Origin of the sequence: Lacticaseibacillus yichunensis (assembly GCF_003946405.1) — a bacterium.
In the GTDB taxonomy this organism is placed as follows: domain Bacteria; phylum Bacillota; class Bacilli; order Lactobacillales; family Lactobacillaceae; genus Lacticaseibacillus; species Lacticaseibacillus yichunensis.
In genome coordinates this window covers 1-57,671 of the sequence record NZ_RHOG01000001.1, presented here as the reverse complement: position 1 = coordinate 57,671, position 57,671 = coordinate 1, and the positions used below count along the sequence as shown (strand labels likewise).

Sequence of the window (57,671 nt, the reverse complement as noted above, 5' to 3'; positions counted from 1 at the left end):
CCACACCGTTAACGGCGTGGCCAAGTTGCACACGCAATTGCTGAAGACGCAAACGCTCAAGGAACTGGCCACCATTTTTCCCGCCCGCTTTGTGAACAAAACAAATGGCATCACGCCGCGGCGGTGGCTCCAACTCGCCGACGCGCCGCTGGCCAGTCTGCTTGACCGGCAGATCGGCCCGCGCTGGCGGACAGAAGCACGGGAGATTGCTGGATTGGCTGACAAGCTGGACGACCCGGCTGTCCTGGATGCGCTGATCGCAGCGAAACAGGCCAACAAGGTCGCGCTGGCCGGCTACATTCAAGAGACGCTGGGGCTGACGGTGTCGCCGGCCATGATTTTTGACGTGCAGATCAAGCGGATGCACGCCTATAAAAGGCAGCTTTTGCATGTGCTCGGCATTTTGGAGGCGTATCAGGCGCTGCGGGCAGGGGAAACCCGGCCGGCCCGGCTGCACATTTTTGCCGCAAAGGCCGCGCCGAGTTATACCTACGCCAAAGATATCATCAAATTGATCAACACCGTTGCCGACCTCGTGAATCACGACCCGACCGTGAATGGGGCACTACAGGTCGCGTTTTTGCCGAATTACAATGTCTCGCTTGCGGAAAAGATCGTGCCGGCTGCGGATATTTCCGAGCAGATCTCGCTGGCCGGCATGGAGGCAAGCGGGACGTCGAACATGAAATTGATGACCGATGGCGCGATCACCTTGGCCACCCTAGATGGGGCCAACATTGAGATCACCGAAGCAGTGGGCACGTCGAACATCGCGCTGTTTGGCATGACCGCCGAGGAAGTGGCGGCGCGCCGGGCAGCAGGGTATGACCCGGCTGCGATTGCCGAAGCCGACCCGCGTTTGAAAAAAAGTCTGGGGATGCTGATCGACGGGTCGTTGCCGCTGGGATCGGCGGGGCACACGATTTATGACTCGCTGCTGGTCGATCATGATGAATATTTTGTGCTGGCCGATTATGCCAGTTATGTTCATGCCTCGCGGGCGCTTGACCAACTGTGGACGGATCCACACGGCTGGGCGGCGGTGGCGCTGCAAAACATTGCCGCCAGTGGCCGTTTTTCCGCAGACGACACGGTGCGGCGGTACGCCAAGGAGATCTGGCACGCGCTGCCGGCACGCGGTGGACAGGAGAAGTAGGGGGACTGATCGAGGCGTCGCAAAAACGGAGATGAAAGCTGGCAATTGATCTGGATATACAAAAATGGCGCCGGGGCATGTAGCCTCGACGCCGTTTTTGTGCGTTCATGATCAGGACTGCGCCATTTTTTTCGCTCAGTTGCCCATGGTCGGCAGGAGGGTCTCGCGCAGGCCACTGGTTTGGGTCATGCGGATATCCTTTGTGATGAAGATCGCCTCTGCGCCTTCGTTTTCGATGAAGTCCAGGCCACCCGGCAGGCCTTGGTAAAAGCCGACTGAGGAGAGCACATCGGCGGTTTCCGCGGAGTCGGCGACAACGGTGATGCTGGCCATGTCGGAGTCGACGGGCCGGCCGGTCTTTGGATCCAGCAAGTGGTGATACATCTGGCCATTTTTATCGAAGTGGCGGAAAAAGATGCCGGTGGTGACCACTGCGTTTGGCGCCGTGGTCAAGGTCGCGATCGGCAAAGCGTCTGGGTCGCGCGGATCAGCGATGGGCTCTTGCCACAGCGGAATGTTCGAGGCGCTATTGCGGAACAACACCTCGTTGCCGGCCAAATTGATCCGCCCACCGGTGACGCCTTCCTTGGCCCATAGCCGCTTGAGCTCATCGAGGATGAATCCCTTGGCGATGCCGCCCAGATCCAGTTCCATGCCGGCGCGGGTGAGAAAAACGGTCTGGTTCTCGCCGTCAAGCGCCACCAGATCTGGGTCACACAGCCGCAATTTTTCCTGAATGGCCGCTTCGTCAGGCACTTCGGCGTCATCGAAGCCGATATGCCACAAGGCGACCAGCGGCCCGATCAGCGCATTGTACCCCGCGCCGCGCTTGCTCCAGGCCACGGCCCGTGCGATCAGGTTGAAAACTGGGCGCACCTCGATTGTCACCGGCGCCACGCCAGCATTTTGATTGATCTGGCTAATGATGGAGTCTTTATCATAAAAGGATAAGAGGCGGGAATAGGCTGAGACCAGCGCGATGCTGTGGTCAAATGTTTCCGGGGTGCCGCCGCCATAGATCGTCAAGTCGTTGGTCGCGCCAAGTGCTTTGAACGAGACATATTCACTCATGAGAATACCTTCCTTTGATCAGTGTTATACTGAACCTGTACATCTAGTGTAAGCGTTTTTTCGCGTTGCGGCAACAATGGACCTGCATCTGGGTGCGGAGGCGCGCGGTCATGGTCAAGCAGGTAGGCTAGCCCGCGCATCTTGCCAGCGAGTGATGGGCGTACCTAACTGTTTCGACGATGCGCACCAGAGCCCGACATCTGGGTGCGAAGGTGCGCGACCATGGCCGAGCAGGTAGGCTAGCCCAGCGCTTGGTGGCGCATCTTGCCACCGAGTGATGGGCGTACCTAGCTGTCTCGGCGATGCGCACCAGAGCCCGACAACGCACAGGCTGTTTCAGCACCGAAACTTTGGGGAGGCGTCATCATGACGGAGTATTCTGCAGCGCAGCAAGAGGCATTGAATGAATTCAAGCTCGACATCGGTCATCTGAACGCGTTGTCGAACGCCAATCGGCAGAAGCTGATCATGTTACTTGGGGAAGTCTCCGGAGATCGCGGCATCAAGGTCAACGACCTCGCGGAGAAAATTGGCCTGTCTCAGCCGGCCACGTCGCATCATCTCAAGACCTTGCGCGACATCGGCATGGTGGATTCTCGGCAGGTGGGCAATGTTGTCTACTATTATTTGACACTCGACGATACGATCGCCCGTCTCGAGCGCCTGACCCGGGCACTGCGCCGACAGAGTCAGGGACTGTGAATAATTGATATAGTCGTAAAGACCCCAGGAACGTTCAGGTGGCGCAATGTCGCAGCGCCTGAACGTTCCTGGGGTCTTTTCTTATTGAGGGCACAGCAAACAGGCCGAAGCGTGCTCCGGCCTGCCAAATTTTAGGTTGGATCCCTTTCCCTCTTCATTTTCGAGATTCCTCCCGTCGGTGTTAGGGAACTTATTCAGTTTGAAATGCAGGTGGTACATTTTTCCGGTACTTCCCAGTACCGGGTCCGTTTAAGCCCTTTGGGTTACCCCCTTACTGCAGGTAACCGTCATTGCGTCGCTCGGGGTGGGTCGCGGGTTGGTTCCCGCCGGACTGACCGACGCTGGGAGAGAACTCGTGGCCAGCTCCTCCACGCCTCTCAGTGTCACGATTATAATAACCCTGGTAAGCGAATACGTCAACATTTTAGGTTGTAAAAAATGTGTACAATATACGTAAATGATTCTTCGAGACGTTTCTAGAAAACCCGCATTATGACGGCGGTAATATAGGCTATCTGCTTCCACAAACTCATCTTTGCGGCGGCGGAATTACCTCCTGAATCTGGTTAAATCGATTGTTCAATAAAGAACACATTTCGCCTGGCAAATACGATTTGAAATGTAAAGAGGGACCGAGGCGAGTATAGCCGGCGTCTTTCCGTGTCGATTGGAAGGAAAGACGCCGGGGAAAAAGACTGGTGCTTGCCTGTTGCCGATTCTAGGCCCGCTCTTTTCTTTGCCGCAGTGCTATGCTAAACTGACATTAATAATTCGACCGAAAGAGTTCAGTAGCTTTGTTGCGCGGTCCCAGAGAGTCGGCAGTCGCTGTGAGCCGATCCCGCAACAATACGCGAAATTACGCTCAGTCATTTTGATCGCGGGTGATGCCGCTATGCATCGACAAGTGATGGCCTCGGCCATAACAAGGGTGGTACCGCGATGACTCGTCCCTGTTTGCAAATTGCAAGCAGGGACTTTTTTTCGGCCAATGACACGAAAAATGGAGGAAAGCATGAATATCTTAGATGAACTCGCCTGGCGCGGTGCGCTGAATCAGATGACAGATGAGGAAGGGCTTCGCAAATTAACGACGGAAAAACATGTCGGCATCTATGTCGGAACCGATCCGACCGGCGACTCGCTTCATGTCGGGCATCTGATTCCGTTTATGATGCTCAAACGTTTTCAGCTGATGGGGCACAAGCCGGTGATCCTGATTGGAAGTGGGACCGGCTCGATTGGGGATCCCAGCGGTCGCAATTCCGAGCGTGTGCTGCAGTCGATGGAAACGATTCAAAATAATGCCAAGAAGCTGACGGCACAAATGGAGCGAATGTTTGGCCGCGACAACTTTGAGATCGTCGACAATTACAGTTGGCTGTCCAAGATCTCATTGCTGGATTTTCTGCGCGATTACGGCAAATTATTCCCGGTCAACCAAATGCTGGCCAAGGAAGTTGTCGCCAGTCGGCTTGAAAGTGGAATCTCCTTCACCGAATTCACGTACCAGATCCTTCAGTCGGTGGATTTCCTCAAGCTCTATCAAAACGAGGACGTGCAGGTGCAGCTGGGCGGCGCCGACCAGTGGGGCAATATCACCGCTGGCATCGATCTGATTCATAAGATCGAAGGCGCGGATGCCAAAGTTTACGGGTTGACCAACCCGCTGATGCTCAAGTCCGATGGCACCAAGTTTGGCAAATCCGCTGGTGGCGCTGTTTGGCTGGATCCAGAGAAGACCTCGCCGTATGAGTTCTACCAGTTCTGGTTCAACCAAGACGATGCCGATGTGGAAAAATTCCTCAAGTTTTTCACCTTCCTGTCGCAAGACGAGATCGCAGAACTGGTCGAAGCCATGCAGGCGCATCCGGAAAAGCGGGAAGCACAGCGGCGCCTGGCCGAGGAAGTCACCACCTTCGTTCATGGCGAAGAGGCGGTCAAGCAGGCCGAGGCGATCTCCGCCGCGCTGTTTTCCGGCGATGTTCAGGACCTGACTGCAGAGGAGATCAAGCAGGGCTTTTCCCAGGTGCCACAAAAGTCGTCGCCGGCTGTCGCTGAAAACATCATCACCTGGCTGGTCGATACGACGGGCATCGAGCCATCGCGGCGTCAGGCCCGCGAAGACGTGCAAAATGGCGCCATCACGGTCAATGGCCAGCGCGAACAGGACCTTGACGCGGTGATCGATCCGGCGAGTCATTTTGACGGCAAATATGTGATTGTCCGGCGCGGGAAGAAGAAATACTTCCTGGTCAATGTGACTGACTAACATTTGTTGAAAATAGGGACGCATCTCGCTGCCAAAACGGGATGCGTTTTTTTCGTTGCGGACGACTTGTGTAGACAGCAGAGGCCTGGTTGTTAAGTAACAAACAATGACCAAATACAAAGTTTTGGTTAAGGCGGTCAAACAGCCACTGCTTATTCTCACAGTGACTATTTCATGAGGACCATCGCATCCCCGGACTACACAGGGAAACCTTTTGATAATTACAAATTAAAACTTATCGCAAGATGACTCACTAAGTTAGCTAAAAGGCGTCATATTGCGGACTGTGACAAAAGTTTGTGACAGCGGAAACGAATTGTTGCCGCATGGTAATTGCCTTGTAATGCTCTCGTAACACACCAACTGTACACTAGCTCTCGTTGAGTAAATCGAAAGTGTAGGTGGACGTGTGATGAAAGCACATCAATTACTAACTGGTATTCTGGCCGCGGGGTTCATTCTTGCCTCTGCAGGAGCTGTTGGGGCAACCCCTGTTTCCGCCAGTGCCTCATCCGACGCGCAAAACGCCATTACGGCTAATAAAACGAAGACCGAATTGCTGCTTGACCAGATTTCGACGGCCAACAGTAAGGTCATTAAACTGAATAACGATATCACCGCAAAAAATAAGTCGATCACCGCGACACAAGACAAGATCGATGACACGACCAAGACCATCACCAAGCTTGGCGGCCAGATCAATGAGGCCAAAGCCGAAGTCAAGGCGCGCGACAATGTCATGAAAAAACAGCTCAAGTCCTTGCAGAAGCAAGCGGGCGACAGTGTGACCGGCAATGTTTATGTCGATTTCGTGCTGAACTCCCAGAGCCTTTCCGACCTTGTTTCCCGCTCCTTCACCGTGAATAAGCTGAACCAAGCGAACAAAGACGCCATGGATTCAGTTGTCAGCGCGAAAAACAAGCTGGCCGGTTTGCAGAAGAACCAGGAAGACAAGAAGACAAGCTTGGTCGACAGCAAAGACAAGCTCGTTTCCGACAAAGCCAACTTGGTTTCCCTTCAAAAAGAGGCCAAGGCTGAGCAATCTGCTTTGAACAAAAAGATCAAAGCAAACCGCTCGACGTTGGTGAAACTGCAGGCCACTTTTGCCAAGGCCCAAGCAGCTGAAGCAGCAGCTTACACCAAGGCTCTTGAACAGGCTCAGGCGGCTGCGCGTCAGGCACGCCTTGCCAAGCTTGCAAGCACCACCGTTGTCACGAAGAAGGCGGCTACAGTTGCAACGCCGACCACGACGACAACAACAAATCAAAACAACTCGAGCAATGGCGCCACGCACGACGCTGGTGACAGCGGCAACAGCTATGCATGGGGTCAGTGCACCTGGTATGTGAAGAGTGTTGCACCGTGGGCTGGCAACATGTGGGGCAATGGTGGCCAGTGGGGTGCCTCTGCTCAGGCGGCGGGCTTTGATGTCGACCACACCCCTGAAGTTGGCTCGATCATCGTCTTTCTTCCAGGCCAAAGCGTTGGCAATTGGACGGCAGACCCAAGCTATGGACATGTGGCTTATGTGACTGGCGTTTCCGGTAACAGTGTGACCTTTAACCAAGGCGGCATGGGCTTCTCCAATCCAGCTGGCCCGAATACTCAGACGATCAGCAATGCGACAAGCTACACCTACATTCACCACTAAGCAACTCTTTCAAGAAGACGCGAGATGACATCGCGTCTTCTTTTTCATATTCCAACAGGGAAGATGGTATACTTTGTTTATCAAGGCGAATGGGGCGATAAGATGCGCTATGCGGTAGTCGGTGCGATGTTTCAAGATGTCTCGTTGACAGTTTTTCACAGTGGACTCGATGATGAACCGCTGGATTTTGAAAAAGCGATTCGCCAGGCCCTCAGTCAGGTGATCGCAGGTCTCGCCGCGTCACCGCTGGCAGATCTGCATGCGCTGACGGATGAGGTGATGCAGGTCCTGATGGCCAAACAGGCGGACCTACATGCGCTGGATGATGAGACAGGGGACAATCTGACCGTCAACTGGCTGGCGGATGACCATTTCATCATCTCGGTGATGGACGAAACGGAGCAGTTTCAGCTGTCTGTCGCGGTGACGCCGATCATCGAATCAACGGATTGATCACCGAAGTCGCCGCAATCGGGCGGCTTTTTTTAATGGCGCCATGAAAACGCATCTAAATATGACGTCTGTTATGAGAAACCGCAGACCGTCGCGCGATGTTAACACGTTTGTAACGCAAATGTAACGGGCATCTGCTATCCTCGTAGTTAATGAATCACTGGGGAGTGAGTGGATAAATGAAGTTCTCGAAAGTACTGACTGTTTTCGCCGCTGCGACAATGATCGCCGCCGGTGTTGGGGAAGGCCAAGTCGTATCCGCCGATGACGTCTCGGATGCGCGCGCCGCTGTTTCTGCCAATCAAAGTGAAAGTGCACAACTGCTGGCCAAGATCCAGGTCGCGACCGGCAAAGTCGACAAGCTGAACAACGATGTCTCCGATAAGATCGTTGCGATCGCCAGCACCCGCACGCAGATCACGGCGACCAGCAAGACGATCAAGGCCTATGATGGCAAGATCGCCCAGGCGAGTTCTGAATTGACCTCACGCAAAAAGGTGCTCAAAAAGCAGCTGATCTCCTTGCAGAAAAAGGCAGGGGACAGCGTGACGGGCAACGTTTATTTCGATTTCCTGCTCAACTCGACGAACCTTTCCGACCTTGTTGACCGCACCTTGACCGTCAACAAGCTCGATCAGGCAAACAAAGACGCCATGAACTCTGTGGAAGCCGCAAAGACCAAGCTTAGCGACATTCGCAAGGACCAGCAGACGAAAAAGACGCAGCTGGTCGCCAAGCAAGACAAGCTGGTTCAAGATCAAAAGCAGCTCGTGACCTTGAAGAAAGCCGCAGTGAAGTCGCAGGCGGCCCTGACCAAGGAATACAACGCGCACAAGACCGAACTTGTCGCGTTGCAAAACAAGCTGAACAGTGCGACCGCCGCAGCGGCAACGCTGAAGGCAGCCAAGGAGACAGAAGCAGCCAAGGCCAAGATGGTCCAGACCGCGACGAACACCCCGGTCAAGGCTGCGACTCAGACCGTCACCGTCTCTAAGAAGAGCACCGCGACGACCACGCCAAAGGCTAGCAGCAACGCGACCGGCATCGTTGGCATTGCGGAAAATTATCTTGGTGTCCCTTATGTCTATGGCGGATCTACTCCTGCTGGGTTCGATTGCTCCGGTTTTGTTCAGTATGTTGAGCGTGCTGCAGGTGTCTCACTTCCACGGACATCCATGGCGCAAAGCACAGTTGGCACCTACGTTTCCCTGAGCAACTTACAGGTTGGCGATCTTGTCTTCTGGGGCGGGGTTGGCAGCGCCTATCACGTCGGTATCTACATTGGCGGCGGTCGCTACATTCATGCACCAGCACCAGGCCAGAGCGTTTCCATCCAAAGCATCTCTTACTTCAGCCCGAGCTTCGGCCGGCGTCTGTAAGCAATAAACGAGAACAAGAATTTGCATCACTCCCTGTCGACCCCGCTGATTCGAGGTCGACTTTTTTTCTTCTATATAAATAGTGGCGCGCGGACGTATTCTCCTTGGCGCACGAAAAATGCAACCGTTTTTCGCCGCGACGCAGCGCATTTGGTACAATGTAGAAAAGTGCTTGGAGGGATCCGCGTTGAAACATAATAAATTGATCGTGATCACCGGCGCGACTGGGACGGGCAAGACCACGGTCAGCAGCTATTTGACAGAACAGTATCGCATTCGCCGGGTGATGACGCACACCACGCGGCCGCCGCGCCCCGGCGAGCAAAACGGCGTGGATTATTATTTTGAGACGCCGGAGACTTTTGCCACCAAGCATTTTATCGAGCATGTGACGTATGCGGGGTATGAATACGGCTCGTCGTATGAATCGCTGAATAAGGCCTGGGCGAAGGCGAATTTTTGCAGCATCGTGCTGGACACCAAAGGCGCGATCACGTATGCCAAGGAGTTGGGTGACAAGATCTCGATTCTCTACTTGACGATCAAGGACCCATCGATTTTAAAGGCGCGCCTGCTCAATCGCGGCGACGACCCTGAGATGGTGGCAAAACGGCTCGCGAGTCCGGAGTACACGCGCGACCTGACGCTGCCGGCTGAGCTGGGCGACCTGTCGACAGTGATCATCAATGACGATTGGGAGACGGCCAAGCGTCACATCGATGCCTATATCAAGGATTGTGCCTTGCGTGCGGTGGGGTTGCGGGACTGACTCGCGGCGTCTAGACCGGCGCTGCCTAAATCGTAATGGCTGAAAGAAACGCCTTGAACACGCTGATTTTGTGTGCTAATCTGTAGCTGTTAATCGTAATGATGATTTTTCGGCAAGGAGGCACATGATGGATCAGGCAACGATCGCAATCGCGCGGATGAAGGACAATGGGCTGCGGGTGACCAAGCAGCGGCGTGACATGGTGGATTATTTGGCCAAGCACGAAGAAAGCTACGTCAAGGTGACCAGCGTGGATCAGTACATGCGTAGCCGGTATCCAGGCCTCTCGCATGACACGATCTATCGCAATGTGAAAGAGTTCCAGAAGCTTGGAATCCTCGAATCCGATGTGGAAAATGAGCAGGCGATCATCAAGCTGCAGTGTGACTTCAATCACCCGCATCATCACCACTTCATCTGTACGAATTGCCATCGCGTGCAGGAGCTTCAGATGTGCCCGCTGGACTACTTTGAGGATCAGGTGCCTGGCGCCAAGATCTCCAGTCACAATTTCGAGCTTTATGGCATCTGCGCGGATTGTGCGGCGAAAATGGCGGCCACAAAATAAATAGATGTATTCTGCGCGCAGAGTTGCGCGCCTTTTTTATATTCTTAACCAGCATCTGATGCGAATTAAGGTACACTAGAAATAAAGTTTGCCAAAGGAGGCCTGGAGATGGCTTATCGGACACCGCCGTTGATATCACCGGCTGCGATCGTTTCTATCATTATTCTGATATCTGGGTATAACATCATCAACGTCTCGGTCAACCCATCGAGTCAGCCCAAGTCGGCCGAGTCGCAAAGTTTGTCGATCTCGCGGCAAAAAGCGAGTGAGAGCCTTTCGAGCACGAGTAGTAAGCCAAAACCGCCAACGGATGACAGCTCATCGTCAAGCAGCAGCGAGTCGAGCAGTGCGTCCAGCGACAGCACAAACGCGACGTCCAGCAGTCGCGATACTACTAGCGCCAGCAGTTCCAGCGCGGAGAAGGCCAGCAGCAGCTCGTCGACAAAGGACAAGGACGCCAGCACCAGTAGTCGTGACGAGGACACCAGCAGCGAGAGCAGTAGCGCCGCCACGAGCAGTAGCAGTGACTCGAGCGCTGCCAGCAGCACGGATGAGGCGACCACAGATGGCGAGTAACGAAGGGAGACGTGGCCAGTGCTAACATTATTGGATCTGCTTAATCGCTTGTTGGGCTATTTTAATATTCAAGATAAAGCGAAAGGCCGCGCCTTCACCATCGTGGCGTTTGCGGCCAACTTTTATTTGCTGGTCGTCGCGATCATGAATCTGCGTTATGCGAATTACCGCATTTATGGCATCGTCTTTTTGATCAGTTTTCTGGTCCTGTTTTATTTCATCATCATCAATTTCATTTATTATTTCACCGATAAACAAGTGCCGTGGGACATTTCGCGCAAGGTCGAGAAGTTGCTTGGCGGCGACAAGGCCCATCTCAAGGAAACGGAGAATCAGCTCAAGCATCAGGCTCCGCTTGGCGCGTCAAATGGCCTGTTTGCCAGTGACAAGCTCTTGCCAGCCACTGTCAGCATCAGTCCCGCGCAACGCGAAAATCTGACCGCGCTGGTCGACACCTTGGTGCAACAAGGCTCCCTCAGCCTCAATTATCAGGGGCTCGACGACGCGATGATCCTGCGCGTGGCCCAAGAGACAAAACAGCCGGTTCAGGCACTGGGCAGCGGCTTTGAACTCCCATTTTTCGACCTGCAGGCGCGTGACTCGACGCTCGTGGTGCTTGGCGGACTCAATGCGCTTCAGGTCAGCGAATTGGCCACGATCGAGCGGGTCGGCCTGATGCCGGTCGCGGCGGCGCAAAAAGATTTTTCACTGGCGCTGGCGCATGTTTTCTTGACCGGCGGCGAGGAAAAACAGCTTGGCAGGCGCGGTCTTATCACAAAGCGTTCACCCTATAAACTAGTCGTCCAGCTCGCGTATACGGCGAAGAATGAGTGACTTTGCGACGCGATCGTTTGCATTTGTGGGTGGTTTTCTGGTTAAATAGAACTAATCACTGTGTTTTCTAGTGGAGATGCGAAAAGCTGCCACCACGTTCAGCTGGTGGCGGCTTTTTGTATTCATCAGGAATGACACTGACCAAACAAGGAGGGATCAGGATGTCGATGATCGAGTTTCATGACGTCGAGAAGTATTACGGGAAGTTTCATGCGCTGAAGGATATCAATTTGACCATTGAGCGCGGTGAAGTGGTGACGATCATTGGCCCGTCAGGCTCAGGGAAAAGTACCCTGCTGCGGACCATCAACGGCCTCGAGCGGATCTCGTCCGGCCAGTTGATCGTAAACAATTTTGACTTGGCCGACAAAAAGACCAACATGAATAAGATTCGGAAAAATGTGGGGATGGTCTTCCAGCATTTTAATCTCTATGCCAACAAGACGATCTTGGACAACATCACGCTCGGCCCATTAATGGTCCTGAAGCGCGACAAGGCCGAGGTCGAAAAAGAGGCCTACGACTTGCTCGACATGGTCGGGCTCAAGGATCAGGCGAAAAAGTATCCGGCGATGCTGTCCGGTGGCCAAAAACAGCGTGTGGCCATTGCGCGTAGTCTGGCGATGAAGCCGGCCGCCATTTTGTTCGACGAACCAACTTCCGCGCTGGATCCCGAAATGATCGGGGATGTGCTGGATGTCATGCAGACGATCGCCAAGGAAGGCATGACGATGGTCGTCGTCACTCACGAAATGGGCTTTGCTCGACGCGTGGGCGACCGCATCGTCTTTATGGCAGACGGCCAGATTCTGGAGGACGCCAGCGATGTCAACGGGTTCTTCGATCACCCGAAGGAACCGCGGGCCCAGGAGTTCATCAGCAAGATTCTCAATCATTAAGGGGGCAGTGCCATGCAGAAATGGAAAAAGTGGCTTGCCTTAGCTGCCACCATGCTCGTGGCGCTTGCGCTCAGCGGCTGCGGCCAAAACGCGGCGAGCCGGGATGCGTTGGCGCACGCGAAGCAAACAGACACGCTCGTCTGGGGCGTGAAAGCCGACACCCGCTTGTTTGGGCTGATGAATGTCAAAACCGGCAAGATCGAAGGGTTTGACATTGACATGGCCAAGGCCCTGACCAAGCAAGTCTTAGGGAAAAAGGGAAAGGCGCAGCTCGTTCAAGTCACCTCTGATACCCGGGTGCCGATGCTTAAAGGCGGCAACGTAGACGCCGTGATCGCCACCATGACGATCACCCCAGACCGGGAAAAAGTGCTCGATTTTACCGATTCGTATTTCAACGCCGGCCAGTCGCTACTGGTCGCCAAGGGTAGCAAGATCAAAAGTGTCAAGGACCTGACCGCCGATACCAAGGTGATCGGGGTCCAAGGCTCAAACTCAGTTGATAACATCAAAAAGGCCGCGCCGCAGACGACTGTTTTACAGCTCTCGGATTACGCGCAGGCCTTCACCGCGCTCAAGTCGCACCAAGGGGATGCCCTGACGACTGATAACGGGATTCTTTACGGGATGAGCCAGCAGGACAGTAATTACGTCGTTGTCGGCGGCACATTCACCAAGGAACCTTATGGGATTGCGCTCAACAAGGGCCAGACTGCGCTACAGCAGGCGCTGAACAAGGCGCTGAAGACGCTGCGTGCCAACGGGACCTATGAAAAACTCGTCAACAAGTGGTTTGGTGATATCCCAGGCTTTGATATCAAGGAGGTGGAATGATGTTCACGATTCTTTTTGATCACGCCTCAGAACTGTTTTCTGGCCTCGGGTACACGCTCGGCGCGAGTTTCATCGCGCTGATCGGCAGCCTCGTGCTCGGCACCTTGTTTGCCCTGATGGAGATCGGGCAGCACAAATGGGTGCGCGTGATTGGCCGCGCCTATGTCGAGGTCGTCCGCAACATTCCGCTTCTGGTCATCACGATGGGCTTTTACGTGATCGTACCGATGTTCATCGTCCAAGTCGACGGGTTCACCGCGGGCACGATCGGCCTGACGATCTACACCAGTGCATTTATCGCCGAGACCATTCGCTCGGGGATTCAATCCGTTTCCTCTGGCCAGATGGAAGGCGCCCGCTCAGTTGGGTTGACCTATTATCAAGCGATGTTCCACATTATTTTTCCGCAAGCGATCAAGATCGTGATTCCCCCGCTGGGCAACCAGTTCATCAACCTGGTGAAAAATAGCTCGATCTTGGCGTTCGTGGCCGGCTTTGACTTGATGTACCAGGGCAAGATCATTGCCAATTCGACCTTCAACACCTTCGATACTTATCTGGCGGTCGGCCTCTTGTACCTGATCGTCACCATGCCGCTGTCGTATCTGATGCGGTTTCTCGAGAAAAAATGGAAGACAGCCTAATAGGAGGGGTGCATGATGCAAAACTTTATTGATGCGTATTCTGCGATCAACCTCCGCTATTTGTTCGAGGGGTTGTGGATCACAACAGAGGTCTCTGTTGTCTCGATCTTCTTTAGTTTTATCATTGGCACGCTGATGGGCGTGGCGCGGTACGTGAATATTAAATACTTCAGTGCGATCATCGGCTTTATTATCGACTTGATTCGCAATCTGCCGCTTCTGCTGATTCTGTTTTTCACCTACTTCGCGCTCCCGAACATCGGCGTGCGGCTGGCGGTGATTCCGGCGTCGATCGTGGCGATGACGGTGTTTGAATCGGCGATGCTCGCGGAGATCATCCGAAGCGGGATCAACGCGGTGCCAGTCGGTCAAATGGAGGCCGCCCGCAGCAATGGCTTGACCTATGTGCAGGCCATGACCGTCGTGATCTTGCCGCAAGCTTTCAAGGCGATGATTCCAGCCCTGGTCAGCCAGTTCATTTCGCTGGTCAAGGATACAAGTTTGGCGACGATCATTTTGTTGCCGGAATTGACCTATCACGCGCAGATCATTTACGGGCAAAACGTCAACTACACGATTCCGATGTTCGTGGCGCTGGCGGTGCTGTATTTTGTGTTCAACTATGCGCTGTCTTTGATCTCGCGGGTCATCGACCGCCGCATGAGTCGGACGCGGGCGTAACGGACATTTGGCTCACGAGCGCGCAAGTACAATGATGCGCGGAGTTAACGGCCCGACCAAGCTAATGCAGAATTGAAAAATAGTTCGGAGACGCAACGACAATTGTTGTGCGACCGAACTATTTTTTTGCCTACACGTGTTTATTTTGCCGGTTCCGGTTCTGCTGGCCACTCAATAGCCGTGAAGCGGTGGGCCTTGCGAACATAATGGATCAGGCCGAGCAGGGAGAAGAAGGCGAAGATGCAGAATAGCACGAGAAGGTCTGAGCCTGGGAACGTGCCAATCATGAGGGTGTGCCGCAGCGCATCGACGACATAGGTGAGCGGAAGGAATGGGTGAATTGCTTCAAAGAAGCCACCCGAAAGCTGAATCGGGTAGGTGCCAGCCGAGCCGCCCAGCTGGAGGACGAGGATGATCATGGCAAGGAAGGACCCGGACTTGCCCAGTGCCAGGTTCAGCCAGGTGACCAGGCTCATAAACGTGACCGCGGTGAGCGCCAGGACCAGCCAAGTCTGGAAAAGGTGAACCGGGGCCAACTCGACGAAGCCGACCATGCTGGCCAGCAAAATTGTGGCTGCGAGGACTGCCACGCCGTCGAGGAAGATGACCTTGCTGCCCCACCAGGCGACCCCATGTTTTGGCTTGGCATATGGCGTGTCCGTATCGAACATCAGGTTCATCGCCAAGGCGCAGACAAACAGAGAAACGCCGAGCATGTAAGGGGCCATCCCGGTGCCGTTATTGGCGACCGTATCTTCTTCGGTCTGCTTGAGAGTGACTGGCGAGGCAAACGCGGCGGACTGTTTGTGAGAATAGTGAAGGGTTGGCAGCGAGCGGGTCGCCGTGGCGAGCTTGGTCGAAAGCGTGGTGGCGCCGGTCGCCAATTTCTGTGAGCCAGTCGCAAGCGTGGCGGTGCTGTTGGCGGCTGTTTTACTGCCCGAGGCGAGCGTGGTCACCCCGGTCGTGAGCGTCGTCGCCCCGCTATTGAGGCGTTGGCCTTGAGTGGTGAGTGTCGCGAGGCCGCTGGTCAGTTGGGTCGCGCCACTGGCTAGTTGCGCAACCCCGCTGGTCATTGACTCGATCTTTGGCGTGGCTGCCTGCAATCCTTGACTCAGCTGTGCGGCGCCAGTTTCAAGCTGGGCATTTGCCGCAACTGTTTTTCCCAGCCCAGCGCTTACCTGCTGGCTGCCCGTCGCGAGCTTGGTCGTGCCTTGCGCAACGGCCTGATCAGCCTGGGCAAGGCGGGTGGCGCCGGCCGTCAGCTGCGCCAGCGCGGCCTTGGTGGAAGTGGTATCCGTTGGCGATGCGGCACTGAGCTGGGTGAGTGCCGTCTGAAGCTGAGTCAAAAGTGGGCTCAGCGATTTGAGCTGTTGTGCTTGCGCTGCGCGGACCGTCTGACTTGCGGCTTCTTGCATGGCCTGGGTCTGGGCAGCGGTCAGATGCAAACTGCTGGCTTCTTTGGCCAGGGCATCGCTGACAGCTGTACTTGCCGTGTCACTACCAAGGCCTTTGAGTGCGGTCTGGACGGCCGTGGTGAGCTTGCTGAGGCCCGCGAGCTGCGTCTGGACTGCCTCACTTTTCGCCGTTGCCGATTGAAGGGCGGTGCTGAAGGTCGCAAGATTAGTGGCCAGCGCCTGACTATTTTGGGCAATGGTGGCTGTGCTGGTCTTCAGTGTCTGAATAGTTGAATTGAGGTCCGCCGCACTGGCTTGCAGCTTAACGAGCGCCGGCTGGGTCTGGGCCAAGCCATTGCTGACGTTGGTCGCGCCTGTCGCAAGCTTTGTCATACCACTGGTCAATGCGGGCAGCTGAGCGGAGGCGGTGGTCAGGCCGGCGCTGATTTTCTCGCTTCCGCTTTCCGCCGTGGCGACCGCCTGCACATAGGCACCGATACCTGTTTTCAGCGTTTGGCTACCTTGATCGAGGGTCAGCGTGCCATTTGCGAGTTTCTTCAAGGCACTCGCCAGTTGCTTGGTGCCGGCCGCCGCAATCGCGCTTCCGGAAGCCAGGGTCTTGCTCCCTGTGCTGGCCTGGTTGAGCCCGCCTTCAAGCTGCGTGACGGCCGCGACAAGGGTCTTGGCATATTGCGCGGCAATCTGGCCGTTCAGCGTCTTTTGCATCGTAGTCGCAGCGCTGCTTGCCATTTTTCCCGCAATGAAGCTGTGGCCAGAGCTTGTCGCAAGCTTCAGGGTCATCGTCTTGGGCGTCTTGCTCAGAAGCGTCGTGGCGTTCTTAGAAAAATCGGTCGGAATCGTATAAACGGCGTAATATTCCCCAGACTTCAGGCCGGCTGCGGCTTCCTTGGCCGTCGCTTGTCTGAAATCGAGCGGCTTGCTCTTGCGCAGGTTGGCGCTCAGGTCTTTGCCGACAGAAAGCGTGGCGCCATTCATCGCGGCCGGCCGATCTTCGTTGACGATCGCAACCGGCAGCTCATCGAGTTTGCCATACGGGTCCCACATCGAACTGAGGAACGTGACGCCATAGATCGCGGGAATCAAGGCGATCGCGAAAAAGACGATGAGCATGAATTTATTTTTGAGTAGGTGTTGCCATTCTGCTTTGAGCATCTGCAAGTTCCTTTCTGTATCGCACTGCAAAATCGTTATTGAATATAATGATTTTTCAGCTGCGTGCAACCCAGTTTGACGCATCGTGGGGCTTATGCCACACTATGGGGTAAACTGGGGTCAAAGAAAGGGGTTGCAGGTCATGGCAGAGGATCGACGGAGTGTGCGTACGGAACAGGCGATTAGAGATGCCTATGAGGCGTTGGTGATCGAAAAAGGGGTCGCACCGATCAAAGTCTCGGAGCTGACCGAACGCGCCGGCATCAATCGCAAGACCTTTTACCTACATTACGACACCATCGATGACCTGATGTGGTCCTATGCCGATTCGATCTCTGATGAGCTCACCGCGCGGCTCAGCGAGCATTCATACGATGAGTACGCCTCGCATCGCGGCCTCCTGTTGTCTGTTTTCGTCGACTTCCTTGAAACGAATCACGATTTTTACAATTATGTGATGACGCACGAGACGTATGGGCACACGGATCAGAAGGTGCAGGAACGCCTGATCGAGGAGATCGCCGGCGGTATTCGCGACAATCGGCAGATCGATCACGACTATTCGGTCCTGTTTGCGACGTTTATTGTGACCAATATGATGGCGATGCTGCGGATGCAGGTGAACGGGTATACGCATTTTCCCAAAAAGGAGATCCGCGCCGCGATCACCAAATTGAATGTCAGTGGGTTGAGCGGCTTCGACGTGCTGAAGCCTGCGGAAAACTAGACTGGCGACACCAAAAAGCGGGTGGCCCTGCATCGAAGAGGATGCGCGGCCACCCGCTATTTTCACCTTAATCTGCGACTTGGTATTTCTTCAGCTTGCCGGCTTGAATTGGATCGACGGTCGCGACGAGCTTGGTGCCGGCCTCGACGTAATCGGTGCTGGCAACGGCTGTTTCGCGCTGCATGTAATCCACGATCTGGCCCTGGTCAAACGGCACCAGGTACGTGTGCGTTTCGTGATCCGCGTAAATATGCTTGGTGATCAGCTCGATCAACGCGGCCAGCGACTTGTCATCGCGCGCAGAGTAGACGATATTGTCGCCGTCAACTTGCGGGAACAGGGTGCCTTCGCGCAGGTCAGCCTTGTTGTAGGCCATGATCATCGGAATGTTTTCGATGCCGATGTCCTTGAGCGTCTTTTCCGTGATCGCCATCATTTCCGGATAATGCGGATCGGCGTAATCGACGACTTGAATCAAGAGGTCGGCATTCGCCGCTTCTGCCAGCGTGGCCTTGAAGGAATCCACCAACTGATGCGGCAACTTGGAGACGAAGCCGACCGTGTCAGACAACAAGAACTTCCGATTGTCCGGCAGGGTGAGTTGGCGAACACTGGTGTCCAAGGTCGCGAACAGCATGTCCTTTTCGAAAACAGTCTTGGTCTCCGGATGATCGGCGTAGCGTTCAAGTAGGCCGTTCATCGTGGTGGACTTGCCGGCATTGGTGTAGCCGACCAGCGCAACGACGGGGATGCGGTTCTCCTCGCGTTTGGCGCGGCGCACCTCAGCCCCCACGTCTGCCTCCTTGAGGTCGCGGCGTAGTTTGGCGATGCGCTTATTCAGTACGCGCCGGTCCATTTCCAGCTTCGTCTCACCGGCACCACGGTTGGCCAGACCGCCACCGCCGCCTTGCTGATCCAGCTTGTTGGCGCTGGGATGCAGGCGCGGCAAGGCGTATTGCAGCTGGGCGATCTCGACTTGGGTGATCGCGGTCTTGCTGCGGGCCCGGGTGGCAAAAATATCCAGAATCAGCTGCGTGCGATCGGAGACCTTCACGCCAACACCCTTTTCGATATTTCGCAGCTGCGACGGCGACAACTCATCATTGACGATCAGTCGGGTCGCATCATTGGCCAAGGCGAGTTCTTTGATCTCGTCCAACTTGCCGGCGCCAAAATAAGTGCCAGCAAGTGAGCGGTCCAGGTTCTGGCGAATCTCGCCAACCACATCGTAATTGTTTGCGGCGGCGAGATTTTTCAATTCGGTCATACTATAGTCAAAATTCTCTTGCATGCGGGAGATCCCGCTGACAATCACTTTTTCGTTAGGTTGTAAAACGTCCATATTTTCCTCCATGAGGCGGCAGCGAGGGGCGCGCGGGCGAAAACGGCGCTCAGTAGCGTCTTTGCTCGTGATTCTACGGCGACTAGATCACTTATCCAATTGCACAAAAAAAGAAGCCGAGCCCGGCTTCGATGGCGACCTAAACAGGCCACTGGCGAGACGCGCAGCGCTGCCGCAAAAAGCGGTGATTTTTCACTTCAACTGATCACGGCGAATGCGCATGACGACTGCCTCCCTTCGTTTCACTACGGCAAGTGTACCAGATTTGGAAAAAATTAACCAGAAACAGGGTGCGAAGCCGGGCGTACAGGGCCGTGCAGCTAGGTCCATTAGCCGCGTGAGGCGCACTTGGCCTCGGGTGGCTAATGGCCTAGATGTCGCGGCCCTGCCCGGCGGAGCCCGACTGGAAAAGGGTGCGCAGGCCCGCGGGATGGCGGGGCAGCTAACTTGGCTCATGCGATTGATGGCGCGTGCGCCATCGAGCGCAAGAGACAGTTGGATGTCCCCGCCATGCGAGCCGAAGCCCAACTGGAAACAGGGTGCGGAGCCGAGCGCTTAGGGGCGGGCAGGTAGTTTGGGCTGGGCGTTCGATGGCGTGCTTGGCCATCGGGCGACCGGGTCAACTACATGACCCGCCCCTGCTCGGCGGAGCCCAACTCGAAAAAAAGGGGCGCAGCCGAGTGCTTCCATTCCTGTGTTTCGCGACCTCATACCGCAACTTTCATCCTAGTTTAATGTGCACCTGCTATCCTAAACAGAGAAAGGGATGACACTATTGAAGATCACGGTCTTAGGCGCTGGCGGTATGGGCAGCCGGTTTGCGCTGATGTTGCATCGGGCAGGAAATGAGGTCACGTTGGTCGATGGCTGGCAGGCCAATATTGACGCGATCAGAAAAGATGGGCTGCAGGCGGACTTCAACGGTGAACCGGTGACAGTGAAACTGCCGATCTATTCGCCGATAGAGATCGATCGCATCGGCGACCAGGCAGATCTGATCATTGTTTTCACCAAGTCCAATCAGCTGACGACGATGTTCGACGCGGTACGTCCGATCATCAATCCTGATACCTATGTGTTGTGCCTGCTGAACGGCATCGGGCACGAGGATGTGTTGGAAAAATATGTCGCAAAGGATCATCTGTTGCTCGGCATCACCATGTGGACCGCCGGGATGACCGGTCCTGGACACGCGACGCTTGTTGGCAACGGAAATGTCGAGTTGCAAAACTTTGCGCCAGCTGGGAAGGATTTTGCCCAGCAGGTCGTGCAAGTCTTCGATGAGGCCGGGCTCAACGCGACCTATAGCGACAACGTCAAATACGCGATCTGGCGCAAGGCGTGCGTGAACGGAACGCTGAATAGTCTGTGCGCACTGCTGGCCTGCAACATCGGCGAGCTGGGCAAAACGCATGGAATCGAAGGCCTCCTCAAGGCAATCATTGCGGAGTTCGCCGCAGTTGGGGCGCATGAGGGCCTGCAGCTGGATCAAGCCGAGATCTATCAACACGTCGCAGCGACCTTCACTTCGGACATCGCGGATCATTATCCCTCGATGTATCAAGACCTTGTGATCAATCATCGTAAAACCGAGATCGATTTCATCAACGGGACGGTTTGGCGTAAGGGCGAGCAATATGGCGTGCCAACACCGGATTGCCAGCTGTTGACCCAACTGATCCAGATGAAAGAAGTCTTGGTCAAAGCCAAATAGGATGTGCGAAGCGCTGCCTTTGTGGGTGGCGCTTTTTTTCGGTCAAAATTGATTCTGAAAACTGGCCAGTGGCTGGTCGTGCAAGGCGGCGTTGAGGCCTGGGGATCTCAGCTAGCCAGGCCCGCTCGTCTTCAGAAGGACGGATTGCGGCAGGCCTTCGCGCAACCTTTCGTCGGAAAACCAAAGTCGCTTTGATCTGATCTTCGACACTAAAAGCGACGCAAACAAATAGGCCTGCCCACCCGCGGACAGGTCCAAAATGCCACCCGACTCGGTTTTTCCCCGGCGTCAGTACTTGTACCTTGCCCGACACCACCTGCATTTCCAGCGGCAGGCTCGTGCTCGGGTCGCCATCGATGCGCGAGCGCAGACTTTTGGCCGCCGACACCTTCAATTGGCTGGCAGTGAAATAGGTCATGCCTGGGAGTTTGGCGAAGTTGCCCGAGAGAAAGTACGGCAGTACCATCAGGCTATGCCAACGGCCGGTCTTGGGCGCGACGAACACATGGAACAGGCCATCCCCAGGTTTGGCTTGCGGCGCAAAGTTGGTGAAGCCCCCGACGGAATTGGTCATTGTGACCAAGACGAACGAGGTATCCTGTTGCCAGGTTCGTTGCGGCGCCGCCAGTGTCAGCTGCCAATGTTGGTGCTGCAGCAGGACTTTCAGGCCGCGGGTCAGGTAGATGAGCGGGCCGAACCGCTGCTTATCCTGCTGGGTGACGGACAGCGCCGCATTGGCCAACACGCCAAGGGTCAGGGTCGAGATCATCGCCTGACCATTGACCAGCCCGATATCCAGCGGCTGCGGGGTGCCGTCCAGCAGCCCGGCGATCGCCAGCGGGGTGAGCAGCGGGATATGCAGCACCATGGCGAGATTATTGACGGTGCCAGCCGGGAGAATGCCGAGCAAGGGTGGGTGCCGCCTTGCGACCAGGCCCGCCGCAACTTGGTTGATCGTCCCATCGCCGCCGACTGCCACCACCACGTCACTCATTGCGGTGAAGGCAAAGTCGCGTGCGTCTGTCGCACGACATGGCCGCGTTTTTCAGCCGCAGCCGCGAACCGCTTGGCGATGCGAGTCGCGCCTTGTTTTCCAGACTGAGGGTTGTAGATCACGCTGTAGCTTGTCATGGCCGCCACTTCCTTTCATGTTCATTCTAGCATGCAAAAAGGGTGCGGAGCCGAACGGGAGGGCTGAGTGACTAACATGGCTTGGGCGCTATGGCGCACTGTGCCGTAGTGACCAAGCCTGCTAGACACCTCAGACCTGCTCGGGGAAGCCCAACTAAAAAGCCCGCACCAGAAATTATCCGGTGCGGGCTTCGCATCCTTTAAATATCAGCTGTATCCGCGATGCCGTGGCGGCCATTACGGGTGAACAGATTAGTCAAGCCGAGCAAGATCAGATCGACGACAATGATTGAGCCCCATTTGAGCCAAGGCGCAGCGTGCGCCACGATCGAGGTCGACATCCCGTATGAGACAAGGCCGATCAGACCGATGCCCATGACCAAGGTGAAGACCCACCAGGCTGTTTTCCCGAAGGCCAGGCCGTTGCCGTTTGCTTGGCGCTTGGCGATCCACGGCATCATGAAGCCCAGGACCACCATCCCGATCGGCACGACGATATTCAGCGTCAGCATCATCGCAAACGTTGACTGATTCGCATCCGTTGGGAAGAAGCCTAGCACGGCCAGCAGGAACGTCACGCCGAGCATCCAGGCACCCACGATCACGCCCAGCTTGTCGGACTTGATGAAGGTGTAGTCCGGTTTTGGAAAACGGTCGGAGTGCAGCCGCACCATGAGAAAGGACCAGAACAGGAAGCAGGTCGAAAATGGTGAGACGATGCCGTTCAGGTTGAGGAGCCAGTTGAAAATGTCGTTGATGCGCGGCAGCATCCCGCCCAGCGCCATGATCAGCGCGCACAAGATGGTCGTGAGCCAATAGCCATTGATCGGCAGACCATCCGCATTTTTCTTTGTGAGCTGGCGCGGCATGAAGCGCTTGGCCACATCAGACAAGAAGACACGGGTCGAGGCATCCAAAATCACGGCGAGCTGGGCCAGCATGTAGATGCCTTGCACCGCGGCGAACAGGTACATCAGGCCGTTGCCAACGCCGAACTGTTTGCCGATCGCCTGAAACGCGTAGTACGAGCCGTTCATCTTCAAGTCGTTCGGCAGGTGATGTGCATTGAAGTAAACACCCAAACTGAACGTCCCAAACAGCGTCAGGAACATCGTCATGATGGCGATCATCTTCAAAGCTTTTGGAAAATCGCGACTCGGGTGTTTCATGTCGGCGGTATAAGGCGCCGCCAGCTCAGACCCATTCATCGCAAAGACGAACAGCCCAAAGGTGGAAAGAAAGGCCGGATCCACGTGTTTTGGCAAAAAGGCCTTGAAGTCAAATGGCTGCGTTTTGATCGGATTGCCAGACGACAGGCCGATGATGGTCATGATGACAAAGAGGACGGTCATGATGAACATCGCCCCGCCGCCGATCGTCGACATCACTTCCAGCGACTTGTTCTTGAACAAATGCTGGATCCAGATGAAGACCACGAAGATCACGGCGGTGGTGATGCCAAACCACGCGTTGCCCATGTGGCTTTGAATGTCGCCGTTGCCGTTCAAGATCCACCCCAGGGAGATCACGACGGAATTGGCGACATCGACGACATACGGCAGACCGGTGATCCAGTAGAACCACGCGGCAAAATAGCCGACTGTATCGCCGTTTGTCTGGCGCATCCAGGATGTGATGCCACCGCCGAGCTCGGAAAAAGTCGAGCCCATGTGCGCGACGATCAAGTTATAGGGAATCACGTAGAAAAATGTCATCAGTACCCAACTGGTGACGGCAACGAGCCCCTGATTTTGAAAATTATAAATGATATCATCGAAGCCGATGACCGTGACGAAATCCATTAAGCCGACGATCACCCAAGGAATATATTGTTTTTGTTTATTATCTTCCACTATGTGTTTCCTCCGCGTGCCATTGTGTCAGTCAACACGTTGGCTGCCCGGCGCTTTGTTTCGGCGCATGGTGAATACCTCCCTTACTGAAATGTGCAATAAAACAGTCGCCCTATTGTACCGAAAATGGGCAGGAGATTAAAGATTTTCTTAAAGCAAACGGTCATTCTTACGCGGATGTAAGACGGGTGACCGAAGCGATACGGCACAGCGCGGCCAAGTGCGGTACGATAGCCTCAGTGATAAATGAATGGAGGAACATCATGGCACAACCAGTTGTCAGCGTGAAAAACGTGACGAAGACGTATGGCAAGAACAATGAAAAGCAGACCCAGGCACTGCGCGGGGTGACCTTTGATGTCACGCCCGGTGAGTTTGTCGAGATCATGGGGGCCAGTGGCTCAGGCAAAACGACCCTGCTCAACATTTTAAGTACGCTTGATCAGGCGACCACCGGCGATGTGCATATCAATGGCGAAGACGTCACCGGCTTGAAAGGGGATGCCCTGGCCGATTTTCGCGCCAAGCAAGTCGGCTTTATTTTCCAAGACTTCAACTTGCTGGAAAACCTGACCGCACGGGAAAATATCGCTTTGCCGCTGGCGCTCCAAAACGCGCCGCACAAAAAGCAGCAACAGGCCGTCGACGCGATCGCCCAAACGCTGGGCATCGCCGCGGTGCTGGATCATTACCCAACGGAGCTGTCCGGTGGGCAAAAGCAGCGGGTGGCCGCGGCGCGTGCCTTGGTGCAACAACCCGCCATTTTGTTTGGCGATGAGCCGACCGGGGCACTGGACAGCCAGTCCGCGCGGGAGTTGCTCGACACCATGGCCGACCTCAATCGCGACCAGCATGTGTCGATTCTGTTGGTGACTCATGACGCGTTTTCCGCCAGTTACGCCAAGCGTATTTTATTCATCAAGGATGGCCAGATCGGGCAGGAATTAGTGCGCGGCGAGGAATCGCAGGAAGATTTTTACCACCGCATCTTGACGACCGTCGGCACATTCCAGCAGTAAAGGAGGACGCGCTTTGTTACGCAAATTAGCATTAGGCGGCATTCGCTCACGCCTGCGCGACTACACCGTCCTATTTTCCGGCCTGGTCATCGCCAGCGCCGTGTTCTACATGTTTCTGGCGCTTGCGACGAATAAGACGTTTTTGACCAGCAACTCACCGCTGTCGATGACCACGTTCATCTTCATGTTCGGCGAGGTCCTGCTGGCGATCATCACCTTGGTCTACATCGTTTACGCCAATTCGTTTCTGATGAGCATGCGCCAGCGCGACTACGCGATGTTCATGATGCTCGGGGCAAAATCCAGCAAGATCGCCCAACTCATCTTCGTTGAGACTGTCACCGTGGGCGTGTTGGCTACGGCAGTCGGGACCTTGCTGGGCATCGGCCTGACCACCGCGGCCGGCCATGTGCTGCTGGGTATGTTGCATTCCAGCGCGCCGGGCTTTTCGCCGCTCTGGTGGCCGGCGGTGCTGTGGACCTTTGTCTTCTTCGTGGTCCTGTTCATCCTGGCGGCTTTGTTCAACGCGCGCAGCCTGATCAAAACGAAGATCTTGACCCTACTTCACGCGGCGCAAACGCCAAATCGCCTGCGCACCAAGCCGGTTTTGCTGTTGATTCAGGCACTGCTTGGCATCGGCCTGCTTGCGATCGGCTACTGGGCGATGGCGGCCGTCAACAAGCTCGGGCTTTCCGGCATCGGCCTGGCGCTGGTGACGATCGTCTTGGGCAGTTACTTCATGTTCAATGCGACGCTCGTCTTTTTGGTGGGTTTGCTGAAGAAAAACAAACGCTTCGCTTCCCGCCAATTGCACACCTTCACCCTGAGTCAGCTGAGCTTCCGTATTCGCGATTACACGAAAATTCTGGCGGTGGTCTCGATTCTTTTCGCCTTGGCGCTTGGGGCCATCACCGTCGGCCTCGGCTTCCAGCGGGCGATTCCGCAGATCGCTAAGGCCCAGGACGCCTATGACCTAGTGCAAGTCGCCCCGACGGCCAAGGAAAAAGCCGATGCCAACAAGCTGTCCGGGCTCAAGGCCAAGGTCGTTTATACGCAAAAGGCCGATGGCACCAACATCTACTTCAAGGCCTCTGAACTTAACGCGCATCCACTGGAATTTCCTGTTTTCCGTTCCTTGGGCCAGTCCTCGATCGAAAAGGTCACCGCGACGAATTTTAAGACAAAGGTCGCCGAGAATTCTAGCAACATGACCGAGTTCATGCGGCCGGTGGATAGTGGCAAGAGCTTCACGGTCGTTTCAGACGCCCGGTTTGCCGCGCTGGCCGGCCAGCCTTACCAGGTAATCACGTATCAAGTCGCCGATTTCAGCGCGAATTACGATCGCATCGAGGCCCTGGTCAAAACGCAGGACAAGCGCCTTGGCTTCAAGCCGGATAGCATGACCAATGGCCAAAAATTCGGCACGTACGCCTTGATCACCAGTATGTACGGGGGTCTTGCGTTCATGGGCTTCTTCCTTGGTATCGCATTTTTGGCCATGCTTGCTTCGACGTTGATGTTCAAGATCCTGTCGGGGGCCAACTACGACAAGCAGCGGTACCTGATGCTGCAAAAGATTGGGGTGCGGCCGGCACTGCTGCGCAAGTCGATTGCCGAAGAGATCGGCGCGCTGTTCCTTTTCCCAGGGCTACTCGGCGTGATCCACGTGCTGTTTGGTCTCCAGTTGTTCAAGGCACTGCTTGCCGATCCTTATGATGGGCTGTGGCTGCCATTCACGATCTTCCTCGTGCTATACGGCCTGTATTACGCCTTGACGACCTGGCTGTATCAAAGCATCGTCATCACCAAAGATCTGGGCGGGCGCAGGTAAGCAGGCTGTTTTTATCGAAAAATAGGCACCAGTCGCACGCCAGCTCGTGTGTCTGCCCCAAAATAGGACGCACATGGCGCCGAGCCACAGCGTCTGTACTCAAAAAGGAACTAGAAACCGCAACATTGACACGGTTTCTAGTTCCTTTTTTGCGTGGGGCCTGGTCAGCTAAGGCAAAGCGCCAAGCTGAGGATGACGCACAGACACCCGGAAGTAAGGGCCAGTCCGCGTTGCCAGCGCGGGGCAGGGGTCTTGCTAAACAGGGTGGAAAAGAAGAAGACCAGGATGCAGATTGTCAGTGCCCAGATCATGCGCGCGCCTCCTTATCCTTAGAAGAGAGGCGAAGCGCTGTGACCAACGCGATGATCAATAAAACAGCGACCAGCGTGAATGCGACGTGATAGCCGCTCAGCAGAGCACGCGGATCGGCCAGTGTCGCCACATGCCCGGCTTGGGTGTTGGCGACATTTTGCTGCACGGAGATCAAGATCGCGGTGCCGATCGCGCTGGCCGTGTAGCGCATCATGTTGTTGCCTGAGCTACCATGCGAGATCAATGCCGGTGGCAACACGTTGATGCCCAGTGTGGTGATCGGCATTTGCACCGCCGAAAAGCCCAGGCTGCGAATCGCGTAAAGTAAGACGACCGTGACGACCGGCGTTTGCGCGGTGACAAACGCAAACGGAATCGTTCCCAGCAACATGATGAGCAGCCCGGCCTTGATCATGCGCGGGGCGTTGTAATGATCGAAGACGTAACCCGTCACAGGGCTCATCGCGGCATTGACCAGCGCACCTAAGATCAAGCACATGCCGGAGCTCATCGCGGACAGGCCGCGCACGGTTTGAAGGTATAGCGGTAGGACGAATTCAAAGCCCGCAAACGCAATTTGCGACAGCGCCGTGATCACGACGGCGATGCGATAGGTGGGCGCCTTGAAGATCGTCATTTTCAAGATGGGCGCCGAGATATGTAATTGCCGCCAAATGAACCAGGCGACCAAGACCGCGCCGCAGAAAATACCGCCGAGCACCTGCCAGTCGAGCCAGCCGCGCGTGCCGACCACCGCAAAGCCATACAGCAGGCTGCCAAATCCGAACGCTGACAGAAAAACAGAAGGCCAGTCCAATTTTGCCCGGTTGACCATGACGACGCTGCGCAGGCCATACAATCCGAGCACAAACGCCACCGCCAAAAGCGGCAGCAAGATGCCAAAGATGTCATGCCATTCAAAGCGGTCGATCACCCAGCCGGAAAAAGTGGGGCCGATTGCTGGGGCAAGGCCAAACACTAGCCCCATCAGTGCCGAAACGGTGCCGCGCTGGCCAAGTGGGTACACCGAGTAAAGCATGGTGGTGCCGATGCCGGCCAACAGCGCCCCGCCGACCGCCTGAATCATCCGGCCGCCGAGCAGGGCCGCAAAACTGTTGGCGAAATAACAAAGCGTGGTGCCGAGCAGGAAAAAGCCCATCGCCCATTCAAAAAGCGTCTTTGAACTCTTATTGTCGGCCAGCCAGGCGGTCACCGGCGTCATGACCCCGATGATCAGGGAATAACTCGTCGACAGCCACTGCGCCGAAGAAGCAGGAATGTGAAACGCCTGCATCAAGGTCGGCTGAGCAACGGCTAAGATCGTCTGGTTGATGTTGCTCGCAAACATCCCGATCAGGACCACGATGGTAAACAGGGTCCGGTTGAATGGTCGGCCCGCATTATCGACAGATCGTGTCATCTGATCAGATCCTTTCTCATTTGATGGTGGCCTTACCCAAGCCGGCAGTGTTTTAAGACGACCATGCCTTGCGTGAACCCTTCGATATGGCCAATGATCGCCGCACGCTCGCCGACTGTTAGGCCGGTGTCGCCGATCACGCAGGCGACCCGCGCGGTGCCGGTTGTGACATCCCCAAATTCGACGCAGGGAAGCCCATAAGAGTCCGGGCCGACGTAAGAAACGGTGCCGGTGACAGTCACGATGGCGTCGTTGTAGGGACTCTCCCCAGCGTAAAAGCTATTGTAAAGCGCGGTTTCTTCAAGGTTGAACATCACGATCACTCCAATTTATAAGATTGTTAATACAACAGTTAACGAGACCTAGTTTAGTTTTCAATACGAATGTTGTCAATGCTAAAAATTAAAAACACAAGTATCTTTCTTGCGACTTTACTTTGAATGACAACTCTTTAATGGCTATACTGTTAGTAGAAATTGATGGAAAGTGATGACATATAATGAAGACAAACGATCCACAGAACTTATCCGACCGCTTGCATGAGACCGTGGTTGCCGAGGCAAGCTTGATCCATGAGCAGCTCAAGGCACTGCACCTGAATGTCCAGCAGGCGCGCTTATTGCAATTCGTTGCCGCGCATCCCGGCTGTTTACAAAAAGAGGCGGCCCATTATCTGGGTCGCCAAGACGCGACTGTGACAAATATGTTGAAGAGTCTCGTTCAAGCCGGTTACCTCAGACGCGAAGTGCCAGCTGAAAATGAGCGCGTGAAGCAGCTGTACATCGCCCCGGCCGGCCAAAAGCTGATCGACCAGATCACGACGATCTTCAGCGACTTAGAAGATAAGGTCCGCGCGGCCGTTCCAGCAAACGAACGCAAGGCACTGGCCCGCAACCTCGACCTGATCAAAGCGGCGCTCGAAGAATAAGGGTGCGGACCGGAGCCCGACTGAAAAGGGTGCGGACCGGGGCGTTTAGGTCTGAGCGGCTAACTTGGCCTCCAACGTCAGCTCGAATTTTTCCGTATGCGATCAATGATCAACATAAAAAATGACATGCCCCACTCACCAAACCGGTTGAGCGCTGACATGTCATTTTTGCGTTTCGTCTTACTTCAGCAGTCCCGGCTCCAGCTTCAGTTGGTTGAAGCTGAGCACCTTGATGCCTTCATCGGTCAACGCGATGCGCGAGATCGATCCGTTTTTCGGCGAGTCGGTGACCTTGAAGCCGTCCGTTTTGCCGAATTTATCGACGATACTGCGAATCGTCGTGCCGTGTGTGACCAGCAGGACATTGTCGCCATTTTGGTTGTCCGCCCGCAGTAGCTTGAATCCTTTTTGCAGGCGCGTCCAATAGGTGATCGCGTCTTCCGCGGCGCCGAATGGATCGGCGTCGTGCATGAAGTCCTTGCTGGCATCCACGCCGTATTGATCGATGATGGCTTTCAGGCTCGGTGCCCCATGCGGCGCGCCGACCGCGTACCAGCTCTCCGCCGAATCCTGGCCTTCGTAATAGCCGTAGAACTGCTCGCGGAAAAATGGCGTGACGGTCAACGGCACGGCGGAGTTCAAGTTGGCCTCAAGAATGGTCTTGGCCGTATTTTGCGCGCGCATCGTGTCGCTGGAATACGCGTGAGTGAACGTGATGTTGCGCAGAACTTGGCCGGCGCGTTTCGCGTCTGCGATGCCGTCTTCGGTCAGGGGCGAATCGCTCCAGCCCTGCATCCGATTGAACGTGTTGAACCACGTCTTACCATGGCGCACGAGGTATACCGTCACTGTTTTCATTTATTTCCTCCATTAAACGAATGGGTCATTGAGTCGAAAAATCGGCCTACTTGATCGACACGGCGGCCTGCAACAATTTCATCGCATCCGTCCCGCTTGCGGTGTAGCCCACCGCGCCCTTGCGCCACTGAATCACATTGCTGAGGTCATCCGAAGCGGCGGCCACCAGCTGAACCGAAGCCGGTCCATCCGGAACCGGCAGTGCGTGATCGGCAAAATACGCGACTGCTTTTTTCGCCAGCGGCAGGGGATCTTGCTTCGCGACATTTGAGGCGCTGACCGTGATCGACCAGTTGCCCTCTGCCCAGGTCACGTAACTCGTGCCGGCTGCGCCTTCGCGAACGCCGGTGATGCCATCGCCCAGAGCGACAGTCGGCAGGCCGCTTTGAACGGGATGATAATTGATGTCATCCTGCGCCGCATTGACGCTGGCATACGTCTTTTTCGTCAGTTTGAGCACCGGCTTGGCGGATTGCAAACTGGCGTCGTTCAAGGCGAGCGCCTGCTTGCCTTCGCTGTAGCTGATCGTGTAATTACGAATGGTGCCGGTGGTCGTCGCATTGACCCACTGCTTGGCAGTGAAGGCAAAATCGGTTGGCAACAGCGACCCTGGCAGGACCGCACCGATATTGGTGTTTAAACTGCTGAACTGCTCGGCTGGCGTGGCGGGTTTGCTGCTGGATTCTTCAGCTTTTTTGGTGCTGGACGTTTTACTTACATCGCTGCTCGATGCCTCGCTTGAGCTGCTTGCTTTTGCTTTTTTGACCGCGCTGGTAGAATTTTTCGCGCGACTGGCCGTGTCCTTGCTGCTGGTCGAGCAACCGGCCGCGCTGATCAGAAGCAGCGCCAGTGGCAGTGCAATGAGTGCTTTTTTCATTCAAATGGCCCCCTTGTGAGAAGTCGAGTTGCTTCTATTATAGAACAATCCGCCTCAGTGCAGGAGCCGGATGTGCGAGCCGGCGCCATCAGCGAACAAAAAAAGTCGAGCATCGCTGCTCGGCTTTTTGAATCAATCGTTGAAGGTGCCGTTTTCGACATCGGTAATGAATTGCTTGAGATGCTCGAAATAAACAGGCGCGTTGTCGATCATGTGGTGGTGTCCGCCGTTTGGAGTGGTGACCAGGCGCGCGTGCGGAATTACTTCGGCCATGCGCTGGGCAGAGGCAACGGGCATCGTTTCGTGCTCGCCAAATGTCAGAAGGGTCGGCACGGTGATGTTGTGAATCTGGTCGCGGATGTCCCAGTCCTTCAGCTTGCCGGTCACAACAAATTCGTTGTCGCCTTGGAACGCGTTGTAGACCGCGGTGCCGGTGGTGTCGATCAAGTGGCTGATCGCAGGCGGCTGCTTGCGATCGACATAGCCCTTGTTCAGAACGTCGACATACGCCTGGTACTGCGGATCCTTCCAGTCGCCACTCGCTTCGATCTGCTTCATGTAGGCAACGGCTGAAGGCGGCAGGGCGTCTTCGCGCACTTGGTTGATGTGGACGACATATTCATCGATGTTGTCGATCATGCTCGAGATGATCGCGCCCTTGAGATGCTCGCCATACTTCAGGGCATACAGCTGCGTCAGCGCACCGCCCCAGCTTTGGCCGATCAGGTAAAAATGATCCAGCCCGAGCTTTTGCCGGACTTCTTCGACTTCACCCAGGAAATAATCCGTCGTCAGATACTTGGCCGCCGTTTCCGGATCGGAATAATCCGGTTGGTCGGAATAAAAACTGCCGAGCTGGTCGTACATGTGGACCTGCACGCCAAGGTCGGCGAGTTGTTCGCCAAAATTCTCCCAGTATTCATGGTTGCCACCGGGGCCGCCGTGCAAGCAAAGCAGATGGATATCGCCTTGACCCTGCGTGTTGGTCCACAAGTGATAGCCGTTATCGAGCGTTAAGATGGTCGTTCCTTGCTTCATCAAAGTCACCGCATTTCCTTAGAATGTCTTCATTTTATCACTTTTCCCCGGCCGCGGCGCCTCGGCCATTTTCTGAAGCGCGTTTGGGTGAAAATTGACAGACGCGCGATCCACCAGATGCTAAACTGACGGTATTGTATTTTCACGGGAGGTCTGGGATGCGAAAAAAATGGTGGGTGGGGCTGCTTCTGATACTCGCGTTGATTGTTGGCGCCGGTCTGGCCACGGCGCGGCCGGTGCAGGCGGTCGACAAAATGGTCTGGTGGCGCGGCGATACTTCATGGCTGACGCCGAAGACGAAAGCAGCAATCACCAGTTACAACACGCGGACGCTGCAAGATGACGGGTCGCTTGGCGCGGCGGTGGTTGGCAGTGACAAGATCACCGATGCGGCCTCGGCGTATGCGGCCATGACGGCGGACAAGTGGCCCCATTTTGCCTCGATGGGGATGCTGTATGCCGTGAATCCGCAAACGGGCAAACTCTGGATGAGCACGGATCTGCCACGCAACGCCGACGATGTGTTTGAGGCCGGTACCGCGGACACCGGAACGCCGGCTGAGCGCGTCAACGAGGCAATCATCGGCAGCGTGACGGATGACCACAAAGTTGTGATCACGTCGGATGGCCCGGACAGCGGCCTGACAATGGCGCAGTGGCAGAAGACTGCCAGCTATTTTTCCGATGACGAAGGCGCCGTTGGGTTTAAGACGCGCCGGGCCCTGTATACGCTGAACACCAAGACCTTGCCGGCGCTTCCGGGCAAGCCGCAATTCCGCCTGATCGTGACGGATTACGCCCCGAGCGGCGACAAGACGCTGAACAAAATGGCGAAGCGCGAACTGGCCAAAATGCCGGCGCAACAATCGAAATATAAAAATGGCATTATCCTGGTGATCGCGCTTGAGGACCACAAATGGTGGCTTCAGGCTGGTGTCGGCGTTACCGGCGTCATCAACGACACCTTCCGCACCACCATTGCGACGCCGCAATTCACCCAATTGTTGAAGAAAAACAAGGATGATCAGGCCCTTGCGCTGTTTGCCTCGAACACGGGCAAAGTGATGACCGAAAACAAGCGCTTGATTCGTTCGGCCGGCGCGGTGGCGTTCAATCCGTACAAACTGCCGCTGTTCATTGGACTGGCGGCCGTCTGGGCGATTGTCTCCTTCTTCGTTTATCAAGCCGGCTTCTTCTTCAAGTACCGCTGGGTCTGGCGGGTGATGATGCTGGCGGCTGGCGTGATCCTGACCCTTGTCGGAACAGGCGATTGGCCGGTGCTGGGCATCGGGCTTTTGCTCAGCGGTCTGATCGTGCTGGTGCAATTGCCACTGCGCAAATGGCTGCCCCTGCAATTGTATTTTGTCGTGCGCTTCGGCCTGTGGCTCTTGATGTTCTATCCGGCCAGCTGGTATTTCAGCCGGCAGGAAGGCGCGGATCCGCATGTGTGGCCGGGCGTCGTGGCGGCCACGATCGTGATCTGGGTGCTTCATGCCATCTTGCGCTTCGGGCACACGCGGGGCCAGGCCGCGTTGACCGCGCCGCATTTGGTCGAGCGGACGCCCCTGTTGGCAGCGGCACAAAAGGCGGGCATCGACATCGACCCGACCCAAGCCAGCGTGCCCATGTTCTCACGTCAGTCGCCGGCCAAGCAGGTCGAGATCGCGCTGGGCGAGTATGTGCGGGACCACGGGGCCAGCTGGCTAGCCGAGGTGAAAATGCAGACGCCACTGCCGTATTTTTACCTGTATGATTTTTCGCGGCTGTTGATCAACTGGACCAACAGCGCACTGCTTCAATTGACGTCGCTGGATGCGCTGGCGGAACTGGCCGGGCAGGCTGCGGCCGGGCGCCGGACTGAGACCGCCGTGCATTACGAGCCGGCCTTCATCGCGTGGGGCAACGCCTATGATCCGGCCACAGACGGCGATACGCTGACCCCGGTCTGGCAAGCGTTTCTGGGCGGCGTGGGCGACGATACGAGCTTGGACGCACAGGCGGCGGACATCTTCACCGCCATTGCGGCCCACTTGGATGATCCGACGAAAGCCCAGTCCGGCTATAACGACTTTCCGCTTTGGATGCGGGATTACACGCGGGCGGAGACGCCGCCAAGTAGTAGCTCCAGCGATTCCTCCGGTGGTAGTTTTGGCGGCGGCGGGTCGTCAGGCGGCTTCGGTGGCAGTTGGTGATGGGAAAATCGGGCTGAGGACCGCGGCGTGATCTGGTTTTGCCATTGACGAATGCGGACAACTATTTTTGTCAAAGGGGTGTAGGAAAAATTTTCCCGCGCCCTTTTCGCATCCACTGATTTCTGGTACGCTATGGCCAGCGCAACTGCGCAGAGGGAAGGGATACCATGACATTTGAAGAAGTGTTGCCAAAGCTCAAGGCGGGGCAGCGCGCGGTTCGCGGCGGCTGGGGCGGCGGTGAGGAATACATCACGCTGGTCAGCGGGCAAAGCTACGAGTCGATCGCGGTCACACCGTATTTTCTGATCAAGGTTCAAGGCGAAGGGTATTCGGTTTGGGAACCCACCGGCTGTGATGCGCTGGCCACGGATTGGACACTGGTATGACGGCCAGCGAGGGGCAGGCGCAGATTCGGTGGGATTTCACGGGTCAGCGGGTCGCTGTGACTGGGGCAGCGTCTGGCATCGGGGCGGCGCAGGCTGCGGCGTTTTTGCGGGCCGGGGCAGCAGTGCTGGCCGTTGATCAGGCCCCGGTGTCGTTGGCCGGGGTCGAGGTGCTGCAAGGCGATGTCGCTGATCCGGCCACCGCTTCGACGATTGCGGCGTGGCAGCCGACCATCGTGTGCAACACGGCCGGCCAGCTGGATGGGTACCGCTCGATTCTTGAAACGAGCTTGGCGGATTGGCAACATTTTCTCCAAGTCGATCTGACCAGTCAGTTTCTGATCTGCCAGGCAGTCTTGCCAGACATGCTGGCGCGCGGCCACGGCGTTTTCGTTAACATGGCCTCCATCGCCGGCTTGGTCGCAGGCGGTGGCGGGGTCGCGTACACAGCGGCCAAGCACGCGGTGATCGGGCTGACCAAGCAGCTGGACCTCGACTATGCGGCGCAGGGCATTCGCGCCAACGCCTTGGCGCCGGGTGCGATCGATACGCCGATGAACGCTGCGGATTTCGCCGGGGACGGCAAGATGGCGGCCTGGGTCGCCGACCAAACGCCGGCCAAGCGCTGGGCGAAGCCAGAAGAAGTGGCCGCCTTCACTTTGTTTTTAGCCAGCGACGCCGCGGATTATATTCATGGGGCGGTGCTGCCGATCGACGGCGGCTGGCTGGCCAAATAATTTGTCACTGGGCTTCGGCCCGCTGCGGGACTTATTTTCCTTTGACCGCAGTTGTTCAATGGCCCAAGCGGTCACAAAGGAGCTCATATGCAAAACTCTGTCTCAACACGCAGCTCACTGCTGCATCTCACCCAAGTCGCCATTGTCGCCAGTTTGTACGTGGCGGTGACCGTCCTGCTCACGCCGTTCTCGTTTGGCGCCGGGCAGATCCGCGCTTCGGAGATGCTGAACTATACCGCGCTTTACAACAAGCGGTATGTGGTCGCAGTCACGCTGGGTGTTTTTATCGCCAACTTTTTCAGCCCGACCGCGGTGATCGACGTGCCAGTCGGAACCATCGGCACCCTGATCTTCCTGTTATTGAGTCGGTGGCTGGCCGGCTATTGCAATAAGTGGTGGCAAAAATACCTGGTGATGGGCGTGTTGTTCACCGTCTCAATGTTCACCGTGGCGGCCCAACTCGCGATCGTGTACCACATGCCGTTTTGGGCAAGCTACCCCGTGATCATGGCGGGCGAAGCAATCTCAATGACCATCGGCGCGTTCGTGATGCCGATCGTGGCAAAGGCAGTGCACTTGGATAGATAGGGTGCGTAGCGCGGCGTTTAGGTCCGAGCAGCTAGTGCGGCCTGGGCGCTTGGGGGCGTCCCTTGCCACCGAGTGACCAGCCCGACTAGATGCCTCGGACCTGCCACGCGAAGCCCAACTGCATAGGGTGCGAAGGCTTGCGGGATGCCGGGGGAGCTAACTTGGCTCAGGTGCTTGATGGCGCACTAAGCCATCGAGTGCATGGGCCAGTTAGATGTCCCCGGCATGCGGGCCGGAGCCCGACTGCATAGGGTGCGTAGGTGCACGGGATGTCTCAATGCAAAAGCGAGAGCCTGCCCATTTACGAACAGTTGCCCCACCCCCAAAAAGGCCCCGTCGAATTTATCCTCTCGACGGGGCCTTTCCATCTCCTAATTCTCTTTCTCAAATGTGCTGCGAATCTCCGCAATGGTGGTTTTCCCACCCGTAAACAGCAGGTGATCGCCCAGGTGAATCTGGGTGTCCCCATGAGGTGAAAGGAACTCGCCATCGCGTCTGATGGCACTGACGGTGATCGCGTCGATGAACGGCAGGCTCTTGAGCTCGAGACCCGTGAAGCGGCGGTTGCGGACGGTGATCTCGTACAACCCGGCTTCCGTATCCGTCAACATCTGCAGGGTCGACGGTGTTTCGATCAGGCTACGAAGCACCGCGATGTTGGCCTCGTATGTGTTGTAGATCTCGACCCCGGCGTTGCTGAGGGCATCATACCGGTCGCTGGTCGCGTCTTTTGTCTCAAAGCGGGCGATGATCCGCGGGACTTTGTTGGCCAGCGCCCATTGCGCCAGCTCATAATTTTTATCATGGTCGAAGTAGCCCAGCATCACAATGTCTGCGTCATAGGCGCCGGCTTCATGCAGTGCGCCTTGGGAAAAACTCGGCAGAAGCTTCACGTTGGCCTCGGAATTGTAAGTCTTGTACTTCGCCGGGTCGTCGGTGAAAAGCGTGATGTCGTAGAGGCCCTTGGCGAGCTGTTGGGCGATCGGCACAGTCAGGAGATTGGCGCCGATAAAATGCACCACCGTCTTCTTAAAGCTCTCTGGTTCGGCGACAAACAGCCGGTTGAACAAGATCGGGCACAAAATGCAGGCGATCACGGCGGCCAGCGTGAAGGCGCCGCTTTGCTGGGTGGTGATGATACCCAGCGTTTTGCCCACCGTCAAGGCCGGAATGACCAGGGTGATGGTGGTCGTGATCAACAGGCTGCCGGCCAGCGCATTTTGTGGCTTGAAGCGCAGCCGGAGCACTGGCACAAGCACGACCTTGGCCACGAAAAAGCCGATCAGCAATACCGGAATCAGCGCGAGGCTGGTGGGATCTTTCAGCAGTGTTTTCAGATCGATCGCCGCGCCGGTCATAATGAAGAAGATCGGAATGAAAAAGCCGTACCCGAGGCTGGTCAGCTTGTCCTGGGTTTCTTCCCGCGGGTGCAGCAGCTTCATCACCATGCCGGCCAAAAAGGCGCCGAGAATGTTTTCCGCGCCGACACTTTCGGCCACGGTAACCAGCGTGATGATCAGGAAAAAGGCGAGGCGAATGTCCAGCTGCGTCGTGCTCTTATCGACTTTCGCGAACCACTGATACGGCCTGCGAAACCGGAGCAGCAGCACGATCGCGGCCACGAAGATCAATAACAGCAGCCACACCGAGCGGCTCGCGTGGCCGTTGAGCTCGGCGTAAACCGTTAGCGCCAGCAATGGCACGACTTCCCCCAGCGCCGCCAACAGCAGCATCGTTTGGCCAAAGGGCTGGCTGAGCAGCTCTTTTTCCTTCAACGCCGCGATCACGACGCCCAGCGCGACGGTCGAAAAGACGATGGCGGCGAAAATAATGTGGTGGTACAGGCCAATCAGGTCCAGCACCCACGCAAATCCTAGCGCCGCAACAATCACAGCGCCGTAACCCAGCAGCGCGATCTTGGCCGGGCCGAGCTGTTTGGTTTTGCTTGCGGGCTGCGGCTTGAAGAGGGAAAAATCGATCTCCATGCCGGACAAAAAGATCAACACGATCACGCCGAGGCTTTTAAGTTCATCGAGTACCGCGTTGGCCGTGACTACCCCGAGCAGACTTTTGCCCAGCACGAAACCGACCACGATCTCCGCAACGGCGGTGGGGGTCGAGGTGATATTCAGGCGCGCCATCACAATGGGGATGAGCAGCGCCGCAAACAAGACAATGAGAAGCGATAAACTGGACATGACTGACACCCGCTTTTCCAATATGCTATGCTCAGAATACCGCAAAACAAATCTTGCGCCCATCACATCTCGTAAATTGGAGGTCTCGCAAATGAAGGAAACAGGGTTTTTCAGCCGCCGCTCGGTGATCGTCGGCACCACCACCTTGATCGGCTTAGTGGTCGGGCTTTTGACGAAGCACTTGTTGCTCGGCGTGGCGATCGGCTTGGCTGTGGGCTACATACTTGAGGCCTGGACGCCGCTTTTTAAGCAAAAATAGTCCGCGACAAATAACGCGCAAAGTGTGTTGTTTCCCCTGAAAACGTGGTATCATATTAAAACGATTATTTTCATGTTCTCGTTTGAAGGGGGCCATGTTTTGACCAAAGAACAAGTGCGCGAACAACAACACCTTGATGGCATCATGGACGAGCTGCAGGCGGCCGACAAACGGCTGACCGCTGAGATCGCTCGGACCAAAAATGAGGAACAATCGCTGAACAAGAATTTCTTCAGCGACATGTCCCTCAATTTCAGTAACGATGCTGAATCGATCGAGACCGCGGCATCCATTCAACAGCAGCAGCAGATGCTCGATGAGCGCAGCAACGCCTGGCAGCAGTCCACCCAGCAGCTGAAAACAGTCAAGCGTCTGCAAGTCTCGCCGTTTTTTGCCCGCATCGACTTCACGGAAGGCAAGGAGAAACCGGAGACCATTTACATCGGGCTCGGCTCCTTCACCAACAAGGCCGGCAAGTTCCTGATTTACGACTGGCGCGCGCCGATCAGCTCGATCTATTACGACGGCGGCCTCGGCCATGTGACTTACCAAACGCCAGACGGCCCGCAAGTCGTCGACGTTTCGCTCAAGCGCCAGTTCGTTGTGGAAAATGGGCAGATCACCACGATGTTTGACACCACCGAAACGATCGGTGACCAGATGTTGCTGGAGGTGCTAGGCGAAAAGTCCGACACCCAGATGAAGAGCATCGTCACGACTATTCAGCGGGAGCAAAATCAGATCATTCGTGACACCACCGCCGACTTGTTGTTCGTGCAAGGGGCGGCGGGCTCCGGCAAAACATCGGCGGTCTTACAGCGCGTGGCCTATTTGCTGTATCGCTATCGGGGCAACCTCAATTCCAGCCAGGTGATCATGTTTTCCCCCAACCAGCTGTTTTCGGATTATATCGGCAACGTCTTGCCGGAGCTGGGCGAACAGAACATGGTCCAGTTCACGTTCTATCAGTATGTGTCCCGGCGCGTGCCGAACATCGATGTGCAGGATCTGTTTTCGCAGTTTGAGGCGGTGCTGTCGCCGGCGCAGAAAAAGGTGGCCAAGCTCAAGGGCAGCCTCGCGTTTTTCAAGGCGACGGAAGACTATGCGGCCAGTCTTGAAAAAGGCGGCATGCGGTTCCGGGATATCAAATTCAAAGATACCGTCTTTTTCTCAAAAAAGCGGATCGCGGACATCTTCTATAGTTATAACGCGAATTATCATCTCGGCAATCGCCTCAGCGCGACCAAGGAACGGCTTTTGAACATGCTCAACCGGCGTGTCGAAAGCGAAATGAAGGCCAAGTGGGTCCAGCAGGCGGTCGAGGACTTGTCGGATGAGCAGATTCGGATGCTGCAGTCGGAAGGCAAGACCGAGTTCGAGAATTCTGACGAAGAGTACAAGTTCTTCGCGCGGAAGATCGTGGTCGATGCCTTCAAGACGATTCAAACGGCCATCACGCGGAACCATTTTCTCAACGTTCGCGGCCAGTACGTGCAGTATCTCAAGGACGCGGGCAACTTCGTGGATCTGGCGAGCTTCGGGCTCACGCAAAAAGCCTGGGACGAAGAGGTCGCTGGGTTCATCGCCGCCTTCAAGAATCGCCGCTTGACCATGGTCGACGCAACGCCATACCTGCATCTGTATGACTTGATGACCGGCCGCCACGGCGAGCGCGACATGCGCTATGTGTTCATCGACGAGATTCAGGATTACACCCCGTATCAGCTGGCGTATCTGAAGGGGAGTTTTCCGCGCGCGAAGTTCACCTTGTTGGGTGACCTCAACCAGGCGATCTTCACGAAGGACGACTCGCACACGCTGATTCAGGACGTGTCGCGCCTCTTTGATCCAGAGAAGACCCGTGTCGTGCAGCTGACCCAGTCGTATCGTTCGACGGCGCAGGTCACTGAGTTCACCAAGGCCATCCTGCGCTCCGGCCAGCGCATCGACGCCTTTGATCGCCAGGGGCCGCTGCCGACCATCGCCGTGCGCGACACGGAAAATCAGTTGGTGACGGCGCTCATCGATCAGCTCAAAGTCGACGATAACGCCAAGCAGACCAGTGCCATCATCGCAAAGACGTTGGAAGAGGCGCAGACGGTCTACGAGGAACTCAAGGCGGCCGGCGTGCCAGCGACCCTGATTCAATCTGAAAATCAGCGGCTGGTGCCGGGCAACATTGTCGTCCCATCCTATCTGGCAAAAGGCTTGGAGTTTGATGCTGTCATTTTGTGGCAGGTCAACGCCGCCAATTTCCACGAAGAAGACGAACGCGAACTGCTGTACACGATCGCCAGCCGTGCGATGCACCGCCTGACGATTTTGGCCAGCCCGGACTTGTCGCCACTGTTGGCCGGCGTGCCGGCGTCCCGTTATGAAAAGAAGTGATTGCCATGAATTTTTCTGAGACCTTGGCCACTACGACGCACCGCGTCTTTGAAGGCCAAATGAACGAGCACGACTCGCTGTTTGGCGGCCAGACCGTGGCCTGGCTGGATGAAAATGCCAGCATCGCCGCGCACCGCCTCGCGCGGCGTGGCCTGGTCACCGCGTCGGTCGATCACATGGAGTATGTGACGCCTGTCGCAATCGGGGATGCGGTGATCTACCAAAGCGTCGTGTCCGGCGTGGGGACGCGGTCGCTTGAGGTGTTCACTAAACTCGTCGGCGAACAGATGGACTCGGGCGAACGCTATTTGGCGGGCTGGAGTTTCATGACCTTCGTGACCCGCACCCCGGACGCATTGCCGACACTGGAATTCGATTCCGCATTCGGGCAGCGCCTCAACGCTGGTTATGCCGAGCGCCGCGCCCGCAACAAGGCCCTGCGCGACGCCGCCCCGATCACGCGCGATGATACTTCAATGCTCTAGAAATGGTTGACCGCAAAGCTGCATTTTGGCTTTGCGGTTTTTTGATTCTGATCAAAGCCAAAACGGAAGATTATTTTTCCAATCGTCGTGTGTGTGGGCGTGAAAACCCATTCACAGTTATTTGTAAATTCAATTAGAGAAATTATTTTAGTTAAAACTGGCATCCGCGGCCAGAAAGCCCCCGTATAATTGAATTGTAGGCGAGAAACACCCGGCTTGTGGCCGCACGCTCGCAAAATCGATCATATGGAGGTTTGACCAAGATGGCAAAAAATAATCATCAGATCACGCGCAAAGAACATTATCGTCTGTATAAACGTGGCAAAGGCTGGGTCGCGGTGCTTGTCACCGCGTTGACCCTTGGCGGCATTGCCATCGGGTCAGGCACACCGGTGGAGGCTGCCACTGAAGCCCCGGCCGTTGCGGAGGCGGCGGAAGCCACACCAAGCAGTGAGACGAGTGGGGAAACGACAGCCGAAACCACGAGTGAAGCTTCAACGGAAACTTCGACAGACACTTCGACAGACACTTCGACAGACACTTCGACTGAAACCTCAACTGGCACTTCGACAGAAACCGAAGCCGGAACCGAAAACGCAACTGAAACAACGCCGACGACCACTTCGGAGGCTGGCGAAGCGCCAACCAATGATGCCTCGACCGAGGCGACCTCACCAGCTGCCTCTGCGACCCAAGCCGCGTCAACCGCAACGCTTCAAGCCACGGCCACCCCAGTCGTCACAATGACCTCTGCTGAGGCGCCAGTGAAGACTGACGCGCTGACTGGCGCCTTGCTGGGCACCAATGTGAATGGCACGCAGACGAGCGACGGCCAGTGGACCACCCAGGTGCCGCAACAATCCAAGTCGACGATCGATCTGACCTCGCTGACCACGGGCACCGTTTCGCTCTCCGGAAGTGGGACCGCCGGCGCAATCATCCGCTTTTATAATGCGGCGGGCGAGGTGATCACGAGCACGACCGTTGACGCCAGCGGGAAGTGGGCTGTGACAGTCGACGCGGCGGCTTACACCCCGGGCACGCAGATCTATTTGACCCAGCAGAGTGGCACGCTGGCCGAAAGCAACAAGGTTCCCGTCACGATTCCGCTGAAAAATGTGCCGAATGTGGCCGTGACGAGTGCGACCGTGAGCGACGAGGTGGGGACCCTCACAGGGATCGCTTCGCCAAACGCCATCGTGAGCGCTTATGCCAGCGATGGGACCGTCACCCATGTCCTCGCAGACGCCAGCGGCAGTTTCACCCTGACGACAACGCAGGCCGCTGCCGGCAGTCCCTATTTTATTTTCCAAACAGTCAACGGCGCCATGGGCCAAAGCGTGGCGGTGTCGCTGGCTTCCTCAGTCGCCGCGCCGACCACGACTGCCGTGATCAACAATGGCGTCATGGTCGTTTCCGGAACGGGGTTGGCCGGGGCGACCGTGGCCATTCGCGATGACGCTGGCACGACCCTCGCGACGGCGCTGGTGGCGGGGGATGGCACGTACAGCGCGACGATCACCGGCGCCACCAGCGACTTGAAACTCTTCGTGTCGCAGACGACCGCCGATGGGACCAGCACCTCTGTTTCGCCGAGTCTCGGCATCACGCTGACCAAGCGGCTGGCAATTCTGGACAAAACAGTGATCTATGGCCAATACAACCAGACGCAAAAAAATAGTTATAACATCGCGGTGTATGACAATGGCCAGGCGTTGACGCTTGCCAACCAAGACCTCGTGATCGAAAAGGCGGTCTATTCAAACGGCGGGTACCTGCAAGCTGGGACCTACACCGTTGGCTTTTCGGACGCATACAAGGCGGCGCGGATGGCGGCGGACGCCACATTGACCGACGCCTCTTTTGGCACCGCGTCCCTCACTGTTTTGCCGCGCCAGATCACGGTTGCGTTTGGCGCTGCCGAAAAATTGGCCGGAGAAGCCGACCCGACGATCAATTTTACGATCGCCGGCCTGCTTGGCAACGATACCGGCAATCTGACGGTGAGTGAACCTGGCGCCGCTTCTGACCCGGCCGCGACAGCCTCGGCCACGCTGGTGATCAACATGACCCGTGAAGCGGGCGAGTTAGCCGGCACCTACGAGCTGTCCGGCGTCGTTCAAGGCGACACGCCGAATTACCTCATCACCATCGAAAACGGGCAGCTGGTCATCGTGGCGCAGGAACGATCCGCGACACCTGATCCGGTCAGCGTGGCGCCGGATGATTACTACAATAATCTCGGCACCACACAAACGGCGCGTGTCTCCTATGTGATCGACGGGCGCGAGGCGTTTTCCCAGACACTGACCGGTATCGCAGGGGATTCGATCGTCTTTTCGACCGCAGCCTTCTTAGCTGAAAATGCGCCTGCCTATGCCGTTTTGTTCGATGGCACCGCGGATGGCGGCACCTATGATTACGATCCGGCAACGGTGCAGGGGTTTGTCGTGACCTTGGTGGCACCGACCACGCCAACCGATCCGACCAATCCCACAGATTCGACCGATCCAACGGGGCCGACAGATCCAACAGGCCCAACCAATCCAACAGATCCAACAGAATCGACCGATCCAACAGACCCAACAGACCCAACAGATCCAACCACGCCTGCGCAGCCTGAACCCGGGCCAGTCGTGACCGATACTGGGACAGGCGCGCCGGTCACGACGCCGCTCACCAACCGCACCCAAGCGCAGACGACCACGACCAGCGCGACGACCAAACCGGCCAACGCAAAGTCGCCGGCGCCAACTGCCACTGAAGAGGCCTCCTTGCCGCAAACAGGCGAGGCCAACGATGGCTTCGTCGTGATCTTGGGCTTGCTGCTGCTCGGTGGGTTGTATGTCGGTCGGCGCAAACGTGAAAACTGAACCACCACAAATTGAATGCACGATATTCAAGCCACCGGCGGACACGATCGCGGGTGGTTTTTTCTATCTTCAGCCAACCTGAATCACAAGACCCAATCTGTGTCATCAACGCACACCAAGGCCAGGCCGAAAACGCTTATGAATAGTTTTTCCAATGTAGCGTTTGACTGTATTTATTTCGCTGGTTATTTGTGACAATTTTCGCGAAAGGCCCCACAAGATAGAAAGAAAACGCTACAATGATTTGAGAAGAAACACACGAAAGGAGGCGCCTCATGCAAACACTGACAGATGTGCCGCGGCCAGGCGCCTTCATTATTTTGGGCGTGACCGGGCGGCCGGCGCTGGTGCGGCATCTTGCGGAAATGGGCCTGTTGGTGGGCAAACGCATCACCGTGATCCAGACCGCGGATGGCCCAACCGGCATGCTCGTGTTTTTCCAAGGCCAGCGATTGGCGATCTCAAACGACATTGCGGCCAACATTCAAGTCGCTCCGTTGACCGCTGCGCAGCTCGACGACGCGGTGCCGCTGGCTGGCGTTGGCGTGCACCGCTCGGCGATCGTTGCCAAGCTCACCGGCACGCCGGCGTTGCGGCAACGGCTGATGGACATGGGCCTGACGCGTGGCACGATGGTCACGGTGCATCAGGTGGCCCCGCTCGGCGATCCGCTCGAGCTGGTCGTGCGCGGGTACAAACTCAGCTTGCGCAAAGCCGACGCGGCCTCGGTGCTGGTGGCGGAGGTGGACGCGCATGACTGACATGACGATGACCGCCACTACCTATGCCCTAGTCGGCAACCCCAACTCAGGCAAAACGACGCTGTTCAACGCCCTGACCGGCGCGCGCCAGAAAGTGGGCAACTGGCCCGGCGTCACGGTGACGCGCAAGGCCGGCCGCTTGAAAAATGCCGACGCGACGATCGTTCAGGACCTCCCAGGCACCTATTCGCTGTCGCCGTACAGCAGCGAGGAGATCATCACCCGCGACTTTTTGCTTGATGAAAAGCCTGAGCGTGTGATCAACGTGGTGGATGCCACGAACCTCGAGCGAAACCTCTACCTAACGCTTCAGGTGATGGAGGCGGGGCGCCCGCTTGTGGTGGCCTTGAACATGATGGACGTGCTGGCGAAAAGCGGGCGCCAGATCAATGTGAAAAAGTTGAGTTATGCGCTTCAGGTGCCAGTCATCCCGATCTCAGCGCTGAAACGCGACCACCTCGACGACCTGATTGCCTCGTGTCAGACGCCGACCAGCGGCAACTATCCGTATCCCGAATACGACCCGCGCCTCGAATCCGCCCTCAGCATGATCGCCGACCAACTGCCGGAGACCCCTGCTGACCAGCGGCGATGGCTCGCAATCAGGCTTTTCGCCAAGGACGAGGCGGTGGTTGCGGCCACAACGCTCACGCCGACCCAACACCAAGAGATCGCCGCGACGATCGCCACGGCGGAAAAACTGTTCGGCGACGACAGCGCCAGCATCATCGTCAACGCCCGTTACGACTTCATCGCGCGCATCATCGCGATGGCCGTGGTCGATGAACAGGATTTCGTCGAATCCGTGTCCGACAAGATCGACCCCATCGTCACCAACCGCTGGCTCGCGCTGCCGATCTTTGCGGCGGTCATGTGGGCCGTGTATTATCTCTCGATTCAAACAGTCGGCACGCTCGGCTCCGATTGGCTCAACGACACCGTCTTCGGCCAGTGGCTGCCAGGCGCCGCGACGCATCTTTTGACGAGCTGGCAAGTCGCGCCATGGCTGCAGAGCCTGCTGGTCGATGGCATTATCGCTGGCATGGGCGCCGTGCTTGGCTTTTTGCCCCAGATCATGATGCTGTTCCTGTGTTTGGGCATCCTGGAAGATTGCGGCTACATGGCGCGCATCGCGTTTGTGATGGACCGCATTTTCCACCGCTTCAACCTCTCCGGCAAATCGTTCATTCCGATGCTGATCGCGACAGGCTGCGGCGTGCCGGGCATCATGGCCACCCGCACCATCGAAAGCGACAAGGATCGCCGAATGAGCATCATGCTGACGACATTCATGCCCTGTTCCGCCAAGCTGACCATCATCGCGATGGTCGCCGGCACCTTTTTCCCGGCCCAGTCCTGGGTCGCCCCCAGCGCGTATTTCATCTCGATCCTAGCCGTCATCGGCTCCGGTGTCTTTTTGAAAAAAACGGCGCTGTTTGCCGGGCCACCGGCGCCCTTCGTGATGGAATTGCCGGCGTATCACTTACCGAAGCTGCAAAACCTCGCGCAAAGCGTCTGGCAGCGGGCGGCCGGCTTCGTCCATAAAGCCGGCACTATCATCTTCCTGTCATGCGTTGCGCTGTGGTTCCTCGCAAACTTCAACTGGCGCCTGCAGATGGTCTCGCAAAATCAGAGCCTGCTGCGCGACATCGGCCTGGTGCTCGCTCCGCTGTTTGCGCCGCTGGGCTTTGGCGACTGGCGGGCGACCGTTGCCACCTTGGCCGGCCTGATCGCCAAGGAAAATTGTGTGGGGACCCTGCGCATCGCATTTGGCCCCGGCAACTTCGGGGACTTGCTTCGCGGCGCCTATGTGCCCATGGCCGGTTACGCGTTTTTAGTTTTCAACCTACTGTGCGCGCCGTGCTTTGCGGCGATCGGCACGATGTATAAAGAATTCGGTGAGGCGCGCTGGACCTGGCGCGCGGTCGGCTACCAAACGGCCGTGGCCTACATGGTCGCGACCATCGTGTTCCAAAGCGGCCAACTCGTTGCCGGCACCGCCACCCTGGCAGGGGCCGGGCTCGCCGCAGTTTTTGCTGGAATCATTATTTTTGGATTGTTCATCAAGCAGTCGCAAGCAGACGCGGCCCTTGCGTGAACGGGGAGGCCAATGATGGCAACGTTCATTATTGCAGCATTGTTGATCGCATTGATCGGCGTCGTGGGGTACAATCAGTTTTTTAATAAGAAGAAAAAAGCAGCCGGCTGCAGCAAATGTGCCGACGCCGGGTGCCCCTTGTTCGACCAAGCCCAAATGATGAAGCAAAACAGTCAAAAAAAGGCGTAAAGAAGAAGTGGACCAACTGGCGGGCTTGGGTCTCTCCAACAACAGAGCCGTTTTTGGGACCTGTTGTTGGAGGCCCTAGCTGCTCGGACCCGGACAGTTTGCCCACGTCACTGCGATAACAGTCATGCGCTATCTAGGAACTGGGCCAAGACCCTGTTTTGTCCCAGTCGCCACAACCACTAACTTGTTGAGGATATTATGCGATCGGAAATGAACTACTACAAATTCAGCCGCGACGAATGGGCGACATTTCATGCCCACAATTTTGCCTCGGTCTCAGACGCTGAGCTGACTCAGCTGCGTTCCTTGAACGATATGATCTCGATGGACGACGTGAAAAAGATCTACTCACCGCTGCGTCACCTGATTCATATCCGGTACCGCGACTATCAGCAGGACGAATACACGCTCAGCCAATTCATCGGCATCCCGCACCACCCGCACCCGTTCATCATCGGCATCGCCGGCAGTGTGGCCGTCGGAAAAAGCACCACGGCGCGCCTGCTGCAGCTGCTGCTTTCGCGGGCGTATCCCGACCGTTCGGTGCAGATGATCACCACGGACGGCTTTTTGTATTCAAACGCCGAGCTCGAGCGCCGCGGCATTCTGGACCGTAAAGGCTTCCCCGAAAGCTACAACATGGATCTGCTGATTCATTTTCTGAATAATGTGAAAAATAATTCCGGCGTCATTCGCGCGCCGAAATATTCGCATCAGATCTATGACATTGTGCCCGATGAGGAAGAGGTGCTCGATCACCCCGACATCCTGATTGTCGAAGGCATCAACGTCCTGCAGCTGCCGAGCAAACAGCCGATCTACATCAGCGATTATTTTGATTTTTCCATTTATGTTGACGCCGATCCCGCGCTGATCGAACAGTGGTACCTCGAGCGGTTCGGCATGTTGCTGGACACGGCGTTCACCGACCCGACTAACTATTATTACCAATACGCGATCGGCGACCGCAACGAGGCGTTCCAGATGGCCAAGGACGTGTGGCGGGATGTGAACTTGAAGAACCTCAACGAGTTCATCCTGCCGACGAAAAATCGGGCCGACGTCATTTTACATAAGACGCACGACCATTTGATCGATGAAGTGGCGCTGCGCAAGTTCAACTAGCAGCCAGTCAGTCAAGTCGTTCAGTTAGCAACCGGTCAGAGAGACGTTCAATTAGCAGCCTGTCAGGAAAAAGAAAATAAACAGCGGGGCGATCGCAAGTAAGACGCCGAAGCCGCAGAGCATCGCCGCCTGCCGATGGTGGCCGCGCCCCCATGTGAGCGCGGCCAGCAGCAGGAGGGCCAAACTCAAGGTGAAAAATGTCATCGTCATGGTGATTCCTCCAGGACGCATTTTCCCAGAAACAGGAGCTGGCGTCTTGGCGCGGCTGGAAACTTGGGGAAAATCCAATGAATGAGTTTTTTCTCATCTTGAATTGACCGGCCGGCGAATTTTCCGTATAGTAGGAGCAACTTAAATAAGGGAGTGTGGGCAAACGTGGCAAACCAGACCCAGGATTACGATAAGATCATCGTCCTCGATTATGGCAGTCAGTACAATCAATTGATCACGCGGCGCATTCGCGAGTTCGGCATTTATTCCGAGCTCAAGCCGCACACGATCACGGCAGATGAAGTGCGCAAGATCGCGCCAAAGGGCATCATCTTCTCTGGTGGTCCCAATTCGGTGTATGACAAAGGCGCGCTTGGCGTTGACGATGAGCTCTTCGAACTCGGCATTCCGATCTTGGGTGTGTGCTACGGCATGCAGCTGATGGCCCAGCGCCTCGGCGGGGATGTTGAGCCCGCCAGCAACCGTGAATACGGCAAGACCGAGATCACGGTGACGGATCCGACCGCCGCTGTCTTCAAGGACCTGCCAGCCACCCAGACCGTTTGGATGAGCCACGGCGACCTCGTGCAAAAGGCGCCAGCCGGCTTCCGCGTCACCGCAACCTCGAAAAATTGCCCAATCTCTGCGATGGACGACGACGAACGCAAATTCTACGGCATCCAGTTCCACGCTGAGGTCCAAAACACCCAGTATGGCCACGAGATCCTGCACCATTTTGCCTTCGATGTTTGCGGCGCAACCGCGAACTGGAACATGGGCGACTTCATCGACGACCAGATCGACTCCATTCGCGAAGAAGTCGGCGACAAGCAAGTCTTACTTGGCCTTTCCGGCGGCGTGGACAGCTCCGTTGTTGCGGCGCTGCTCAATAAGGCAATCGGCGACCAGCTGACCTGCATCTTCGTGGATCACGGCCTGCTGCGCAAAAACGAAGCGGACCAGGTCATGGAGAGCCTCAACGGCCGCCTCGGCGTGAAGATCATCAAGGTCGACGCCGCGGACCGTTTCCTCGGCGACCTCGCCGGCGTCACGGATCCTGAGCAAAAGCGCAAGATCATCGGCCGCGACTTCATCGAAGTCTTCAACGACGAAGCTCGCAAGCTGCACGGCATCGAATACCTCGCGCAAGGCACACTCTACACCGACGTCGTGGAATCCGGCACCGACACCGCCCAGACGATCAAGTCCCATCATAACGTCGGCGGCCTGCCAAAAGACCTCCAGTTCAAGCTCATCGAACCGCTCAACAAGCTCTTCAAGGATGAAGCACGTGAGCTCGGCGAACGCTTGGGCCTGCCGCATGACCTCGTTTGGCGTCAGCCATTCCCAGGCCCAGGCCTCGGCATCCGCGTTCTCGGCGAAGTGACCCGCGAAAAACTCGAGATTGTCCGCGATTCCGATTGGGTCCTGCGTGACGAGATCGCAAAAGCCGGCCTTCAGGAAGAAATCTGGCAGTACTTCACGGTTTTGCCAGGCTTCCGCTCCGTCGGCGTCATGGGTGATGGCCGGACCTACGATTACACCATCGCGGTTCGTGCAATCACCTCGATCGACGGCATGACTGCCGACTTTGCCCGCATCGACTGGAACGTCTTGCAGAAGATCTCGGCTCGCATTGTCAACGAAGTGGCGCATGTCAACCGCGTCGTGTACGATATCACGAGCAAGCCGCCGGCAACTGTAGAGTGGGAATAAAAGGTACATGTAAATTGAACCCGGAATGTTGATTTAACGGCATTTTCGGAAGATACAAAGGATACGATTGGCGGGGGATTTGTTACGTTCCCCGCCAAAATCCCCGCCAAGTTTGGGCCGAATTGAGGGCTAAGTTGGCGGGGATTTTTAGGTTAGTTCGTCAGTCTGTGCTTATGTTCCTTACCGTTGTTAGAGCCACTAATATCAGTGATCTGGGAGCGGTGCTTGCTAACAACTCGGTTTCGTACTATGCTGCCAATAATGCGAAATCATGTATCTAATCATTCATTTTTTCTTAAGGAGTTCACCATGTCTGACCAAACTGAACATATGCTTCCTGACATAATTTCCAAGGCCCTAGCGCTACCAGTCGTTCGCGTTGATCGGCGCACATTCTTAACCAAATTATTTCCGCGTGCCACAGAAGTTGAATTGATGTCGATTCTCAAAGATGGCCCGCAAGCCGTCTACACATTGGAACAGCTGACTAAGGTTGCCCGTCGCGTCGTCATGCACGATACCGAGAAGACCTCGGCAATTTCATTTGCCGCGGGATTGCCCTCAAATATCGCCGTCGCTGCTGGAACCGGTACAGCTGACCTTGTACAATACTATGGTTTTGCCTTACGTATGGCCCAAAAGGTTGCTTATATTTACGGTCAAGAAAATCTCTTCACCGAAGAGGGAACATTGTCTGAAGACGGCGAGCGGGATGTCATGATCTATCTCGGCGTAATGCTGGGCGTTGCTTCAGCAAATTCCGCATTGATGTTTATCTCTAAGGGACTGAGTAATACACTAAGCAAGAAGTTCATGGCAACCGCGGTCACTCGCACAACATGGTATCCGCTATTGAAGAAGATTGCCGGATACATTGGTGTCTCCGTAACCAAAAAATCAACCTCTGCTGTGATTTCAAAGTCACTCCCTGTTATCGGTGGCGTTGTCTCTGGTGGTCTGACCTTGATTACTTTTAGACCGATGGGTAACCGATTGATTAAAACTTTTGAAACCACGCTCACGGCAACTCCTGACCAAATCAAACAGGCACAAAACGTTATCCTTGAAGATGTCAAAAACTCTTCAAACAAGTAGGCGCGATTTAGTAAAAGGAATTAGATTATAGCAATCTAGCTCATTTGTATATTAAATTGAAATATTAAAATTACCGTGAGAATTCCCGTCAATGTGGCCTATTCGGCCGAGCTGGCGGAGATTTTTGTAATCATCTGAGAAAGCGCTATACATTATTTAATACCTTCTTGTAGCTTGCTATATTCTATTAGATAATTAGCCTAAGAACACCATGTAGGGGGAGCAAAATGGCAATCACCGAGTACGAAGATCAAATTCAAGAAATCGTAAGCAAACCGGATCATTCCGAGTTTATTTATGATTTTCTGGGCGTTTACGACATTCCTAGAGCAACTGTTACCAAGTTACGCAAAGGAATGAACAACCTAGCGAAAGAAGCGGGTGCGGTCTATCTGAAAAATAAGTTGTACTTCAGAGAGGGCACTGGCGATTTAATGCAAGACTATGCTGACCTGCAAGAACGAGTTGACGAACTTGGTTCCAAGCCGCGTTATCTTCTGGTTACGGATTACCAGCACTTGCTAGCCAAGGATACAAAGACTAACGAGACGCTCGATATCGAATTCGCGAAGTTGCCACAGTATTTCGACTTCTTTCTAGCATGGAACGGCATTGAAAAGGCTGATTTCGAGAAGGAAAATCCTGCTGATGTTCGGGCGGCTGAACGGTTTGCAAAGCTATACGATGTCGTGGTTAAAGATAACCCGGATGCAACACGCAAAGGATTGAACCTATTTCTGATTCGTATTCTTTTCTGCCTGTTTGCCGAAGATACCAATATTTTTGAACATGACTTGTTCACTAATCGGGTTAAGCAGATGACTGCTGATGACGGTAGCAATTTTGACCAATTCATCGGTAGTCTCTTTGGCGTGCTGGATTTTGAGAAGGCGCAGCGGCCAGTCGATACCCCTAGCTGGTTGAATGACTTTCCTTACGTTGACGGCGACTTGTTCAAAGACCAGCATGAGTCCTTACACTTTAGTGCCAAGTCTCGGAAGCTTATTATTGAAGCTGGGGAGCTGCTCAAATGGGATCAGATTAACCCAGATATACTTGGTTCGATGATTCAGGCAGTTGCCAGTGAAGATAGTCGCAGCCATCTTGGCATGCATTATACTTCTGTGCCGAACATCATGAAGGTTATCAAGCCTCTGTTTTTAGATGGATTGCGTGAAGACTTTGAAGCCGCTAAGGATAATGAAGATAAGTTACAGCAATTGTATGATCGCATTGGCAGAATCAAGTTTATGGATCCAGCCTGCGGTTCTGGTAACTTTCTGATTATTACTTACAAGGAATTGCGGCAGCTTGAAATTGATATTCTGATTGAGCTTAACAATATTGGTGTCTCAACTATGTATGTTCCATCGGTTACGCTGGATCAGTTCTATGGAATTGAAATTGACGACTTTGCATGTGATGTAACGCGATTGTCGTTGTGGATTGCTGAGCATCAGATGAACGTAAAGCTGCATAGGCAAATAAGTGATGCTGTACGACCGACGTTGCCTCTTCAGCATGCGGGGGCGATTCTTCAAGCTGATTCGTTGAGTGTTGATTGGAACTCTATTATGCAAGTTGATTTAAATACCGAGGCGTATGTTTTCGGAAATCCTCCGTATGTTGGACACTCAAAACAAACGACAAACCAAAAAAAAATGATTAGAAAAATCTTTACAGGCATTTCTGGTAGTGGCTATCTTGACTACATCGCCGGTTGGTTAGAACTTGGATTTAGATATATTCTGGGTAAGAGAGCTAAAATTGCATTTGTTACGACGAATTCAATTTTTGAGGGCGAACAGGTGGCTATTTTATGGCCTCATATACTGGAAAAGTTACAGATTCATTTTGCTTATCAATCGTTCAAGTGGAAAAATAACGCAAAAGGAAATGCTGGAGTTACTGTTGCAATTGTTGGACTTCAAAATAAGAATGATAAGATTCAATGTCATCTGTATGGCGACCAAGGGTTTAAGTGTGTGAATCATATTTCGCCATATCTAATTGAAGGTAGCGATGACGTTGTAGAGGATCTTTCACTGCCGCTTTCTCCACGCCCTGAAATGCAATTTGGTAACAAGCCGACGGATGGCGGCGGACTGATCTTTAATGATGAGGAATATAATGAAGCCATAAGCAAGTATCCTGAACTAAAGAGGTATCTGCGCAGGTATGTTGGTAGCGATGAACTGGTAAAAGGGAAGCGAAGATATGTCTTGTGGCTAAGTGAGCATGACGTAAAGGCACTCTCCAACAATCCACTGGTTCAGAGCAGACTTGATATCGTTCGTTCAGCAAGATTAAAAAGTGGAACCCCGTCAACAAAACAATGGGCAAGCAAACCTTATATGTTCAAACAGATAGCTCCCTATTATAAGAAGCAGAGCTTGCACGGGTATGTAGTAGTCGTTCCCGCGGTTTCTTCCGAGAACAGGGAATACATTCCAATGGGATACCTGTCAAATGAGGATACAATATTAAACAACCGAGTTTATGGTGTTTTTGATGCTTCTCTATGGCTCTTTGCTATCTTACAGTCAAGAATGCATCTGGTTTGGGTTGACCGCGTGGGTGGAAAATTAGAGACACGGTATTCGTACTCCTCCGGTATCTGCTATAACGCCTTCCCGTTTCCGGTATTGACTGAGAGGAAGAAGGCAGAGCTAGAAGAATACGCTTTGCGGATTCTTGATATTAGAGAAGAATTGGGGGGGAGTTTAGCAGATATGTATGGAACTCCCTGTGCAAAGACGAATGCGAAACCGATGAACTTAAGGTTGCGAGACGCACATCAAGCGCTAGATAAGGCTGTGGATCGTGCATATCGCAGTAATAATTTTCCGGACAATAACAGTCGATTTGAGTTATTAATGTCCCTGTACAAGGAAGAACAAGGAGGCATCAGCAATGAGTGAAAAAAACACTATTAACATCTCATATCATCAGACAGCGAAAAGTACGAATACTGATGATTTAGGCATGCGTGAGATGCAGGCACGTGTCTATCAACATCGCAGTTCACAGTACATTTTGGTTAAGGCGCCACCAGCTTCTGGTAAGTCACGGGCTTTGATGTTTGTTGCGCTGGATAAGTTGGCTAATCAAGGTGTCCGAAAGGTTATTGTTGCCGTTCCCGAACGCTCGATTGGGAAGTCTTTCCAACACACCGAGTTAGCTAAGTTTGGTTTCTATGAAGATTGGTCAGTAGATTCGCAGTATGATCTTACTCTAAATGGTGGAGATGCGGGCAAAGTTCAGAAATTCATTGATTTCATGAATGACGATACGGCTACCATTCTCATTTGTACACACGCCACGCTGCGTTTTGCGTATGAGAAAGTCGATGATGATCACAAGTTCGACAACGTAATGTTGGCGATTGATGAGTTTCACCACGTTTCTTCTGAAGACAGCTCTGTCCTTGGTGGTGCGCTGAAGAACATTATGCACAACTCAACGGCACATATACTAGCAATGACGGGGTCTTATTTCCGTGGCGATTCGTCGCCAATCCTAACGCCGGAAGATGAGCAGCAGTTTGATAAGGTCAATTATACCTATTACGAACAACTGGATGGCTACAAGTATCTGAAGTCTTTTGGTATTGATTACAAGTTCTATCAAGGCTCATACCTTACGGCTTTGGATAAAGCGGTAGACGTGTCTAAGAAGACCATCATTCACATTCCTAGTGTTAATTCAAGTGAATCAACCAAGGACAAATACAATGAGGTTGATGCTATATTTGACACCATTGGAACGGTTGAATCGCAGGATGATGAGACGGGGATATACACGCTTAAGAGCCATGTGGATGGACGTTTATTGAAGGTTGCTGACCTAGTCAATGAGGAAGGCCGCGACAAGGTTCAAGAATACTTACGTAAGATGAAGCAGGCTGATCAGTTGGACATTCTGATTGCGCTAGGAATGGCCAAAGAAGGCTTTGACTGGCCATGGGCTGAACAGGCGCTGACCATTGGCTATCGACGTTCGTTAACGGAAATTGTGCAGATCATTGGCCGAGTTACGCGTGATAGCTCCAATAAGACGCATGCTCAGTTTACGAATATGATTGAACAGCCGGATGCTAAAGACGGTGATGTACAGTATGCGGTCAACTCGATTCTCAAGGCGATTACTGCCTCATTGTTGATGGAACAAGTACTGGCTCCGGAGATTCACCTGAAAGCACGCAAGCATAAGACCGACAAGTATTCAGGCAATGGTGGTGATATCTTTGTCCGCGGTCTGAAAGACCCGTCGACTAAGGCTGTTCGTAGCATCATTGAGAATGACATGCCTGACCTGAAGGCGGCCATACTGCAAGATAACGCGGTGAAGAATGGTATTGCGGCTAATGTGGACGCTGAGACGATGAACAAGGTACTGATTCCTAAAGTCATTATGACCCGCTACCCAGGTCTAAATAATGAGGAAGTCGAAGAAGTTCGTCAGTACGCGGTAGCAGACACTGTGCTTCGACATGCTGTCGTAGATCAAACTACGGATAAGCACGGTAATACCAACGAGTTCTTACGAATGGCTGATAAGTTCATCAACGTCGATGAGCTGGATATCAACTTAATTGATTCTATTAATCCGTTCCAACGGGCATATGAGGTGCTGTCACAAAATATTGACAGTGACGTCTTGCGGACAATTCAGCGTTCTATTGACGCAAAAAAGTTTGATTTTGATGAAGCTGAACTCGTCTACCTGTACAATCAGACTAAGCAATTCATCGCTGATAACGGTCGGGAACCGGATAAAGGAAGTCGCGATGAGCTTGAAGTGAAGATGGCGTATGCGCTTGCTAAATTAAGGGATATGCAGGCACGGAGGCAGCAGAATGGATAATCAAAACTTGATTCGGTCGCTGGATGACATTTTTAGTGATCCGGACGCAACGTCTTTGCTCGCTAGCAAACCCAAACATGCTCCTGTAAGCTATGACCCCACGCTAGAAGGATTTCAGGAGATAACCGACTGGGTGATTGCTCATGACGGTAACGAGCCACAGAAGCTGCGAGATCCGTCACAGATGAAACAGCGCAAGTTGGCAAGTCGATTAAAAGGTATCCGTGAAGATCCAGACCGCCGGGATTTGTTGATGCCGTATGATAAAGCGGGGTTACTAACTGTTCATGAAGACGGTCCGGCGTTGAATGAAATTGTGAAAAACGAAAAGCAGGATTTTGCATCACTGGACGATATTCTTAGCGATGATTCCATTCTGTTTAAGAAAAGTGATCAGCAAGCTGCCGGTAGTAAGTTGTTCGATACCAAGAAGCTCAATGAAATTCAGCGTGAGCAAGAAAACCGTCCGGAAGTGATTTCTCAGCGTAAGCAGATGAAGGAATTCAGTCAGTACGAGGCTATGTTCCACAAGGTTCAGGCTGAAATTGCCTCTGGTCAGCGGCAGCTTCGCCCATTCAAAAATTATGAGTTGCTGGGCAAGCACTTCTACGTTCTTAAGGGACAGTTACTGTATATTGATGAGATTGGCGAAGAAGTTGAGCTTAATGACAATAGCAATCGGAAAACCGACGCAAGGATGCATGTAATCTACGATAACGGGACTGAAAACAACCCGACTCGAAATGGGCTTGCTTCATCTCTGTATGGGCGTCAAGGTAGGATTGTTACGGAAGTTGAGCATGGGATTGAGCTGACAAGTGACGACCACGTGACGGGGTTCATATATATACTGGAATCTTTGAGCGACAACCCTCAGATTAAGCGAATACAAGCTGAGCATCCGCTATACAAGGTTGGGTTTACAACCGGATCCGTACAGACAAGAATTGCCAACGCTGAGAATGAGTCAACTTATCTATATGGTCCAGTACGACTTGTCGGCGAAATTAAAGTGGTAAACTTGAAAGCCGAAGCGCTGGAAACTGCACTGCATCATGCATTAGCAGAATATCAGTTGGATGTAGATATTACCGCAGCTAACGGGCGAATTGTTAAGCCGCGTGAGTGGTTTGCTGTGGATATTGATTCTATTCAGAGCATTGCTCAGAGCATTGTTACCCAGTTGAAAGCTGAATTCTCTTAAGGAGGAGCTATTAGCTTCGGCGAATTGGAATTGATAGAGGAATAATTATGGGAAAAATGTATTTTGCTAAAATGAATATAAATGAGGATATTTTTGAAGTTTATGAAGGAAAGAAAAAATTAAACCTCAATTTTCAAGTCAAGTGCAACGATGATAACGAATCCTTGATAGTGGTCTAGGTTGTTAAGCCATGCGTTGGTA

Annotated in this window: 46 protein-coding genes and 2 pseudogenes (1 of these 48 running past the window's edge); 36 read left to right on the top strand and 12 right to left on the bottom strand. The window is 54.8% G+C overall.

Annotated features, from left to right (window positions below):
* On the top strand, positions 1 to 1,156 hold the 3' end of the coding sequence (gene glgP / locus EKM95_RS00235; RefSeq protein ID WP_125695824.1) for a glycogen/starch/alpha-glucan family phosphorylase. It extends 1,241 nt beyond the left edge of the window; the window shows 1,156 of its 2,397 coding nt (coding positions 1,242-2,397); the start codon falls outside the window, past its left edge; its stop codon occupies positions 1,154 to 1,156.
* Positions 1,157 to 1,291: 135 nt separating this feature from the next.
* On the opposite strand, the gene EKM95_RS00230 is transcribed toward glgP, so the two are convergent.
* On the bottom strand, positions 1,292 to 2,227 hold the full coding sequence (locus EKM95_RS00230) for an FAD:protein FMN transferase (RefSeq protein ID WP_125695823.1): 936 nt from the start codon (positions 2,225 to 2,227) through the stop codon (positions 1,292 to 1,294).
* A gap of 366 nt (positions 2,228 to 2,593) precedes the next feature.
* On the opposite strand from EKM95_RS00230, the gene EKM95_RS00225 reads away from it, so the two are divergent.
* The 13 genes from EKM95_RS00225 (at position 2,594) to EKM95_RS00165 (ending at position 14,486) form a co-directional block, all read left to right on the top strand.
* The gene (locus EKM95_RS00225; RefSeq protein ID WP_125695822.1) at positions 2,594 to 2,929 is read left to right on the top strand and encodes an ArsR/SmtB family transcription factor; all 336 of its coding nucleotides are present in this window, start codon (positions 2,594 to 2,596) and stop codon (positions 2,927 to 2,929) included.
* Positions 2,930 to 3,941: 1,012 nt separating this feature from the next.
* Positions 3,942 to 5,198, top strand: coding sequence for a tyrosine--tRNA ligase (tyrS, locus tag EKM95_RS00220; protein WP_125695821.1), 1,257 nt, complete (start codon positions 3,942 to 3,944; stop codon positions 5,196 to 5,198).
* A 412-nt stretch (positions 5,199 to 5,610) separates the two neighbouring features.
* Positions 5,611 to 6,849: a CHAP domain-containing protein gene (locus EKM95_RS00215; protein WP_125695820.1), complete on the top strand. Its 1,239-nt coding sequence runs from the start codon at positions 5,611 to 5,613 to the stop codon at positions 6,847 to 6,849.
* Between the two features lie 24 nt (positions 6,850 to 6,873).
* Positions 6,874 to 7,302, top strand: coding sequence for a hypothetical protein (locus EKM95_RS00210; protein WP_125695819.1), 429 nt, complete (start codon positions 6,874 to 6,876; stop codon positions 7,300 to 7,302).
* 179 nt (positions 7,303 to 7,481) lie between these two features.
* Positions 7,482 to 8,681, top strand: coding sequence for a C40 family peptidase (locus EKM95_RS00205; protein ID WP_125695818.1), 1,200 nt, complete (start codon positions 7,482 to 7,484; stop codon positions 8,679 to 8,681).
* Between the two features lie 187 nt (positions 8,682 to 8,868).
* Positions 8,869 to 9,450, top strand: a complete 582-nt coding sequence (locus EKM95_RS00200) for a guanylate kinase (RefSeq protein ID WP_225423085.1) — start codon at positions 8,869 to 8,871, stop codon at positions 9,448 to 9,450.
* A gap of 127 nt (positions 9,451 to 9,577) precedes the next feature.
* Complete coding sequence (locus EKM95_RS00195) at positions 9,578 to 10,018, top strand: Fur family transcriptional regulator (protein ID WP_125695816.1); 441 nt, start codon at positions 9,578 to 9,580, stop codon at positions 10,016 to 10,018.
* A 108-nt stretch (positions 10,019 to 10,126) separates the two neighbouring features.
* Positions 10,127 to 10,594 carry a hypothetical protein gene (locus EKM95_RS00190; protein ID WP_125695815.1) on the top strand — a complete coding sequence of 156 codons (468 nt, stop codon included), beginning with the start codon at positions 10,127 to 10,129 and terminating at the stop codon, positions 10,592 to 10,594.
* A gap of 18 nt (positions 10,595 to 10,612) precedes the next feature.
* On the top strand, positions 10,613 to 11,428 hold the full coding sequence (locus EKM95_RS00185; RefSeq protein WP_125695814.1) for a DUF6681 family protein: 816 nt from the start codon (positions 10,613 to 10,615) through the stop codon (positions 11,426 to 11,428).
* 161 nt (positions 11,429 to 11,589) lie between these two features.
* The gene (locus EKM95_RS00180; RefSeq protein WP_125695813.1) at positions 11,590 to 12,327 is read left to right on the top strand and encodes an amino acid ABC transporter ATP-binding protein; all 738 of its coding nucleotides are present in this window, start codon (positions 11,590 to 11,592) and stop codon (positions 12,325 to 12,327) included.
* Between the two features lie 12 nt (positions 12,328 to 12,339).
* A complete protein-coding gene (locus EKM95_RS00175; protein ID WP_125695812.1) occupies positions 12,340 to 13,161 on the top strand; it encodes a glutamate ABC transporter substrate-binding protein in 822 nt (273 codons plus the stop codon).
* Positions 13,161 to 13,805, top strand: a complete 645-nt coding sequence (locus EKM95_RS00170) for an amino acid ABC transporter permease (RefSeq protein ID WP_125695811.1) — start codon at positions 13,161 to 13,163, stop codon at positions 13,803 to 13,805. The genes EKM95_RS00175 and EKM95_RS00170 overlap by 1 nt, the downstream gene beginning before the upstream one ends.
* A gap of 15 nt (positions 13,806 to 13,820) precedes the next feature.
* Complete coding sequence (locus tag EKM95_RS00165; protein ID WP_125695810.1) at positions 13,821 to 14,486, top strand: amino acid ABC transporter permease; 666 nt, start codon at positions 13,821 to 13,823, stop codon at positions 14,484 to 14,486.
* A gap of 140 nt (positions 14,487 to 14,626) precedes the next feature.
* Here the strand turns inward: EKM95_RS00165 and EKM95_RS00160 are convergent, their stop codons facing one another.
* Positions 14,627 to 17,053, bottom strand: coding sequence for a YhgE/Pip domain-containing protein (locus tag EKM95_RS00160; protein WP_164510022.1), 2,427 nt, complete (start codon positions 17,051 to 17,053; stop codon positions 14,627 to 14,629).
* A gap of 142 nt (positions 17,054 to 17,195) precedes the next feature.
* Between EKM95_RS00160 and EKM95_RS00155 the strand changes: the two genes are divergently transcribed.
* Positions 17,196 to 17,780 carry a TetR/AcrR family transcriptional regulator gene (locus EKM95_RS00155; RefSeq protein ID WP_164510021.1) on the top strand — a complete coding sequence of 195 codons (585 nt, stop codon included), beginning with the start codon at positions 17,196 to 17,198 and terminating at the stop codon, positions 17,778 to 17,780.
* Between the two features lie 67 nt (positions 17,781 to 17,847).
* Here EKM95_RS00155 and hflX read toward each other — a convergent pair whose 3' ends face one another.
* Complete coding sequence (hflX, locus tag EKM95_RS00150; RefSeq protein WP_225423083.1) at positions 17,848 to 19,122, bottom strand: GTPase HflX; 1,275 nt, start codon at positions 19,120 to 19,122, stop codon at positions 17,848 to 17,850.
* Between the two features lie 775 nt (positions 19,123 to 19,897).
* Here hflX and EKM95_RS00145 point away from each other — a divergent pair.
* Positions 19,898 to 20,836 (top strand): 2-dehydropantoate 2-reductase, encoded by a 939-nt coding sequence (locus EKM95_RS00145; RefSeq protein ID WP_125695965.1) that lies wholly within the window; start codon positions 19,898 to 19,900, stop codon positions 20,834 to 20,836.
* A 283-nt stretch (positions 20,837 to 21,119) separates the two neighbouring features.
* Here the strand turns inward: EKM95_RS00145 and EKM95_RS00140 are convergent.
* Together EKM95_RS00140 and EKM95_RS00135 are read right to left on the bottom strand one after the other, a co-directional pair.
* Positions 21,120 to 21,967, bottom strand: a pseudogene (locus EKM95_RS00140) (diacylglycerol/lipid kinase family protein); the annotation flags it as partial.
* Positions 21,968 to 22,167: 200 nt separating this feature from the next.
* Positions 22,168 to 23,769: an APC family permease gene (locus EKM95_RS00135; RefSeq protein ID WP_379897272.1), complete on the bottom strand. Its 1,602-nt coding sequence runs from the start codon at positions 23,767 to 23,769 to the stop codon at positions 22,168 to 22,170.
* 311 nt (positions 23,770 to 24,080) lie between these two features.
* On the opposite strand from EKM95_RS00135, the gene EKM95_RS00130 reads away from it, so the two are divergent.
* Positions 24,081 to 24,839 (top strand): ABC transporter ATP-binding protein, encoded by a 759-nt coding sequence (locus tag EKM95_RS00130; protein WP_125695964.1) that lies wholly within the window; start codon positions 24,081 to 24,083, stop codon positions 24,837 to 24,839.
* A gap of 13 nt (positions 24,840 to 24,852) precedes the next feature.
* Positions 24,853 to 26,670: an FtsX-like permease family protein gene (locus tag EKM95_RS00125; protein WP_125695804.1), complete on the top strand. Its 1,818-nt coding sequence runs from the start codon at positions 24,853 to 24,855 to the stop codon at positions 26,668 to 26,670.
* A 307-nt stretch (positions 26,671 to 26,977) separates the two neighbouring features.
* On the opposite strand, the gene EKM95_RS00120 is transcribed toward EKM95_RS00125, so the two are convergent.
* Together EKM95_RS00120 and EKM95_RS00115 are read right to left on the bottom strand one after the other, a co-directional pair.
* Positions 26,978 to 28,402 (bottom strand): MDR family MFS transporter, encoded by a 1,425-nt coding sequence (locus EKM95_RS00120; protein WP_125695803.1) that lies wholly within the window; start codon positions 28,400 to 28,402, stop codon positions 26,978 to 26,980.
* Between the two features lie 32 nt (positions 28,403 to 28,434).
* Positions 28,435 to 28,716, bottom strand: coding sequence for an OB-fold protein (locus EKM95_RS00115; RefSeq protein ID WP_125695802.1), 282 nt, complete (start codon positions 28,714 to 28,716; stop codon positions 28,435 to 28,437).
* 185 nt (positions 28,717 to 28,901) lie between these two features.
* Between EKM95_RS00115 and EKM95_RS00110 the strand changes: the two genes are divergently transcribed.
* Positions 28,902 to 29,330, top strand: coding sequence for a MarR family winged helix-turn-helix transcriptional regulator (locus tag EKM95_RS00110; protein ID WP_125695801.1), 429 nt, complete (start codon positions 28,902 to 28,904; stop codon positions 29,328 to 29,330).
* 180 nt (positions 29,331 to 29,510) lie between these two features.
* Here the strand turns inward: EKM95_RS00110 and EKM95_RS00105 are convergent, their stop codons facing one another.
* The 3 genes from EKM95_RS00105 to EKM95_RS00095 all read right to left on the bottom strand — a co-directional run bounded on the left by EKM95_RS00105 (position 29,511) and on the right by EKM95_RS00095 (position 32,103).
* Complete coding sequence (locus EKM95_RS00105; RefSeq protein ID WP_125695800.1) at positions 29,511 to 30,188, bottom strand: histidine phosphatase family protein; 678 nt, start codon at positions 30,186 to 30,188, stop codon at positions 29,511 to 29,513.
* A gap of 46 nt (positions 30,189 to 30,234) precedes the next feature.
* On the bottom strand, positions 30,235 to 31,065 hold the full coding sequence (locus EKM95_RS00100; protein ID WP_125695799.1) for a hypothetical protein: 831 nt from the start codon (positions 31,063 to 31,065) through the stop codon (positions 30,235 to 30,237).
* Between the two features lie 132 nt (positions 31,066 to 31,197).
* A complete protein-coding gene (locus tag EKM95_RS00095; protein WP_125695798.1) occupies positions 31,198 to 32,103 on the bottom strand; it encodes a proline-specific peptidase family protein in 906 nt (301 codons plus the stop codon).
* 158 nt (positions 32,104 to 32,261) lie between these two features.
* On the opposite strand from EKM95_RS00095, the gene EKM95_RS00090 reads away from it, so the two are divergent.
* From EKM95_RS00090 to EKM95_RS00075, 4 genes are all read left to right on the top strand, one after another.
* Positions 32,262 to 34,295 carry a TPM domain-containing protein gene (locus EKM95_RS00090; RefSeq protein WP_125695797.1) on the top strand — a complete coding sequence of 678 codons (2,034 nt, stop codon included), beginning with the start codon at positions 32,262 to 32,264 and terminating at the stop codon, positions 34,293 to 34,295.
* Between the two features lie 167 nt (positions 34,296 to 34,462).
* The gene (locus EKM95_RS00085) at positions 34,463 to 34,681 is read left to right on the top strand and encodes a DUF2829 domain-containing protein (RefSeq protein WP_125695796.1); all 219 of its coding nucleotides are present in this window, start codon (positions 34,463 to 34,465) and stop codon (positions 34,679 to 34,681) included.
* Positions 34,678 to 35,415, top strand: a complete 738-nt coding sequence (locus EKM95_RS00080) for a 3-oxoacyl-ACP reductase (protein ID WP_125695795.1) — start codon at positions 34,678 to 34,680, stop codon at positions 35,413 to 35,415. Before EKM95_RS00085 ends, EKM95_RS00080 begins: the two co-directional genes overlap by 4 nt.
* A gap of 87 nt (positions 35,416 to 35,502) precedes the next feature.
* Positions 35,503 to 36,003 (top strand): QueT transporter family protein, encoded by a 501-nt coding sequence (locus tag EKM95_RS00075; RefSeq protein WP_125695794.1) that lies wholly within the window; start codon positions 35,503 to 35,505, stop codon positions 36,001 to 36,003.
* Between the two features lie 371 nt (positions 36,004 to 36,374).
* Here EKM95_RS00075 and EKM95_RS00070 read toward each other — a convergent pair whose 3' ends face one another.
* Positions 36,375 to 38,201 (bottom strand): monovalent cation:proton antiporter family protein, encoded by a 1,827-nt coding sequence (locus EKM95_RS00070; protein ID WP_125695793.1) that lies wholly within the window; start codon positions 38,199 to 38,201, stop codon positions 36,375 to 36,377.
* Between the two features lie 91 nt (positions 38,202 to 38,292).
* Here EKM95_RS00070 and EKM95_RS00065 point away from each other — a divergent pair, with 91 nt between their 5' ends.
* From EKM95_RS00065 to coaA, 8 genes and pseudogenes are all read left to right on the top strand, one after another.
* Positions 38,293 to 38,460, top strand: a complete 168-nt coding sequence (locus EKM95_RS00065; RefSeq protein ID WP_125695792.1) for a Tat pathway signal protein — start codon at positions 38,293 to 38,295, stop codon at positions 38,458 to 38,460.
* 72 nt (positions 38,461 to 38,532) lie between these two features.
* Positions 38,533 to 40,848: an RNA polymerase recycling motor HelD gene (gene helD / locus EKM95_RS00060; RefSeq protein ID WP_125695791.1), complete on the top strand. Its 2,316-nt coding sequence runs from the start codon at positions 38,533 to 38,535 to the stop codon at positions 40,846 to 40,848.
* A gap of 5 nt (positions 40,849 to 40,853) precedes the next feature.
* A complete protein-coding gene (locus EKM95_RS00055; RefSeq protein WP_125695790.1) occupies positions 40,854 to 41,333 on the top strand; it encodes an acyl-CoA thioesterase in 480 nt (159 codons plus the stop codon).
* Between the two features lie 263 nt (positions 41,334 to 41,596).
* Positions 41,597 to 44,206: an Ig-like domain-containing protein gene (locus EKM95_RS00050; RefSeq protein WP_125695789.1), complete on the top strand. Its 2,610-nt coding sequence runs from the start codon at positions 41,597 to 41,599 to the stop codon at positions 44,204 to 44,206.
* A gap of 275 nt (positions 44,207 to 44,481) precedes the next feature.
* Entirely contained in the window at positions 44,482 to 44,967 is a 486-nt protein-coding gene (locus tag EKM95_RS00045) for a FeoA family protein (RefSeq protein ID WP_125695788.1), read from the top strand.
* A gap of 7 nt (positions 44,968 to 44,974) precedes the next feature.
* Positions 44,975 to 46,922: pseudogene (gene feoB, locus EKM95_RS00040) on the top strand (ferrous iron transport protein B); the annotation flags it as partial.
* A 158-nt stretch (positions 46,923 to 47,080) separates the two neighbouring features.
* Positions 47,081 to 47,254, top strand: coding sequence for a FeoB-associated Cys-rich membrane protein (locus EKM95_RS00035; protein WP_125695787.1), 174 nt, complete (start codon positions 47,081 to 47,083; stop codon positions 47,252 to 47,254).
* 198 nt (positions 47,255 to 47,452) lie between these two features.
* Positions 47,453 to 48,379, top strand: coding sequence for a type I pantothenate kinase (coaA, locus tag EKM95_RS00030; protein ID WP_125695786.1), 927 nt, complete (start codon positions 47,453 to 47,455; stop codon positions 48,377 to 48,379).
* A 51-nt stretch (positions 48,380 to 48,430) separates the two neighbouring features.
* On the opposite strand, the gene EKM95_RS11570 is transcribed toward coaA, so the two are convergent.
* On the bottom strand, positions 48,431 to 48,589 hold the full coding sequence (locus tag EKM95_RS11570) for a hypothetical protein (protein WP_164510017.1): 159 nt from the start codon (positions 48,587 to 48,589) through the stop codon (positions 48,431 to 48,433).
* Positions 48,590 to 48,754: 165 nt separating this feature from the next.
* Between EKM95_RS11570 and guaA the strand changes: the two genes are divergently transcribed.
* From guaA to EKM95_RS00005, 5 genes are all read left to right on the top strand, one after another.
* Positions 48,755 to 50,305: a glutamine-hydrolyzing GMP synthase gene (guaA, locus tag EKM95_RS00025; protein ID WP_125695785.1), complete on the top strand. Its 1,551-nt coding sequence runs from the start codon at positions 48,755 to 48,757 to the stop codon at positions 50,303 to 50,305.
* Positions 50,306 to 50,614: 309 nt separating this feature from the next.
* On the top strand, positions 50,615 to 51,400 hold the full coding sequence (locus tag EKM95_RS00020) for a hypothetical protein (protein ID WP_125695784.1): 786 nt from the start codon (positions 50,615 to 50,617) through the stop codon (positions 51,398 to 51,400).
* 227 nt (positions 51,401 to 51,627) lie between these two features.
* Positions 51,628 to 54,321: a DNA methyltransferase gene (locus tag EKM95_RS00015; RefSeq protein ID WP_125695783.1), complete on the top strand. Its 2,694-nt coding sequence runs from the start codon at positions 51,628 to 51,630 to the stop codon at positions 54,319 to 54,321.
* On the top strand, positions 54,314 to 56,266 hold the full coding sequence (locus EKM95_RS00010) for a DEAD/DEAH box helicase (RefSeq protein ID WP_125695782.1): 1,953 nt from the start codon (positions 54,314 to 54,316) through the stop codon (positions 56,264 to 56,266). Before EKM95_RS00015 ends, EKM95_RS00010 begins: the two co-directional genes overlap by 8 nt.
* Complete coding sequence (locus EKM95_RS00005) at positions 56,259 to 57,470, top strand: GIY-YIG nuclease family protein (RefSeq protein WP_125695781.1); 1,212 nt, start codon at positions 56,259 to 56,261, stop codon at positions 57,468 to 57,470. Before EKM95_RS00010 ends, EKM95_RS00005 begins: the two co-directional genes overlap by 8 nt.
* Positions 57,471 to 57,671 lie beyond the last annotated feature (201 nt).

What these genes read in the sequence shown, in the direction of transcription:
- EKM95_RS11570 (WP_164510017.1), bottom strand. Translation starts at nt 48,589, where the DNA reads ATGACGATGACATTTTTCACCTTGAGTTTGGCCCTCCTGCTGCTGGCC.
- EKM95_RS00045 (WP_125695788.1), top strand. Translation starts at nt 44,482, where the DNA reads ATGCAAACACTGACAGATGTGCCGCGGCCAGGCGCCTTCATTATTTTG.
- EKM95_RS00225 (WP_125695822.1), top strand. Translation starts at nt 2,594, where the DNA reads ATGACGGAGTATTCTGCAGCGCAGCAAGAGGCATTGAATGAATTCAAG.
- EKM95_RS00055 (WP_125695790.1), top strand. Translation starts at nt 40,854, where the DNA reads ATGAATTTTTCTGAGACCTTGGCCACTACGACGCACCGCGTCTTTGAA.
- EKM95_RS00195 (WP_125695816.1), top strand. Translation starts at nt 9,578, where the DNA reads ATGGATCAGGCAACGATCGCAATCGCGCGGATGAAGGACAATGGGCTG.
- EKM95_RS00075 (WP_125695794.1), top strand. Translation starts at nt 35,503, where the DNA reads ATGCAAAACTCTGTCTCAACACGCAGCTCACTGCTGCATCTCACCCAA.
- EKM95_RS00035 (WP_125695787.1), top strand. Translation starts at nt 47,081, where the DNA reads ATGGCAACGTTCATTATTGCAGCATTGTTGATCGCATTGATCGGCGTC.
- EKM95_RS00120 (WP_125695803.1), bottom strand. Translation starts at nt 28,402, where the DNA reads ATGACACGATCTGTCGATAATGCGGGCCGACCATTCAACCGGACCCTG.
- EKM95_RS00015 (WP_125695783.1), top strand. Translation starts at nt 51,628, where the DNA reads ATGGCAATCACCGAGTACGAAGATCAAATTCAAGAAATCGTAAGCAAA.
- EKM95_RS00160 (WP_164510022.1), bottom strand. Translation starts at nt 17,053, where the DNA reads ATGCTCAAAGCAGAATGGCAACACCTACTCAAAAATAAATTCATGCTC.
- EKM95_RS00105 (WP_125695800.1), bottom strand. Translation starts at nt 30,188, where the DNA reads ATGAAAACAGTGACGGTATACCTCGTGCGCCATGGTAAGACGTGGTTC.
- helD (WP_125695791.1), top strand. Translation starts at nt 38,533, where the DNA reads ATGTTCTCGTTTGAAGGGGGCCATGTTTTGACCAAAGAACAAGTGCGC.
- EKM95_RS00070 (WP_125695793.1), bottom strand. Translation starts at nt 38,201, where the DNA reads ATGTCCAGTTTATCGCTTCTCATTGTCTTGTTTGCGGCGCTGCTCATC.
- EKM95_RS00005 (WP_125695781.1), top strand. Translation starts at nt 56,259, where the DNA reads ATGGATAATCAAAACTTGATTCGGTCGCTGGATGACATTTTTAGTGAT.
- EKM95_RS00175 (WP_125695812.1), top strand. Translation starts at nt 12,340, where the DNA reads ATGCAGAAATGGAAAAAGTGGCTTGCCTTAGCTGCCACCATGCTCGTG.
- EKM95_RS00170 (WP_125695811.1), top strand. Translation starts at nt 13,161, where the DNA reads ATGTTCACGATTCTTTTTGATCACGCCTCAGAACTGTTTTCTGGCCTC.
- EKM95_RS00135 (WP_379897272.1), bottom strand. Translation starts at nt 23,769, where the DNA reads ATGGATTTCGTCACGGTCATCGGCTTCGATGATATCATTTATAATTTT.
- EKM95_RS00165 (WP_125695810.1), top strand. Translation starts at nt 13,821, where the DNA reads ATGCAAAACTTTATTGATGCGTATTCTGCGATCAACCTCCGCTATTTG.
- EKM95_RS00065 (WP_125695792.1), top strand. Translation starts at nt 38,293, where the DNA reads ATGAAGGAAACAGGGTTTTTCAGCCGCCGCTCGGTGATCGTCGGCACC.
- EKM95_RS00230 (WP_125695823.1), bottom strand. Translation starts at nt 2,227, where the DNA reads ATGAGTGAATATGTCTCGTTCAAAGCACTTGGCGCGACCAACGACTTG.
- EKM95_RS00180 (WP_125695813.1), top strand. Translation starts at nt 11,590, where the DNA reads ATGTCGATGATCGAGTTTCATGACGTCGAGAAGTATTACGGGAAGTTT.
- EKM95_RS00085 (WP_125695796.1), top strand. Translation starts at nt 34,463, where the DNA reads ATGACATTTGAAGAAGTGTTGCCAAAGCTCAAGGCGGGGCAGCGCGCG.
- EKM95_RS00210 (WP_125695819.1), top strand. Translation starts at nt 6,874, where the DNA reads ATGACATCGCGTCTTCTTTTTCATATTCCAACAGGGAAGATGGTATAC.
- EKM95_RS00155 (WP_164510021.1), top strand. Translation starts at nt 17,196, where the DNA reads ATGGCAGAGGATCGACGGAGTGTGCGTACGGAACAGGCGATTAGAGAT.
- EKM95_RS00205 (WP_125695818.1), top strand. Translation starts at nt 7,482, where the DNA reads ATGAAGTTCTCGAAAGTACTGACTGTTTTCGCCGCTGCGACAATGATC.
- EKM95_RS00020 (WP_125695784.1), top strand. Translation starts at nt 50,615, where the DNA reads ATGTCTGACCAAACTGAACATATGCTTCCTGACATAATTTCCAAGGCC.
- EKM95_RS00095 (WP_125695798.1), bottom strand. Translation starts at nt 32,103, where the DNA reads ATGAAGCAAGGAACGACCATCTTAACGCTCGATAACGGCTATCACTTG.
- EKM95_RS00110 (WP_125695801.1), top strand. Translation starts at nt 28,902, where the DNA reads ATGAAGACAAACGATCCACAGAACTTATCCGACCGCTTGCATGAGACC.
- EKM95_RS00115 (WP_125695802.1), bottom strand. Translation starts at nt 28,716, where the DNA reads ATGTTCAACCTTGAAGAAACCGCGCTTTACAATAGCTTTTACGCTGGG.
- hflX (WP_225423083.1), bottom strand. Translation starts at nt 19,122, where the DNA reads ATGGACGTTTTACAACCTAACGAAAAAGTGATTGTCAGCGGGATCTCC.
- EKM95_RS00215 (WP_125695820.1), top strand. Translation starts at nt 5,611, where the DNA reads ATGAAAGCACATCAATTACTAACTGGTATTCTGGCCGCGGGGTTCATT.
- EKM95_RS00190 (WP_125695815.1), top strand. Translation starts at nt 10,127, where the DNA reads ATGGCTTATCGGACACCGCCGTTGATATCACCGGCTGCGATCGTTTCT.
- EKM95_RS00010 (WP_125695782.1), top strand. Translation starts at nt 54,314, where the DNA reads ATGAGTGAAAAAAACACTATTAACATCTCATATCATCAGACAGCGAAA.
- tyrS (WP_125695821.1), top strand. Translation starts at nt 3,942, where the DNA reads ATGAATATCTTAGATGAACTCGCCTGGCGCGGTGCGCTGAATCAGATG.
- coaA (WP_125695786.1), top strand. Translation starts at nt 47,453, where the DNA reads ATGCGATCGGAAATGAACTACTACAAATTCAGCCGCGACGAATGGGCG.
- EKM95_RS00080 (WP_125695795.1), top strand. Translation starts at nt 34,678, where the DNA reads ATGACGGCCAGCGAGGGGCAGGCGCAGATTCGGTGGGATTTCACGGGT.
- EKM95_RS00100 (WP_125695799.1), bottom strand. Translation starts at nt 31,065, where the DNA reads ATGAAAAAAGCACTCATTGCACTGCCACTGGCGCTGCTTCTGATCAGC.
- EKM95_RS00090 (WP_125695797.1), top strand. Translation starts at nt 32,262, where the DNA reads ATGCGAAAAAAATGGTGGGTGGGGCTGCTTCTGATACTCGCGTTGATT.
- EKM95_RS00050 (WP_125695789.1), top strand. Translation starts at nt 41,597, where the DNA reads ATGGCAAAAAATAATCATCAGATCACGCGCAAAGAACATTATCGTCTG.